The 55,104-nt window shown below is 57.4% G+C and carries 58 protein-coding genes and 5 pseudogenes (2 of these 63 only partly in view); 21 read left to right on the top strand and 42 right to left on the bottom strand.

Features of this window, described 5'->3' with window-relative positions:
- Nucleotides 1–702, top strand: partial view of an FAD:protein FMN transferase gene (locus AB4N42_RS22560; RefSeq protein ID WP_323154174.1) — the 3' portion only. The gene continues 291 nt to the left of window position 1, outside the view; only the last 702 of its 993 coding nucleotides appear in the window; the start codon falls outside the window, past its left edge; the stop codon is at nt 700–702.
- A 341-nt stretch (nt 703–1,043) separates the two neighbouring features.
- A complete protein-coding gene (sthA, locus tag AB4N42_RS22555) occupies nt 1,044–2,438 on the top strand; it encodes a Si-specific NAD(P)(+) transhydrogenase (RefSeq protein WP_003183399.1) in 1,395 nt (464 codons plus the stop codon).
- A 42-nt stretch (nt 2,439–2,480) separates the two neighbouring features.
- On the opposite strand, the gene AB4N42_RS22550 is transcribed toward sthA, so the two are convergent.
- Nucleotides 2,481–3,203 carry a glycerophosphodiester phosphodiesterase gene (locus tag AB4N42_RS22550; RefSeq protein WP_030139963.1) on the bottom strand — a complete coding sequence of 241 codons (723 nt, stop codon included), beginning with the start codon at nt 3,201–3,203 and terminating at the stop codon, nt 2,481–2,483.
- Nucleotides 3,200–3,796 (bottom strand): PilZ domain-containing protein, encoded by a 597-nt coding sequence (locus AB4N42_RS22545; protein WP_030139964.1) that lies wholly within the window; start codon nt 3,794–3,796, stop codon nt 3,200–3,202. The genes AB4N42_RS22550 and AB4N42_RS22545 overlap by 4 nt, the downstream gene beginning before the upstream one ends.
- 94 nt (nt 3,797–3,890) lie before the next feature.
- On the opposite strand from AB4N42_RS22545, the gene AB4N42_RS22540 reads away from it, so the two are divergent.
- From AB4N42_RS22540 to AB4N42_RS22530, 3 genes are all read left to right on the top strand, one after another.
- A complete protein-coding gene (locus AB4N42_RS22540) occupies nt 3,891–5,141 on the top strand; it encodes a lipoprotein-releasing ABC transporter permease subunit (protein WP_198797825.1) in 1,251 nt (416 codons plus the stop codon).
- The gene (lolD, locus tag AB4N42_RS22535) at nt 5,134–5,832 is read left to right on the top strand and encodes a lipoprotein-releasing ABC transporter ATP-binding protein LolD (protein WP_437127700.1); all 699 of its coding nucleotides are present in this window, start codon (nt 5,134–5,136) and stop codon (nt 5,830–5,832) included. Before AB4N42_RS22540 ends, lolD begins: the two co-directional genes overlap by 8 nt.
- Nucleotides 5,833–5,895: 63 nt before the next feature.
- Nucleotides 5,896–7,140, top strand: a complete 1,245-nt coding sequence (locus tag AB4N42_RS22530; RefSeq protein ID WP_030139967.1) for a lipoprotein-releasing ABC transporter permease subunit — start codon at nt 5,896–5,898, stop codon at nt 7,138–7,140.
- A 162-nt stretch (nt 7,141–7,302) separates the two neighbouring features.
- On the opposite strand, the gene AB4N42_RS22525 is transcribed toward AB4N42_RS22530, so the two are convergent.
- Together AB4N42_RS22525 and AB4N42_RS22520 are read right to left on the bottom strand one after the other, a co-directional pair.
- The gene (locus tag AB4N42_RS22525) at nt 7,303–8,652 is read right to left on the bottom strand and encodes a heavy metal sensor histidine kinase (RefSeq protein WP_198797822.1); all 1,350 of its coding nucleotides are present in this window, start codon (nt 8,650–8,652) and stop codon (nt 7,303–7,305) included.
- Nucleotides 8,649–9,329: a heavy metal response regulator transcription factor gene (locus tag AB4N42_RS22520; RefSeq protein ID WP_030139969.1), complete on the bottom strand. Its 681-nt coding sequence runs from the start codon at nt 9,327–9,329 to the stop codon at nt 8,649–8,651. Before AB4N42_RS22520 ends, AB4N42_RS22525 begins: the two co-directional genes overlap by 4 nt.
- Nucleotides 9,330–9,487: 158 nt before the next feature.
- Here AB4N42_RS22520 and copI point away from each other — a divergent pair, with 158 nt between their 5' ends.
- Together copI and queF are read left to right on the top strand one after the other, a co-directional pair.
- A complete protein-coding gene (gene copI / locus AB4N42_RS22515; RefSeq protein WP_030139970.1) occupies nt 9,488–10,012 on the top strand; it encodes a copper-resistant cuproprotein CopI in 525 nt (174 codons plus the stop codon).
- A 60-nt stretch (nt 10,013–10,072) separates the two neighbouring features.
- On the top strand, nt 10,073–10,903 hold the full coding sequence (gene queF, locus AB4N42_RS22510; RefSeq protein ID WP_030139971.1) for an NADPH-dependent 7-cyano-7-deazaguanine reductase QueF: 831 nt from the start codon (nt 10,073–10,075) through the stop codon (nt 10,901–10,903).
- Between the two features lie 172 nt (nt 10,904–11,075).
- On the opposite strand, the gene AB4N42_RS22505 is transcribed toward queF, so the two are convergent.
- Complete coding sequence (locus tag AB4N42_RS22505; protein WP_198797821.1) at nt 11,076–11,339, bottom strand: DUF4404 family protein; 264 nt, start codon at nt 11,337–11,339, stop codon at nt 11,076–11,078.
- Nucleotides 11,340–11,448: 109 nt separating this feature from the next.
- Nucleotides 11,449–12,069 (bottom strand): HAD family phosphatase, encoded by a 621-nt coding sequence (locus tag AB4N42_RS22500; protein WP_431145748.1) that lies wholly within the window; start codon nt 12,067–12,069, stop codon nt 11,449–11,451.
- Between the two features lie 200 nt (nt 12,070–12,269).
- Between AB4N42_RS22500 and AB4N42_RS22495 the strand changes: the two genes are divergently transcribed.
- The 3 genes from AB4N42_RS22495 (at nt 12,270) to rssC (ending at nt 14,967) form a co-directional block, all read left to right on the top strand.
- Entirely contained in the window at nt 12,270–12,959 is a 690-nt protein-coding gene (locus tag AB4N42_RS22495; protein WP_431145747.1) for an MlaA family lipoprotein, read from the top strand.
- A gap of 344 nt (nt 12,960–13,303) precedes the next feature.
- A complete protein-coding gene (rssB, locus tag AB4N42_RS22490; RefSeq protein WP_030139975.1) occupies nt 13,304–14,485 on the top strand; it encodes a two-component system response regulator RssB in 1,182 nt (393 codons plus the stop codon).
- The gene (gene rssC / locus AB4N42_RS22485; RefSeq protein ID WP_181286889.1) at nt 14,485–14,967 is read left to right on the top strand and encodes an anti-sigma factor antagonist RssC; all 483 of its coding nucleotides are present in this window, start codon (nt 14,485–14,487) and stop codon (nt 14,965–14,967) included. The genes rssB and rssC overlap by 1 nt, the downstream gene beginning before the upstream one ends.
- 219 nt (nt 14,968–15,186) lie before the next feature.
- Here the strand turns inward: rssC and tal are convergent, their stop codons facing one another.
- On the bottom strand, nt 15,187–16,113 hold the full coding sequence (tal, locus tag AB4N42_RS22480) for a transaldolase (RefSeq protein WP_198797819.1): 927 nt from the start codon (nt 16,111–16,113) through the stop codon (nt 15,187–15,189).
- A 178-nt stretch (nt 16,114–16,291) separates the two neighbouring features.
- Nucleotides 16,292–17,302, bottom strand: coding sequence for a tRNA dihydrouridine(20/20a) synthase DusA (gene dusA, locus AB4N42_RS22475; protein WP_460115402.1), 1,011 nt, complete (start codon nt 17,300–17,302; stop codon nt 16,292–16,294).
- A gap of 103 nt (nt 17,303–17,405) precedes the next feature.
- Here dusA and AB4N42_RS22470 point away from each other — a divergent pair, with 103 nt between their 5' ends.
- A complete protein-coding gene (locus AB4N42_RS22470; RefSeq protein ID WP_460115401.1) occupies nt 17,406–18,557 on the top strand; it encodes a tyrosine-type recombinase/integrase in 1,152 nt (383 codons plus the stop codon).
- Here AB4N42_RS22470 and AB4N42_RS22465 read toward each other — a convergent pair.
- From AB4N42_RS22465 to AB4N42_RS22445, 5 genes and pseudogenes are all read right to left on the bottom strand, one after another.
- Nucleotides 18,532–18,807, bottom strand: coding sequence for a pyocin activator PrtN family protein (locus AB4N42_RS22465; protein WP_460115400.1), 276 nt, complete (start codon nt 18,805–18,807; stop codon nt 18,532–18,534). The genes AB4N42_RS22470 and AB4N42_RS22465 overlap by 26 nt on opposite strands.
- A gap of 25 nt (nt 18,808–18,832) precedes the next feature.
- Nucleotides 18,833–21,553, bottom strand: a complete 2,721-nt coding sequence (locus AB4N42_RS22460; RefSeq protein ID WP_460115399.1) for a toprim domain-containing protein — start codon at nt 21,551–21,553, stop codon at nt 18,833–18,835.
- Nucleotides 21,554–21,621: 68 nt separating this feature from the next.
- Nucleotides 21,622–21,876 carry a hypothetical protein gene (locus AB4N42_RS22455; RefSeq protein ID WP_460115398.1) on the bottom strand — a complete coding sequence of 85 codons (255 nt, stop codon included), beginning with the start codon at nt 21,874–21,876 and terminating at the stop codon, nt 21,622–21,624.
- The gene (locus AB4N42_RS22450; RefSeq protein WP_460115397.1) at nt 21,873–22,163 is read right to left on the bottom strand and encodes an Ogr/Delta-like zinc finger protein; all 291 of its coding nucleotides are present in this window, start codon (nt 22,161–22,163) and stop codon (nt 21,873–21,875) included. The genes AB4N42_RS22455 and AB4N42_RS22450 overlap by 4 nt, the downstream gene beginning before the upstream one ends.
- 40 nt (nt 22,164–22,203) lie before the next feature.
- A pseudogene (locus tag AB4N42_RS22445) lies at nt 22,204–22,395 on the bottom strand (DNA-binding protein); the annotation flags it as partial.
- Nucleotides 22,396–22,497: 102 nt separating this feature from the next.
- On the opposite strand from AB4N42_RS22445, the gene AB4N42_RS22440 reads away from it, so the two are divergent.
- Nucleotides 22,498–22,845: a helix-turn-helix domain-containing protein gene (locus AB4N42_RS22440; protein ID WP_460115396.1), complete on the top strand. Its 348-nt coding sequence runs from the start codon at nt 22,498–22,500 to the stop codon at nt 22,843–22,845.
- A gap of 715 nt (nt 22,846–23,560) precedes the next feature.
- On the opposite strand, the gene AB4N42_RS22435 is transcribed toward AB4N42_RS22440, so the two are convergent.
- Nucleotides 23,561–24,154 (bottom strand): hypothetical protein, encoded by a 594-nt coding sequence (locus AB4N42_RS22435; RefSeq protein ID WP_460115395.1) that lies wholly within the window; start codon nt 24,152–24,154, stop codon nt 23,561–23,563.
- A gap of 631 nt (nt 24,155–24,785) precedes the next feature.
- Here AB4N42_RS22435 and AB4N42_RS22430 point away from each other — a divergent pair.
- Complete coding sequence (locus AB4N42_RS22430) at nt 24,786–25,430, top strand: hypothetical protein (RefSeq protein WP_460115394.1); 645 nt, start codon at nt 24,786–24,788, stop codon at nt 25,428–25,430.
- 32 nt (nt 25,431–25,462) lie between these two features.
- Here AB4N42_RS22430 and AB4N42_RS22425 read toward each other — a convergent pair whose 3' ends face one another.
- Entirely contained in the window at nt 25,463–26,122 is a 660-nt protein-coding gene (locus tag AB4N42_RS22425; protein WP_460115393.1) for an RES family NAD+ phosphorylase, read from the bottom strand.
- 354 nt (nt 26,123–26,476) lie between these two features.
- Nucleotides 26,477–27,178 carry an SOS response-associated peptidase family protein gene (locus AB4N42_RS22420; RefSeq protein ID WP_460115392.1) on the bottom strand — a complete coding sequence of 234 codons (702 nt, stop codon included), beginning with the start codon at nt 27,176–27,178 and terminating at the stop codon, nt 26,477–26,479.
- 97 nt (nt 27,179–27,275) lie between these two features.
- On the opposite strand from AB4N42_RS22420, the gene AB4N42_RS22415 reads away from it, so the two are divergent.
- From AB4N42_RS22415 to AB4N42_RS22395, 5 genes are all read left to right on the top strand, one after another.
- Nucleotides 27,276–27,707, top strand: coding sequence for a LexA family protein (locus AB4N42_RS22415; protein WP_460115391.1), 432 nt, complete (start codon nt 27,276–27,278; stop codon nt 27,705–27,707).
- Nucleotides 27,694–28,974: a Y-family DNA polymerase gene (locus tag AB4N42_RS22410; protein WP_460115390.1), complete on the top strand. Its 1,281-nt coding sequence runs from the start codon at nt 27,694–27,696 to the stop codon at nt 28,972–28,974. Before AB4N42_RS22415 ends, AB4N42_RS22410 begins: the two co-directional genes overlap by 14 nt.
- A 298-nt stretch (nt 28,975–29,272) precedes the next feature.
- The gene (locus AB4N42_RS22405) at nt 29,273–30,445 is read left to right on the top strand and encodes a hypothetical protein (RefSeq protein WP_460115389.1); all 1,173 of its coding nucleotides are present in this window, start codon (nt 29,273–29,275) and stop codon (nt 30,443–30,445) included.
- Entirely contained in the window at nt 30,409–30,513 is a 105-nt protein-coding gene (locus AB4N42_RS22400) for an SEC-C metal-binding domain-containing protein (protein ID WP_460116414.1), read from the top strand. Before AB4N42_RS22405 ends, AB4N42_RS22400 begins: the two co-directional genes overlap by 37 nt.
- A gap of 345 nt (nt 30,514–30,858) precedes the next feature.
- Nucleotides 30,859–31,974, top strand: coding sequence for a RelA/SpoT domain-containing protein (locus AB4N42_RS22395; RefSeq protein WP_460115388.1), 1,116 nt, complete (start codon nt 30,859–30,861; stop codon nt 31,972–31,974).
- Nucleotides 31,975–32,171: 197 nt separating this feature from the next.
- On the opposite strand, the gene AB4N42_RS22390 is transcribed toward AB4N42_RS22395, so the two are convergent.
- The 18 genes and pseudogenes from AB4N42_RS22390 to AB4N42_RS22305 all read right to left on the bottom strand — a co-directional run bounded on the left by AB4N42_RS22390 (nt 32,172) and on the right by AB4N42_RS22305 (nt 45,894).
- Complete coding sequence (locus AB4N42_RS22390; protein WP_460115387.1) at nt 32,172–33,029, bottom strand: DNA cytosine methyltransferase; 858 nt, start codon at nt 33,027–33,029, stop codon at nt 32,172–32,174.
- A 111-nt stretch (nt 33,030–33,140) separates the two neighbouring features.
- On the bottom strand, nt 33,141–33,428 hold the full coding sequence (locus AB4N42_RS22385) for a type II toxin-antitoxin system RelE family toxin (protein ID WP_460115386.1): 288 nt from the start codon (nt 33,426–33,428) through the stop codon (nt 33,141–33,143).
- 9 nt (nt 33,429–33,437) lie between these two features.
- Nucleotides 33,438–33,728, bottom strand: coding sequence for a type II toxin-antitoxin system Phd/YefM family antitoxin (locus AB4N42_RS22380; RefSeq protein ID WP_460115385.1), 291 nt, complete (start codon nt 33,726–33,728; stop codon nt 33,438–33,440).
- 112 nt (nt 33,729–33,840) lie between these two features.
- Complete coding sequence (locus tag AB4N42_RS22375) at nt 33,841–34,038, bottom strand: Com family DNA-binding transcriptional regulator (RefSeq protein WP_460116413.1); 198 nt, start codon at nt 34,036–34,038, stop codon at nt 33,841–33,843.
- A gap of 44 nt (nt 34,039–34,082) precedes the next feature.
- Nucleotides 34,083–35,353, bottom strand: a pseudogene (locus tag AB4N42_RS22370) (phage late control D family protein).
- The gene (locus AB4N42_RS22365) at nt 35,350–35,790 is read right to left on the bottom strand and encodes a phage tail protein (protein ID WP_460115384.1); all 441 of its coding nucleotides are present in this window, start codon (nt 35,788–35,790) and stop codon (nt 35,350–35,352) included. The pseudogene AB4N42_RS22370 and the gene AB4N42_RS22365 overlap by 4 nt, the downstream one beginning before the upstream one ends.
- Before the next feature lie 6 nt (nt 35,791–35,796).
- Nucleotides 35,797–37,685, bottom strand: a pseudogene (locus tag AB4N42_RS22360) (phage tail tape measure protein).
- Nucleotides 37,686–38,328: 643 nt separating this feature from the next.
- Nucleotides 38,329–38,448 (bottom strand): GpE family phage tail protein, encoded by a 120-nt coding sequence (locus AB4N42_RS22355; protein ID WP_460115383.1) that lies wholly within the window; start codon nt 38,446–38,448, stop codon nt 38,329–38,331.
- Between the two features lie 8 nt (nt 38,449–38,456).
- Nucleotides 38,457–38,786: a phage tail assembly protein gene (locus AB4N42_RS22350; protein WP_460115382.1), complete on the bottom strand. Its 330-nt coding sequence runs from the start codon at nt 38,784–38,786 to the stop codon at nt 38,457–38,459.
- 25 nt (nt 38,787–38,811) lie between these two features.
- Complete coding sequence (locus AB4N42_RS22345) at nt 38,812–39,327, bottom strand: phage major tail tube protein (protein WP_460115381.1); 516 nt, start codon at nt 39,325–39,327, stop codon at nt 38,812–38,814.
- Nucleotides 39,328–39,356: 29 nt separating this feature from the next.
- Nucleotides 39,357–40,526 (bottom strand): phage tail sheath protein, encoded by a 1,170-nt coding sequence (locus tag AB4N42_RS22340; protein WP_460115380.1) that lies wholly within the window; start codon nt 40,524–40,526, stop codon nt 39,357–39,359.
- Between the two features lie 129 nt (nt 40,527–40,655).
- A pseudogene (locus AB4N42_RS22335) lies at nt 40,656–41,017 on the bottom strand (DUF6124 family protein).
- 360 nt (nt 41,018–41,377) lie between these two features.
- Nucleotides 41,378–41,944 carry a tail fiber assembly protein gene (locus AB4N42_RS22330; protein WP_460115379.1) on the bottom strand — a complete coding sequence of 189 codons (567 nt, stop codon included), beginning with the start codon at nt 41,942–41,944 and terminating at the stop codon, nt 41,378–41,380.
- Between the two features lie 7 nt (nt 41,945–41,951).
- Entirely contained in the window at nt 41,952–43,457 is a 1,506-nt protein-coding gene (locus tag AB4N42_RS22325) for a phage tail protein (RefSeq protein ID WP_460115378.1), read from the bottom strand.
- The gene (locus tag AB4N42_RS22320; protein WP_460115377.1) at nt 43,447–44,073 is read right to left on the bottom strand and encodes a phage tail protein I; all 627 of its coding nucleotides are present in this window, start codon (nt 44,071–44,073) and stop codon (nt 43,447–43,449) included. The genes AB4N42_RS22325 and AB4N42_RS22320 overlap by 11 nt, the downstream gene beginning before the upstream one ends.
- Nucleotides 44,073–44,984 (bottom strand): baseplate J/gp47 family protein, encoded by a 912-nt coding sequence (locus tag AB4N42_RS22315; protein ID WP_460115376.1) that lies wholly within the window; start codon nt 44,982–44,984, stop codon nt 44,073–44,075. Before AB4N42_RS22315 ends, AB4N42_RS22320 begins: the two co-directional genes overlap by 1 nt.
- Complete coding sequence (locus tag AB4N42_RS22310; RefSeq protein WP_460115375.1) at nt 44,981–45,325, bottom strand: GPW/gp25 family protein; 345 nt, start codon at nt 45,323–45,325, stop codon at nt 44,981–44,983. The genes AB4N42_RS22315 and AB4N42_RS22310 overlap by 4 nt, the downstream gene beginning before the upstream one ends.
- Complete coding sequence (locus AB4N42_RS22305; protein WP_460115374.1) at nt 45,322–45,894, bottom strand: phage baseplate assembly protein V; 573 nt, start codon at nt 45,892–45,894, stop codon at nt 45,322–45,324. Before AB4N42_RS22305 ends, AB4N42_RS22310 begins: the two co-directional genes overlap by 4 nt.
- Nucleotides 45,895–46,071: 177 nt before the next feature.
- On the opposite strand from AB4N42_RS22305, the gene AB4N42_RS22300 reads away from it, so the two are divergent.
- Nucleotides 46,072–47,109 (top strand): DUF4062 domain-containing protein, encoded by a 1,038-nt coding sequence (locus AB4N42_RS22300; protein WP_460115373.1) that lies wholly within the window; start codon nt 46,072–46,074, stop codon nt 47,107–47,109.
- An 18-nt stretch (nt 47,110–47,127) separates the two neighbouring features.
- Here AB4N42_RS22300 and AB4N42_RS22295 read toward each other — a convergent pair whose 3' ends face one another.
- From AB4N42_RS22295 to AB4N42_RS22265, 7 genes and pseudogenes are all read right to left on the bottom strand, one after another.
- A complete protein-coding gene (locus tag AB4N42_RS22295; RefSeq protein ID WP_460115372.1) occupies nt 47,128–47,586 on the bottom strand; it encodes a phage virion morphogenesis protein in 459 nt (152 codons plus the stop codon).
- Nucleotides 47,583–48,059 (bottom strand): phage tail protein, encoded by a 477-nt coding sequence (locus AB4N42_RS22290; RefSeq protein WP_460115371.1) that lies wholly within the window; start codon nt 48,057–48,059, stop codon nt 47,583–47,585. Before AB4N42_RS22290 ends, AB4N42_RS22295 begins: the two co-directional genes overlap by 4 nt.
- 24 nt (nt 48,060–48,083) lie before the next feature.
- A complete protein-coding gene (locus AB4N42_RS22285) occupies nt 48,084–48,296 on the bottom strand; it encodes a tail protein X (protein ID WP_460115370.1) in 213 nt (70 codons plus the stop codon).
- Nucleotides 48,296–48,758, bottom strand: a pseudogene (locus AB4N42_RS22280) (head completion/stabilization protein). The gene AB4N42_RS22285 and the pseudogene AB4N42_RS22280 overlap by 1 nt, the downstream one beginning before the upstream one ends.
- A gap of 104 nt (nt 48,759–48,862) precedes the next feature.
- Nucleotides 48,863–49,561: a phage terminase small subunit gene (locus AB4N42_RS22275; protein ID WP_460115369.1), complete on the bottom strand. Its 699-nt coding sequence runs from the start codon at nt 49,559–49,561 to the stop codon at nt 48,863–48,865.
- A 10-nt stretch (nt 49,562–49,571) separates the two neighbouring features.
- Complete coding sequence (locus tag AB4N42_RS22270; protein WP_460115368.1) at nt 49,572–50,579, bottom strand: phage major capsid protein, P2 family; 1,008 nt, start codon at nt 50,577–50,579, stop codon at nt 49,572–49,574.
- 18 nt (nt 50,580–50,597) lie between these two features.
- Complete coding sequence (locus AB4N42_RS22265) at nt 50,598–51,428, bottom strand: GPO family capsid scaffolding protein (protein ID WP_460115367.1); 831 nt, start codon at nt 51,426–51,428, stop codon at nt 50,598–50,600.
- Nucleotides 51,429–51,566: 138 nt separating this feature from the next.
- Between AB4N42_RS22265 and AB4N42_RS22260 the strand changes: the two genes are divergently transcribed.
- Nucleotides 51,567–53,324, top strand: a complete 1,758-nt coding sequence (locus AB4N42_RS22260) for a terminase ATPase subunit family protein (RefSeq protein ID WP_460115366.1) — start codon at nt 51,567–51,569, stop codon at nt 53,322–53,324.
- Nucleotides 53,321–54,358, top strand: a complete 1,038-nt coding sequence (locus AB4N42_RS22255; protein WP_460115365.1) for a phage portal protein — start codon at nt 53,321–53,323, stop codon at nt 54,356–54,358. Before AB4N42_RS22260 ends, AB4N42_RS22255 begins: the two co-directional genes overlap by 4 nt.
- A 41-nt stretch (nt 54,359–54,399) precedes the next feature.
- On the opposite strand, the gene AB4N42_RS22250 is transcribed toward AB4N42_RS22255, so the two are convergent.
- Nucleotides 54,400–55,104, bottom strand: the 3' portion of a protein-coding gene (locus tag AB4N42_RS22250) for a hypothetical protein (RefSeq protein WP_460115364.1). 282 nt of this gene lie beyond the right edge of the window; only the last 705 of its 987 coding nucleotides appear in the window; its start codon lies beyond the right edge, outside the window — the gene reads right to left on this strand; its stop codon occupies nt 54,400–54,402.

The raw sequence follows: 55,104 nt of genomic DNA, 5'->3' as shown, positions 1-55,104 counted from the left end.
CAAAGCGACGGTGCCTTCGATTTGACGGTTGAGCCTTTATTGGACCTGTGGGGATTCGGTCCGCAATCCCGGGAAGAACAGGTGCCAAGCGCCGAGGCCCTGGCCCAGGCTCGTCAGCGCGTTGGTCATAAACATCTGCGCATTGAGGGCGACCGGCTGTGCAAGGACGCCGCCGTGGAAGTCGACTTCAACAGCATTGCGGCGGGGTATGCCGTCGACCGCATCGCCGCCAGGCTCCAGGCTTTGGGCATCGACAGCTATCTGGCCGAGGCCACTGGTGAACTCAAGGCCGTCGGGCACAAGCCGGATGGCTCGCCCTGGCGCATCGCCCTGGAAGAACCACGGGACGATCGGCAAGTGGCCGAGCGGGTCATCGAGGTCAACGGCTACGGGGTTTCGACGTCGGGCGATTACCGGAAATATTTCGAACAGGGCGGTAGGCGGTATTCCCACACTTTTGATGCGCGCACGGGGGCTCCGGTCCTACACAACCTGGCGTCAGTCACGGTAATTCATCCTTCAGCAATGATGGCCGATGGACTATCGACGCTGTTGCTGATTCTCGGTCCTGAACAGGCTTGGGACTATGCCCAGAAGCACGGCATCGGGGTATTTTTCGTATTGCGGGATGGGGAGCGTTTCGTCAGCCGCACCAACGACATCTTTGAACGGATGACCCGTGGAAAAACCAATGACCACTGAAGTGGGATTACCGTGGCGAGGGAGCTTGCTCCCGCTTGAGTGCGAAGCGCTCACAAAAGGGGGCCGCAGCCCAGCCCAGCGGGAGCAAGCTCCCTCGCCACGATGATCTGGGCAAATCTTAAGTGAACGCTGACAGCGTTTTGAAAGCCTACCTGTGGCGAAATAGCGCAGGCAAAACTAGCCTACGACGCGACCAAGGGGTAATGTGCGCGGCGTTGACGCTTCTATAGACTGTGGCCGGGCTCGTGAACCGGCCCCAAATTGTTCCTTCATGCCGCCGGCCGGCATGATTTAGCCGTCGGTGCCAAGCGTGGCATCGCGGCCTGTTCTGAGGAGTACGCATGGCTGTCTACAACTACGACGTGGTAGTACTGGGTTCCGGCCCTGCTGGGGAAGGCGCGGCAATGAACGCGGCCAAGGCAGGGCGCAAAGTGGCGATGGTCGACAGCCGTCGGCAGGTTGGCGGCAACTGCACCCACTTGGGTACCATCCCGTCCAAGGCCTTGCGTCACTCGGTCCGGCAGATCATGCAGTTCAACACCAACCCGATGTTCCGGGCCATCGGCGAGCCGCGCTGGTTCTCCTTCCCTGACGTGCTCAAGAGCGCCGAGAAGGTGATCTCCAAGCAAGTGGCCTCGCGTACCGGCTACTACGCCCGCAACCGCGTGGATGTGTTCTTCGGCACCGGCAGCTTCGCCGACGAGCAGACCGTCGAAGTGGTCTGCGGCAATGGCGTGGTCGAGAAGCTGGTGGCCAAGCACATCATCATCGCCACCGGTTCGCGCCCGTATCGCCCGGCCGATATCGATTTCAACCATGCGCGTATCTACGATAGCGACACCATCCTGAGCCTGGGTCACACCCCGCGTAAGCTCATCGTCTACGGTGCCGGCGTGATCGGTTGCGAATACGCCTCGATCTTCAGCGGCCTGGGCGTGCTGGTGGAACTGGTGGACAACCGCGGCCAGTTGCTGAGCTTCCTGGATTCGGAAATTTCCCAGGCCCTGAGCTATCACTTCAGCAACAACAACATCACCGTGCGCCACAACGAAGACTATGATCGCGTCGAAGGCGTCGACAACGGCGTGATCCTGCACCTCAAGTCCGGCAAGAAGATCAAGGCCGACGCCTTGCTCTGGTGCAACGGTCGTACCGGCAACACCGACACCCTGGGCCTGGAAAACATCGGCGTGAAGGTCAACAGCCGTGGCCAGATCGAAGTCGACGAGAACTACCGCACTTGCGTGCCGAACATCTACGGTGCCGGTGACGTGATCGGTTGGCCGAGCCTGGCCAGTGCCGCCCACGACCAGGGCCGTTCGGCCGCCGGCAGCATTGTCGACAACGGCAGCTGGCGCTTCGTCAACGACGTACCGACCGGCATCTACACCATTCCGGAAATCAGCTCGATCGGCAAGAACGAGCAGGAGCTGACCCAGGCCAAGGTGCCTTATGAAGTGGGCAAGGCCTTCTTCAAGAGCATGGCGCGGGCGCAGATCGCCGGTGAGCCGCAAGGCATGCTGAAGATCCTCTTCCATCGCGAGACGCTGGAAGTACTGGGCGTGCACTGCTTCGGCTACCAGGCTTCGGAGATCGTGCATATCGGCCAGGCGATCATGAACCAGCCGGGCGAACTGAACACGCTCAAATACTTCGTCAACACCACGTTCAACTACCCGACCATGGCCGAAGCCTATCGGGTCGCGGCGTACGACGGGCTCAACCGGCTTTTTTGAGCGGCTCCGGCCGGTGGCCTGAGCCGGCCGGGGAGACCGATTTCAGCAATTCTCGAGGGTGGCAGTGGCCAAACCGGGAAAGTCTGTAATCAGGCTGTCAGCGCCAAAATCGGCGAGCCTGCGCATGAGCGCGGGCTCGTTGACCGTCCACACCGATACATGCAGCCCCTGGCGCTGCGCCTTGATCAGGCGTTCCGGCGTGCACAGGGTCCAGTTCAACGCCAGAATCTCGCAGCCGTAGCTCTGGGCGACCTTCAACGGGTCGAGCCAGGCGTATTCGGCCACCAGTCCACGGGAAATGTCCGGGGTCAGGTCCAGGGCCGCCTTGAGCACTTCCCGGGAGCTGGAGGTGATGGTGATCCTGTCCAGCAGCCCGAAGCGTTGGGCCATTTCACGAATGCCCAGCACGGTCGCGGCGGCACGGGTGCGTGACGCGCTTTTCACCTCGAGCTGCCAGTGTTCGAAATCACATTTTTCGAACAGTTCTTCCAGTCGCGGAATCGGGCACGGCTTGATCCAGCCCGGGCCGCCCTTGCGCGCATCGTAGGTCACCAGTTCGGCGGCGGTGTGTTCGACCACCTTGCCCCGGCGATCCGTGGTGCGCTTGAGGGTCGGGTCGTGGATTACCATCAACTCGCCGTCCATGGACAAGTGCAAGTCCAGCTCGCAACGGCGCACGCCGTGCTTGAGGCATTCCTGGAAACCGGTGAGGGTGTTTTCCGGTGCTTCGCCCTTGGCGCCGCGGTGGCCATAGATGAGGGTCACGGTTCTTCCTTATTGATGCCAGATTCGTTCAGTTCCCGGGCCAGGCGCCGTTCTTGCGCCTGTTTTTGCAGGATGTAGCGGGCCAACAATTGACGCTGGGCGTCGGTCGGGTGTTCAAACTCGGTGCCGACGTCGTAGCCGCCACCCTTCGGATCGCAATGGGTGACCCGCGCCCGCAACAACAAGCCGAGGGCCTGGGGCATCAACACCAGCTTGACCGACAGGTGCGCCCCGACGGCGATGGGGGTGGGGTATTGGAAGTCGATACCGCCTTCGGAAATGATCACCGGCTGGGGTTCGCCGATTTCACCAAGCACGGTCACGGCGATGACCTGGCTGAGCAGGTCGATGCGTTTGTTCATCGCCTTGAGGTACGCCGCGATGCTGCGCTCGCGCTCGCTGATCTGGCGCAACAGGTGCTGTGACTCGAATTCGCTCAGGTGCAGTTCGCTGAGCAGATTGAACAATGGGGACTCATCCTGCAACACTTCCTGGCTGGCAGCTTCAGGAATGGACAGGGGCCGAATTTCCAGTGCGATCGTGTCCTCGATACGGTAGTATTCGCGGCGATCTTCTTCATCTAATGTCGACATGGCGAACCCATGGTAGCGGCGGTGGTCTGAGTGTAAAGCTGGTTTGTGACCCCCGCCACAAGGACGTTCCTTTTCCCTCCGAACAAGCCCCGACATGTTCAGACCTCTCTTCGTATTCATCGGCACGCGTTATACCCGTGCAAAGCGTCGCAATCATTTCGTATCGTTCATTTCCCTGACCTCTATCATCGGATTGGCCCTTGGCGTGGTCGTGATGATCGTCGTGCTGTCGGTGATGAATGGCTTCGACCATGAGATGCGCACCCGCGTGCTGGGCATGGTGCCCCACGCGACCCTCGAATCCGGCGAAGCCATCAGCGATTGGCCGAGCCTGGCTGCCAAGGTCAAGCAGAACCCGCAGGTGCTGGCCGTCGCGCCGTTCACCCAGATGCAAGGGCTGCTGACCAATGACGGCAAGGTCTCCAAGGTCTTGCTCAACGGCATCGACCCGGCGCTGGAACGGCAAGTGTCGATCATCGACAACTTCATGAAGCAGGGCAAACTCGACGACTTGGCGCCGGGCGATTTCGGCATCGTGATTGGCGACAAGGCCGCGGCCAAGCTCGGCGTGGCCATCGGCGACAAGCTGACCTTCGTCGCGCCGGAAGTCACCGTCACGCCGGGCGGCATGTTCCCCCGCATGAAGCGCTTTACCGTGGTCGGCATTTTCCACGTGGGTGCTGGTGAGCTGGACGGCTACCTCGGCGTGACCAATCTCCAGGATCTCGCCCGCCTGCACCGCTGGAAACCGGACCAGGTCCAAGGCCTGCGGTTGAAATTCGATGACCTGTTCCAGGCGCCGCGCGTTGCCTGGAACATCGCCCAGCAGCTTGGCGAAGACCGTTACTATGCCCGCGACTGGACGCGCACCCACGGCAACCTGTACCAGGCGATCCGCATGGAAAAAGCCATGATCGGCCTGCTGCTGTTGCTGATCGTCGCCGTGGCGGCGTTCAACATCATCTCCACGCTGGTGATGGTGGTGAACGACAAGAAGGGCGACATCGCGATCCTGCGCACCCTCGGCGCCACGCCGGGACAGATCATGCGCATCTTCATGGTCCAGGGCACCGTTATCGGTGTCATCGGTACGTTCGTCGGGGCCCTGGTCGGGATGTTCGCGGCGCTGAACGTCAGCGCCGCGATTGCCGGTCTCGAAACCCTGATCGGGCACAAGTTTCTCAACGCCGACGTGTACTTCATCGACTACCTGCCATCGCAGTTGCAGGCCGACGATGTGTTGATGGTCTGCGGCGCCGCGTTGGTCCTGAGTTTCCTCGCCACCCTGTATCCAGCCTGGCGTGCCGCACGCACCCAGCCTGCGGAGGCGTTACGTTATGAGTGAGTCGGGCATGAGTGAACAAGCAATCTTGAGCTGCCGCAACCTGGGCAAATCCTACGAGGAAGGGCCGGAGTCGGTGGTAGTGTTGTCGGGCCTGCAACTGGAGCTGCACCCGGGCGAGCGCGTGGCGATTGTCGGCACCTCCGGGTCGGGCAAAAGTACCTTGCTGAACCTGCTCGGTGGCCTGGATACGCCCACCGCCGGCAGTGTCTGGCTGGCCGGCGAAGAACTCTCGGCGTTGAACGAGAAGGCCCGCGGCCTGCTGCGTAACCGCTCCCTGGGTTTCGTCTACCAGTTCCACCATTTGCTGCCTGAATTCACCGCCCTGGAAAACGTCTGCATGCCGCTGCTGATTGGCCGCACGGCGATTCCCGAGGCGCGTCAGCGCGCCACGGCATTGCTGGAGCGGGTTGGGTTGGGGCATCGCCTGGAGCACAAGCCGGCCGAGCTGTCCGGTGGCGAGCGCCAGCGCGTGGCGATTGCCCGGGCGCTGGTCAACAAGCCCGGCCTGGTGATGCTCGACGAGCCAACCGGCAACCTCGATTCCCATACCGCCCAGGGTATCCAGGACTTGATGCTGGAGCTCAGCACCTCGATGCGCACAGCGTTCCTGGTGGTGACCCACGATATGAACCTGGCCCGCCAGATGGACCGCGTCCTGCATTTGCAGGAAGGTTGCCTGACGCCCATCTGACCGACCGAAACCCGGTGCCTGATGCAGGCGCCGGGTCTTTTATTTTCATACGGTGCCCAGCGAATGTTCAGACCGTTATCGATTTTCATCGGCACGCGCTATACCCGCGCCAAGCGCCGCAATCGCTTTGTTTCGTTTATTTCCATGACGTCGATGATCGGCCTCGCCCTTGGCGTATTGGCGATGATCGTGGTGTTGTCGGTGATGAACGGCTTCCAGCGTGAAATGAGTTCGCGGATCCTTGGCATGGTCCCCCACGCCACTATCGTCGGCGTGAACCCGATCGACGATTGGCAGCCGGTAGCTGCCGCCGCGCTGAAGAATCCCGAAGTCACCGCTGCCGTTCCGTTCACGGAAATGGAAGGCATGCTCAGCCATAAGGGGTCGATGCAGCCGATCCAGATCAGTGGTGTCGATCCGGCGCAGGAAGGCAAGGTGTCCATCGTCGCCCAGCATATCGTCCAGGGGCGCCTCGACGCCCTTAAGCCGGGTGAATATGGCGTGGTGATCGGCGAGATCACGGCCCGGCGTTTCCGCCTGAATGTCGGTGACAAGCTCACCTTGATCGTGCCGGAAGTCAGTACCGCACCGGGGGGCATCACGCCACGGATGCAGCGCCTGAACGTGGTCGGTGTGTTCAAGGTCGGCGCCGAGCTGGACGGCTCCATGGCGCTGATCCACCTGGCTGACGCCGCGCAGATGCAGCATTGGCAGCCGAACCAGGTGCAAAGCGTGCGGCTGGCGGTGAAAGATTTGTACGCGGCGCCGAAGGTCTCCGGCGACATCGCCACCGGTCTCGGCGCGAACTACAAGGCCGACGACTGGACCCACACCCAGGGCAGCCTGTTCAGCGCCATGAAAATGGAAAAGACCATGATCGGCTTGCTGCTGCTGATGATCGTCGCGGTGGCGGCGTTCAACATCATCGCCACGCTGATCATGGTGGTGAACGACAAGGGCGCGGACATCGCCATCCTGCGCACCATCGGCGCCACGCCGCGGCAGATCATGGCGATCTTCATGGTCCAGGGCACGGTGATCGGCATCGTCGGAACGTTGATCGGTGGCGTGCTGGGGGTGATTGCGGCGTTGAATGTCAGTGAGCTGGTGGGCTGGCTGGAACGGGTCAGTGGGCAGCACATCTTCAGTTCCGACGTGTATTTCGTCAGCAACCTGCCTTCGGAGTTGCAGCGTGGCGACGTAGTGCTGATCTGCTCTGCCGGGTTCATCCTCAGCTTCCTCGCCACCGTGTATCCGGCATGGCGCGCGGCGAAGATCGAACCGGCGCAGGCGTTGCGGTATTCCTGATAATCCAGGAACGACTGCGCGATCCTTGTGGCGAGGGGATTTATCCCCGCTGGGGTGCGAAGCGCCCCTAATCCTTCGGCCACCGCAGTGTGTCAGGCCTGATGAAGGGGGCCGCTTCGCAGCCCAACGGGGATAAATCCCCTCGCCACAGATTTGTTCGCCTCACTTGTTTTTGGGCAGTTCAATCACGAACCGCGTCCAGCCCTCGGCCGATTCGCATCTGATATCTCCTCCATGGGCGCGGATGATCGAGCGGGTGATGGCCAGCCCAAGTCCTGCATGTTCGCTGCTGCCTTCCTGGCGGGACGGGTCGGCGCGATAAAAACGGTCGAACAGGCGTGGTAGCAAATCCGCTGGAACGCCTTCGCCGTTGTTCTCCACGCACACGCTCACTCCTTGACCCACATCGACAATCCGCACGCGCACTTCGCCGCCACTGGGGGTGAAGCGCAGGGCATTGTCCAATAGGTTGGAAAGGGCCCTGCGCAGCATGTTGCGGTCACCCTCGATCAGGCTCTCACCGTCGCGACCCAGGCGTACATTGAAGTCCTCGGCCAGGGGCGCGAAGAAGTCCAGCAAGATGTCCACTTCCTCGGCCAATTGCAGCGGTTCGCGATGGAGCGCCAGCAGGCCATGATCAGCCTTGGCCAGGTACAGCATGTCGTTGACCAGTTGCGCCATCCACTGCAGTTCTTCGAGATTGCCGTGCAATGCCTCGCGATAGTCTTCCAGCGAACGCTCGCGGGTGAGGGTGACCTGGGTGTGGGTCAGCAGGTTGGACAGCGGCGTGCGCAGTTCATGGGCGATGTCGGCGGAGAACGCAGAGAGGCGTTGAAACGCATCGTCCAGGCGACCGAGCATGTCGTTGATGCTGCGGGCCAATTCCGCCAGTTCGACGGGCATATGCTCTTCCGGCAGCCGGGCATTGAGGGAGCGGGCCGAAACGCTGCTGGCGATCGCACCCATGCGTCGCAAGGGGCGCAGGCCACGCCGGGCCGCCCAGGCACCGAGCAGGGCGGTGGCCAGTGCCGAGAGGCCGACGGTTAGCCAGATCAGCCGCTGCATGCGTTGCAGGAAGTGTTGGTGATGGGTGATGTTCAGCAACAAGGTCAGTTGGGGTGAGTCGGTGCGATCGGGGTACAGCAGCGCGTTCAGCACCCGATAGTCATTGTCTGCATCGCGAAGCGTGGACAGGCCGGGGCGTTCCGGTAGTTCGGGCGGCGCCGGGATCGGGCTGCCATGCCACTGGGTGCCGTTGCTGTCCTTGATGCGCAAGGTCAGGTCCGCCTGGCGGCTCAACTCATCGTCCAGGCGCATCCGGGGATCATGTCCGTGGGTGTCTTGCACGGCGCGCCGTACGCCGATCAGTTGGGTTTCGAGCAGTTGTCGGTCCAGCTCCACGAAGTGCGCCTCGCTGCCGCGGCTGAACAACACGCCCGCGAATAGCGACACGACGGCGGTGCAGGCGGCGAAGAGCAGCGCTAGCCGATTGCTCAGTGACCACCGGCTCACAGGCTGCGCTCTTCAAGGACATAGCCCATGCCGCGCACGGTGTGGATCAGCTTGTTGGGAAACTCGTCGTCGACCTTGAGCCGCAAGCGGCGGATCGCCACCTCGATGACGTTGGTGTCACTGTCGAAATTCATGTCCCAGACTTGCGAGGCAATCAGCGACTTTGGCAATACTTCGCCCTGACGCCGCAGCAGCATCTCCAGCAAGGCGAACTCCTTTGCGGTCAAATCGATGCGCCGGCCGCTGCGCTCAACGCGACGCCGAATCAGGTCCAGGCGCAGGTCCGCCAGTTGCAGGCTGGTTTCCTGGGGCGTCGAGCTGCCACGGCGCAACAGGCTGCGCACCCGGGCCAGCAGTTCGGAAAAGGCAAAGGGCTTGACCAGGTAATCATCGGCGCCCAGTTCCAGGCCATGCACGCGATCCTGTACCGCATCGCGCGCGGTCAGGAACAGCACTGGCGTGTCCAGGCCGGCCCCGCGCACGGCTTGCAGGATCTGCCAGCCGTCGCGACCGGGCAGCATCACGTCGAGAATCAGCAGCGCGTATTCATCGCTCAGGGCCAATTGCTGGCCGGTGATACCGTCTGCCACCAGGTCGGCGTTGAAGCCGGCTTCGCTCAAGCCTTGGCGCAGGTATTGGCCGGTTTTCAGTTGGTCTTCGACAATCAGCAGTTTCATGGGCGGCTCGAGGCGGTGTTTGTACCAGGGCGTTATACCGTGGCGCATGGGCAGGCGGGCCAACCTGACAAACTTGTAATGCAAATGTCAGTCAACTGGCAGTCGCGCCTGCTTAGAGTCTTCGGCAAGTTGAACCCTTCTCTTGCTGGAGTATGAACATGTTGATGATAAATCGCCTGGTCCTGGCCGCCTCTGTGCTGGCGTTGAGTGTGTCGTCCTGGGCGTCGCCGGGCCACTTTGATTTTGGCCAACCCGCGCCGGCAGCCAAGGCCAGTCGCAGTATCGAAGTGGTGATGGGCGACATGTCATTCAATCCCAAGACGCTGGACATCAAGGCCGGCGAGACGGTGCGGTTTGTATTGGTCAACAAAGGGCAGTTGTTGCATGAGTTCAACCTGGGCGATGCGGCGATGCACGCGGAGCACCAGCAGGAGATGCTCAAGATGCAACAAGAGGGCATGTTGTCTCCCACTGGGATGCAATCGGGCATGGACCATGCCGCCATGAGCCACGGGGATAAAGGCGGGATGAACCACGACGACCCCAACAGCGTACTTGTGCAGCCAGGCAAGACCGGCGAATTGACCTGGACGTTCAGCAAGGCCACTCGCCTGGAGTTCGCCTGCAATGTGCCCGGCCATTATCAAGCCGGGATGAAAGGCGACCTGACAGTCAGTCAGTAAGCGCTCAAGGCGGTGGCAAAGGCTGGTAGAATCCGCTGATTCTTCAGTCAGGTTTCCGTCATGCATCCCGCAGCCGAACATTCGCCGCTGGGCAAATCCAGCGAATACATCGCTACGTACACGCCGTCCTTGTTGTTCCCCATCCCGCGTACCGCAAAGTGGGCGGAGTTGGGGCTGACGGCCGAGACCCTGCCGTACAAAGGCGTGGACTTCTGGAACTGCTTCGAATTGTCCTGGCTGTTGCCGTCCGGCAAGCCAGTGGTGGCCATCGGTGAGTTCGCGATCCCGGCGGATTCGCCGAACATCATCGAATCCAAGTCCTTCAAGCTGTACTTGAACTCGTTGAACCAGACGCCGTTCGCTGACACTGCGAGCCTGGAAGCGACCTTGCGCCAGGATCTATCGGCAGCGGCGGGCAAACCGGTGGCCGTGCGCATTCGCAGCCTCAAGGATGTAGAGAGCGAAGGCGTCGTGGCACTGCCTGGGGTTTGCATTGACGAACTGGACATCAGCGTCGACTCCTACGAGCATCCGCGTCCAGAGCTGCTGCGTTGTGATGACTCGCGCGTTGTGGAGGAAAGCCTGCACAGCCATCTGCTCAAGTCCAACTGCCCGGTGACCAGCCAGCCGGATTGGGGCAGCGTGGCGGTGGAGTACCGTGGCGCGGCACTGGATCATGCCAGCCTGCTGGCCTATATCGTCAGCTTCCGCCAGCATTCGGATTTCCATGAGCAGTGCGTCGAGCGGATCTTTCTCGACCTGCAGCGCTTGCTCAAGCCGGAGAAATTGACCGTGTACGCGCGGTATGTGCGGCGTGGTGGGTTGGATATCAATCCGTATCGCAGCACTGAAGAGGTGACGTTGCCGAACCATCGCCTGGTTCGCCAATGAGACTCTAAAATGTGGGAGCGAGCTTGCTCGCGATGAGGGTGGCACATTCAACATTGTCTTGGCTGACACACTGCTTTCGCGAGCAAGCCCGTTCCCATACGGAATTGCATTTGGATCGTGGACATTGAAAAGCCCCGCTATCGCTAGCGGGGCTTTTCAATATTTGAAGGGTTCAGATCCCCATGCTGCCCAAGGTATTGACGATATTGCGCAGTGTTCCAGCAATCGTTGGATGCTCCACCTCAAAGCGCTCTACGGCCAGGTTCACCCCGTCGACCAGATTGTTGTCCTGAACCTGGTTTTCCAGTTCGATCTGGGATTCGATCTGCGCCATCAACTCGTGCAGATGTTCGCGCTCTGGCTCAGACAGCGGCGGGTTCTGGTCCAATTGCTCGCGCAGTGTGTTGAGCTGTTCTTGCAAGTCGCGGGCAGGCATTGGCGTACTCCCTTTATTGATAGGCACTGCCATGGACCGCGACGCAGCGTCAAAAGTCCATGGCCTGCCTTAAGAGTAATCCACACTCACGCGCCCTGCATGATCCCGGTCAGGGCTTCTCGCCTTTTTGCCTGCGCAGGCTGATGTCGGCCAGGCAAGTGTCCAGTTCGCCCAGGTGATCAATCACCGAATGCACGCCTAGACTGAACAATTGCACGGTCGCCTTGGCGCGCTTGATCTCCCGGTCTTGTTGGCTCAGGTTTTGCCACTCGACCGGCGACAGGCCGCACAACGAGCCGCAGGAGGCCAATCCGATGGTCCATAATCCCGCGTTGAGCCCTGATTGCAGCAGCCTTGGCTCGCCGCTGACCAATACACAACCGTCCAGTTGCTGGACATCCAACGCCATCAGCGCTTGCCAACAGGCATGTGGCGCTGGCCAAGGATTATTTGTTGCAGGAAGTTGCGGCGCTTTGATCGACCCAGGCAACGTGGCGGCCAGCCGATGACTGACGGCAGGAGGCAGTTCGTCGAGCCAGGCACAGGGGATATTCAGGTGCTGCAAGCGTTGCAGGCTTTCCAGGGCACCGGGTGTCGGTTGGGCGTGATCCGTGGGCGTCGCCCCTGGCTGGCGAATGCGCGATCCGAAATCCACCAGGCATCCGCTCAGGCCGAACAGTACAGCGGTAAGACTGGGAGCGGGGAGGGGCAGGGCTTCGGCGCGCGGCATGGGAACGTCCTTGAAATAACTCGCAGCCTAACGGGTCGCGATGACAGTCCGGTGACAGGAAAATGAAGGCGGCGCGTTGTGGAATCTTCCTACGGGCGCTTCTTTTTCAATGCTGCCTATCCGCGCGTTCCGTCTTATACTAGCGGCCTCACCGCCTGGGCTCGGCGCCCTTGCCTGATCAATCCAAGGAGTTTTTCCCTATGCGCTGGAGCCATTGTCTAGCTCAGCTGTGTCTTTCCGCCAGCGTCCTGCTGGTGCCGTTCGCCAGTCAGGCCGCCACGGAAGAAGACCCTTGGGAAAGCATCAACCGTCCCATCTTCACGTTCAACGACACCATTGATACCTACGCGCTCAAGCCGCTGGCCCAGGGTTATCAATACGTGACGCCGCAATTCCTCGAGGACGGCATCCACAACATGTTCCGCAACATCGGCGATGTCGGCAACCTGGCCAACAACGTGCTGCAAGCCAAGCCGGCCGCCGCCGGGGTCGACACCGCCCGATTGATCTTCAACACCACTTTCGGCCTGCTGGGCTTCTTTGACGTAGGCACTCAAATGGGCCTGCAGCGCAGCGATGAGGATTTTGGCCAGACCCTGGGCTATTGGGGGCTGGGCAGCGGGCCGTACGTCATGCTGCCGTTGTTGGGGCCGAGCACCTTGCGTGATGCGCCGGCCAAGCTGGTGGACAGCTACACCACGCCTTATCCCTACATCGACAACGTTTCGGTGCGTAATTCGATCTGGGGCCTGAATATTGTTGATACCCGCGCCAGCCTGTTGTCCGCGGAAAAACTGGTGAGCGGCGACAAATACGTCTTCATTCGCAACGCGTTCCTGCAGAACCGCGAATTCAAGGTCAAGGATGGCCAGGTCGAAGACGATTTTTGATCTCGTCCCGTAGAGCGCGGAAGGCGGCCCGAAAGGCCGCCTTCTTTGCATCGACGTCACGTTTGAGCGGGTTTGGTCCTTCCATTGAGTTACGCTTCGCTCGGTTCTTATAACTCTCTGTACTTTGACAAATGATGACGGCAAGCGACCGTCTGCATGAGCTTGAAACGCCCCGCGGATGGGAGTACCGTCTGCGCCTTAGAAGGGCACCTCTGTGTAACAGTGTGTAGGGCAAAGGCCTGAAGCCGGTACGACAGAGAGGCTAGAAAGCGAATCCAGTAGTGCGTGCCAGGCCATGCCGCCCCGCCCGCTACGCCAACCTAATTCTGGCGCCGTTTGCCCACATGCCAAAAACCAGTGCCACGCTGCTGATAATCGATGATGACGAAGTGGTGCGAGCCAGTCTCGCCGCCTACTTGGAAGACAGTGGTTTCAGCGTCTTGCAGGCCAGTAACGGCCAACAGGGTCTTCAGGTATTCGAACAGGAGAAGCCCGACCTGGTCATCTGCGACCTGCGCATGCCGCAGATGGGCGGACTCGAACTCATTCGCCAGGTCACCGAGATCTCCTCGCAGACCCCAGTGATCGTGGTGTCGGGCGCGGGCGTCATGAACGATGCAGTCGAGGCCTTGCGCCTGGGCGCGGCGGATTACCTGATCAAGCCCCTTGAAGACCTCGCGGTGCTCGAGCACTCGGTGCGTCGGGCCTTGGATCGTTCGCGCCTGCTGGTGGAAAACCAACGCTACCGCGAAAAGCTGGAAACCGCCAACCGCGAGCTCGAAGCCAGCCTGAACCTGCTGCAGGAAGACCAGAACGCCGGGCGCCAGGTGCAGATGAACATGCTGCCGGTCAGCCCTTGGACCGTCGACGATTTTCGCTTTGCCCACCAGATCATCCCGTCGTTGTACCTGTCGGGCGACTTCGTGGACTATTTTCGCGTCGATGAGCGACGAGTGGCGTTCTACCTGGCGGATGTTTCCGGCCACGGCGCTTCGTCGGCATTCGTGACGGTACTGCTCAAATTCATGACCACGCGGCTGTTGTTCGAATCCAAGCGCAACGGTACGTTGCCGGAATTCAAGCCTTCGGAAGTCCTTGGGCATATCAACCGGGGCCTGATCAGCTGTAAGCTGGGCAAACACGTCACGATGGTCGGTGGAGTCATCGACGAGGAGACTGGTTTGTTGACGTATAGCATCGGCGGTCACCTGCCGTTGCCTGTGTTGTATACACCTGACAGTGTTCGTTACCTGGAAGGGCGTGGTTTGCCGGTAGGCCTGTTCAACGAGGCCACCTACGAAGACCACATTCTGGAGCTGCCACCGACGTTCAGCCTGACGCTGATGTCTGATGGCATTCTGGACCTTTTGTCAGAACCTACACTCAAAGAGAAAGAAGCGGCCTTGCCTGAGCGGGTGAGTGCGGCGGGCGGCAGCCTGGAAGGCCTGCGCCAAGTGTTTGGATTAGCCACGCTAGGGGAGATGCCGGATGATATCGCCCTGTTAGTGTTGAGCAGGAACCTTTGATGAGTACCGGTAGAATCCAGTTCGCCGAGCAGGACGGCACCTTTGTCCTGAAGTTTGTCGGTGAAGTGCGCCTGACCTTGTGTTCGGCGCTGGATGCGACAATCGAGAAGATCTTCACCGCGCTGAATTTCAACGCCATCGTGATCGATCTGACCGAAACCCGCAGCATCGACAGCACCACTTTGGGCCTGCTGGCCAAGCTGTCGATCCTGTCGCGGCAAAAGGTTGGCCTGTTGCCGACTGTCGTCACCACCCACAACGACATTACCCGTCTTCTCCAATCGATGGGCTTCGACCAGGTGTTCAACATCGTTGGCGATCCGGTTCCGTGTCCGGAATGCCTGGATGACCTGCCTGATCAGGACCAGTCCGAAGAGGAAGTGCGGATCAAGGTGCTTGAAGCCCACAAGATCCTCATGGGGCTGAACGATTCCAATCGTGAAGCGTTCCATGACCTGGTGAATGCGCTGGAGCGGCCTTGATTCTTGAGCGTGTGTAGACCGAATTGACGCTTTCGCGAGCAGGCTCGCTCCCACAGCGTCTTGCGTTGGGCCGCAGCCTTTGGAGCTGCCCCTAATTCTCCTGTGGGAGCGAGCTTGCTCGCGAATGGCCTGCACAGGCGCCAGATTTCTCAGGCTGAGCCGCATAAAAAAAGGGCGAACCCACCAAGGTTCGCCCTTTTTCATGCCTTGCGAGTCAGCTCAAAGCTTGGCTTGCAGCAACGCCTCCAACTTCTCTTGGTCCCGGGCGAACTGACGGATGCCTTCAGCCAGTTTCTCGGTCGCCATGGCGTCCTCGTTGGACAACCAGCGGAATTGCGCTTCGTTGAGGCTCAGGCGCGCTTCTCCAGCTTGCCCAGGCGCCAGTTTGCGTTCCAGCTTGCCTTCATCGGTGGCCAGTTTCTCCAGCAGTTCAGGGCTGACGGTCAAGCGGTCGCAACCGGCCAGTTGTTCGATCTGGTTGAGGTTGCGGAAGCTTGCGCCCATGACCACGGTCTTGTAGTCATTGGACTTGTAGTAGTTGTAGATGCGCGTCACCGACTGCACGCCCGGGTCGTCCGCGCCGGTGTAGTCGTTGCCGTTGGCTTTCTTGTACCAATCGTAGATACGGCCCACGAACGGCGAGATCAGGAATACCCCGGCATCGGCACAGGCGGCGGCCTGGGCGAAGGAGAACAGCAGCGTCAGGTTGCACTGGATGCCTTCGCGCTCGAGTTTCTCGGCGGCGCGGATGCCTTCCCAGGTCGAAGCGATCTTGATCAGGACGCGGTCCCGGCCAATGCCGGCTTTTTCGTACAGGTCTACCAGACGATGCGCTCGCTTGAGCATGGCTTCGGTGTCGAACGACAGGCGTGCATCCACTTCGGTGGAGATGCGCCCGGGAATCACTTTCAGAATCTCCTGGCCCACTGCGACGCCAAAGCGGTCGCTGGCCAGGCCTACGTCGCCCTTGCAGTCCGCCACGCAGGCGTTCAGCAGCTCGGCATAACCGTGCATTGCCGAGGCCTTGAGCAGCAGGGAAGGGTTGGTGGTGGCGTCGACGGGCTTGATGCGGGCGATGGCTTCGAAGTCGCCAGTATCGGCCACGACGGTAGTGAACTGCTTGAGTTGTTCCAGCTTGGAAGTCATGAGCGTGCTCTGTCCTATGGGTCCGTTGACATTACCCGAGGGCTGGCAGCCACTCAAGGGCGTGAAGAGGTATCGATGGCCCCAGCGGCAACAACCTGGAAACGGCTGTTTGAATGGCCGGGGCAACTGTCGGTAGATACGATGCCAAAACCGCGCGCAGGTTCAAAGCAAGTGACGGTTAACGCCCTTCCAGCAACTGCCCCGCCTGGTCCAGCAGCGCCAACGGATCCTTGGCCTTGTGGATATCTACCGACAACAACTGCCGGAACCGCCGCGCGCCCGGGAATCCCGTGCCCAGTCCCAGCACATGGCGGGTGATGTGGTGCATGGCACCGCCGTTCGCCAAGTGATCGGCAATATACGGCCGCAGCTTTGCCAAGGCCTCGGCCCGAGTGATGATGGGGGCAGTGCTGCCAAACAACTGCTGATCCACTTCGGCCAGCAGATACGGGTTGTGGTAGGCCTCGCGACCCAGCATCACACCGTCAAACGTCTGCAGATGCTCGTGGCAGGCCTCCAGCGTCTTGATCCCACCGTTGAGCACGATTTCCAGCTCAGGAAAATCCGCTTTCAACCGCGCTACCACGTCGTAACGCAGCGGCGGGATGTCGCGATTCTCCTTCGGCGACAACCCCTCCAAGATCGCAATCCGCGCGTGCACGGTAAAACTGGTGCAGCCGGCGTCACGCACCGTCCCGACGAACTCGCACAACTGCTCGTAGCTGTCGCGACCATTGATCCCGATCCGATGCTTGACCGTCACCGGGATCGACACCGCATCCCGCATCGCCTTCACGCAATCGGCCACCAATTCTGGATGCCCCATCAGGCACGCGCCGATCATGTTGTTCTGCACCCGATCGCTTGGGCAGCCGACGTTGAGATTGACCTCATCGTAACCGTGCTCCTGGGCCATTCGGGCGCAAGCGGCTAAATCGGCTGGGACGCTACCACCCAGTTGCAGGGCCAGCGGATGCTCGGTTTCGTGATGGCGCAGGAAGCGCTCGTGATCGCCATTGAGCAGGGCGCCGGTGGTGACCATTTCGGTGTAGAGCAGGGCGTGTTTGGAGAGGATGCGCAGGAAGTAGCGGCAGTGGGCGTCAGTCCAGTCCATCATGGGTGCAACACTAAAGCGCCGAGACAGCGTAGGCCTTGTATCTACTGGGCTAAAGCTCTGTTTATCTAACATTTTCTTCAACGTGTTCTGGACGTGATTTCGGGTGTTTTCAGGCGTTTTTGAGGGTTCGGTGGTACCATGTACCACTTCAAAACTGACGCGTACCACTTTTGACATGGCGACTATCAGGGCAAGAAAACTGGCGGATGGGTCTGTTAGCTACACGGCTCAGATCCGCATCAAGCGCGACGGAGTGCAAGTCTATCAAGAGAGCCAGACCTTCGCCCGGAAACAGGTGGCGCAGGCCTGGGCACGCAAGCGTGAATCCGAACTGGATGTACCTGGTGCGATTGAGCGAGCGAGCCGCAAAGGCGTCACGCTCAAAGACATGATCGATCAATACCTGATCGAGGTTGAGAAAGCCCGGCCGCTGGGCAAGACCAAACGCGCAACCCTTACGGCCATCGGCCAAACGTACATGGGCCAGTTGGCCGACACCGATATCAACACCCAATGCCTAGTCGATTACGCGCTGTGGCGGATGAGCCCCGAGGGGGGAGGCGTCCAGGCGCAGACGGCCGGCAACGACCTGGCGCACCTCGGCGCCGTGCTTTCCATCGGCAAGGACGCTTGGGGTTATCAGCTTGATCCTCTGGCGATGGGGGGCGCACGGCGCGTCCTGCGCAAACTCGGCTACAACTTGAAGAGCCGCGAGCGTGACCGGCGCCCCACGCTGGACGAGCTGGGTAAGCTCATGAAGCACTACCAGGATATGCAGCTGCGCCGTCGGAGCATCATCAACATGATGAAAGTGGTGGGCTTCGCCCTGTTCTCGACACGCCGACTCGACGAAATTACCCGGATTCGCTGGGACGACCTCGACGAGCCCGGCCAGCGGGTGTTGGTACGCGACATGAAGAACCCAGGCCAGAAGATTGGCAACGACGTCTGGTGCTACATCCCAGACGAGGCCTGGAACATTCTCCAGACCATGCCCCGTGCCGGCGAGGATATTTTCCCGTACAGCCCTGAATCAATTTCCACGTCCTGGGCGAAGGCCTGCAAATTCCTGGAGATCAAGGATCTGCACTTCCATGACCTTCGGCACGAAGGTGTAAGCCGTCTGTTTGAGATGGACTGGGATATCCCACGAGTGGCGAGCGTTTCGGGGCACCGTGACTGGAATTCGCTGAGGCGCTACACCCACCTACGCGGCAAGGGTGATCGCTATGTAAAGTGGGAATGGTACGAAGAAATACTGAGGGCGCCCGTTCAACTGGGCGCCGCATCAATGAAGTGGCTCAAAAGGCGTGTTTTGAGCCGTTAAGCTGATTGGTCTCCTTAACCGCGGTTGCGCGCTGTTGATCGACGTACGCGGCCAGGTCGGTGATATGGATTCCCTTGGCCGACTTCTGGCTGCGTTCCAGGCGGGTGATGGGGATCTTTATCTGCCCGCTCATCACCTTGCGTTGAAACATGTCGGGCGTCAGGTGCGTGAAGTAGTCCCGACAAACCTGCTCTAGCGAGATAATCACCTGGCCGTCGTATTGGGCCATGAGGACAAACAAGGTTTTCATTGTGCTAATCCTTTAACTGATTTTTTCATACGCTCTTGAATACCCAGCAGCGCACGATGGTGGGTTTTTTCATCGTTGAGTCATTGGCTGCCTGCTGTGCCCTCACAGCGCTATATGTCGCCTTGTTTACGTTCAATAGCTTGCGGCTAAGGCTGTTCATCAACAATGGCCGCAGGGTCTTCAGATCCGCGAGGTTCTGGCGATGCTCACTGGCTTTCTCCGCAAGCTCATTGAGGTTGATAGCGATGAGTTTCGGATCAACGCTGTGATTGACCTGGGGCCCTTCGCCGAGGCTTTCCAAGTAGTCGTACACATCCCAAAATTCAGCTACCAAAGGATGGTCAGCACTGATCGCCGCCTGACGTTCCAGCGCCATGCTCGTCAGGACCTGATGGGTCGCCACACGTTGGTTCTCATCCAGCGGACAGACCAAACCAAGGCAATCCACCAACGCCATGATCTGGCTGTGGTTCTTGATGATCCGCTCCACACGGATGTCCCTGAGCTGGCGCAGGCTCTGCTCATGAACCGCCACCCGCTCGGCAAACTTCGTCATAACCTGGCCTTCAGCTCGCACCGCCATCAGCAGAAAATGGCTGAGCTGTTCCACCGGTATCAGGTTCAGGTTATCCGCCGCGGCACGGCTCTCAGTGGTCACTTCAGGGCGAGCAAAGTGAGTTTTGATAATCCGGGTCAGGATCGCCTCCGACGCGCTAACGTCGGCGTTCTGGCTGATGGCAATGACACCCCGAAACGGTGGTTCGTAGGTTTCGTTACCACTGGTCTTCATCCCGCGGGTGCCGAGGGTGCCGCCGCCAAAGAAGTCCTTTAGCTCGTCCCAATCAAAGCCCTTGGCATGGGCTTTGTCCGGCTCGTTGCGGTCGCCCTCGATTAACACCACTGGCATGTTGGAAACTTGCCCCATCGCCCGCTGACGGCCGGCACGCGTTGATTTCGAAGGATCGAAACCTTCGTGCTCCCGACCCAGGAGCTTCCAGAGAAAAGTCAGCAGCGTGGTTTTGCCGGCACCGGCCTCGCCGGTGACCTCCAGAAAGGGAAATGACTTGTACTGTGCCCGAATCTGTTCGGCGAACAACGAGCCGAACCAGAACGCCAGCGCAACGATTCCCTTGGAGCCGAAACAGGTCCAAAGCATGGGCAGCCAATCGTTGCGGTATTGTTTGGCGTCACGCTGGATATGCATCGCAATTGACTTCTGCAGCGTCTTGAGACGCAGCTTGTCGAACTCGAAAAAGTCCTCTTTATTAACCCGGCTGACGATCCCATTGCGTACGGCAATATCACCGAAAACGTAAGCACCGTGTTCCTTGCTGTAGCCCACATAGTCGATGGTCGCTACCGTCTTGAGCCCATACAGCTGGTCCTTCATGATCTTATCGAGCTGCTGCCCGCTGCCGGTGAACACCGCGCCAGCAGCCATACTAAGCAAGCGCTTCTTGAACTCGCTGGCGGCAGCGACCTGGGCGCCGGTGAAGGTGTTCTTCACGCTGCCGCCGTCATGCGGGAAATCTACCCGGAAGTAATACCAGGCCTCATCAGTCACCTCGTTGCGCTGGAAGTACAACGCCTGCGGGTAGCAGTTGGCGATTTCTACGACGCTGCCACATTGGCGCAGTGCCTTATCGCGACGCTGTTCGTCGTTGAGCAACTGGTCTTCGTGGCGCTCAGACGCATCTAACGCCTGCATGGCCTTGTTGAACTTCTCTAGGTCCATCTTGAACCAGTACATCCGACTCTCGAATGCGAAGTGAAACTCATAGCGCTCGCGCCATTGGTACATCAGCACGCCTTTCTCAGTCGCACTTTCGGCAATCAAAAGCGAGCCGTGATAACGGGCGGCAGCCAAGTCTTTGCTGATCTGCTCGGTACGCTGGGCGTCGTCATCCATAAAGGCCCAACGCTGGTGCAGATCGTTCCAATCAACCTTGCGGCTGTCAGGCTGCGGGATCTGCGCGGCTTCGCACTCATAGCCCAAAGCGTGAGCCTGACGTACCCAACGCTTGGTGTATCTATGTGCGCCAGGCTCGTTGTCCAACGCCCAAACCAACTTGGGCAACTTACCGCCGCGCAGCCGTGACAGCTCCCTCAACGACTCTTCAGGGAATGCATTGGACGACATAGCCGATACCGCTGCAATGCCGTTATGCACCAGGGCGATGGCGTCAAAGATGCCCTCGACAATCCACAGCTCGGCTACGTCCAGCAATTCGACACAAGGCGGACACCACCAAACGCCGTGAGGACTGTCACCAGGCTTGAATCGGGCTTTCATCTTTCCGAAGCGGTGCGGGCGATCGATCAGCCGTTCCCAATATCCCCCTTTTTCTAAAGCGAAGCGGACCGTGGTGCTACCTTCGTTCAGATCTCGAGAAAAGAAAGATTCTTGGCTAAACCAGCCCTGAATCAGCTCATGCCGAAAACCACGAGCGAACTCCAGATAAGCACGAGCCGTGGCGGTTGGATATTGATCGCACGAGGGCGCTCGACGGCTCCAGTCATCAAACAGATCCTCATACAGCTCTTTGACGTGCCAACGCTTTGCGCATTTGCTCTCGCGACCGCAAATGATCAGCCACGGTTTTGAAACACGGGTGTAGAGCTCTTTTTTTCCACAGGCGGGGCACTTCCCGCCGCGCCAATAGATGTCGCTGTGCCGCGTCTTGAATCCGTAATCGCTCTTGAGCCGTTCAAGTACTACAGCCCGTAGCGTTTCTGACTGTTCCATGTCGCACCAACTGTGGGGCAAAACAAGCCCAGCCCTACGGTGGGGTAGGGTTGAGTCAATGGCTAGGGTTAACGCTCGGTGGGGTAGTTGGCGCTGGAGACGCTAGGACCAAATGCAGCGTATTGCTCTGTCCAAGCTAACTGCACAAGGTTCGTAGCGATGCCGGGTGGCACTTCAAGCGCGACGGTCAGGTGATGAACACAGTTCTTGAATAGTTGATCGCCGTCGACCAGATGTTCCGCTTGGTGCCGTGTCAGATAGGCGAGGGCGGCTTGCTGCATACTGCTGCGGTAATCATGCGAAATAGTGTGGGTATCGCTCATTCGTCCGCTCCATCCTTGAGTGAGGGTAATAAGTCGAGTTGGGCGGCATTGGACGTCATCGCCTCACGACGTAGCGCGACATCTGCCAAAGGCAACTTCACCGATGGGTTGGCCATCCCGCTCGGGCTCATCTCGTGGGTCATTTCAAACTCGGCGCGAACCGACCATCCGCAAGCCTCGTGAGTACATTGCAGATAAGCAATGCGAAGAAAAACGTGAGTGCCCTCACTGGTGCGTACGCGCATCTTTGACTGGCAATGGGGGCAGACCAATTTGTAAGTGCTCACGGCGGCGTCCTTGCGCTAGGGCTGATGAAATGTTTGCCGGCACAATGCCGACCTTGATTCCCAATAACACCGCAGCCCTATGAGCCTCGCCGCGGCGTCCTTTTTTACGCCCATTCAGCAGATCGCTAACCAAGTTGCTGTTCAGCGCGTTCTGGCGAGAAAACTCCGCGATACTGATACCTTTTCGATCAAGCACTGCTCGGGCTTGCTCGGGTGTGAGGGGGGCGGGCATAGTGTCCATTCGTGGGCATCCGTGTTGATTTGGCGCAATTATGCCCAATAATCTGTGCCTGTAAAGGGTGAAAGTTTGAAAAGTTGTGCATCTGAAAATGACATGGACGTCGGCGTGGGCGAACGCTTGCGCGAAGAAAGGACGCGGCTTGGGCTGAATCAGGAGGCTTTCGCGCAACTGGGCGGGGTCACCCGCAATACCCAGGGAAGTTATGAAAAAGGCGAGCGAAACCCTGATTCTGTCTACCTCACAGCGGTGCTCAAGGCCGGTGTCGATGTGCCGTATGTCTTGACTGGAAGGCGGACGCAACGTGCGCTTGAGGGCTTGAACGAGGCCGAAGAAGCGCTGCTACACCGGTTCAGAACGTTGTCCGATTATGACCAAAAAGCTGTGCATCGCATCATCAGCGCGATGGCTGGCGCCCCCGGTGCTCCGAGCGTCGAGAAATAACTAGTCGTATTTAAGCGATTCGTTACGATCATTTTCGATTTTGATTTCCCACACGCCTAAGTAACGTTGCGCACGCAATGCACTTAATGGAGTAGTTGGCATGTTGGATCAGGATGAGAAAAAGAACACTGGCGTCGAAAAAAGCGACCGCGAAAATTCTGAGCTGACACAAGATGAGTGGAATCTTCTTACATGGTACAGGGAGGTATCTGACACAGATCGGGGTTATATAAGGCATGTTGCGAGGACGCTTGCGTGCGCTCCATGATCATCAATGATCACAGGGCCTGAGAAAGAATTTTATCTATAAAACTGACGAGTTTGTTGTGGTTGAAGCTGGCAAGGTAGAGGATCTCAGCTAGACAGAGACTCTCTACCTGCGGCTATGCGGCATCCTGGTGCCTTTCAAAATCACCGTGCTTTTCCAAGACGGACATCGCTATAGAGGCCGTTTTGGTAGTCACACGAAAAAACCGCGCACCGCGCGGCTTTCAAGATGGCGGGCCCACACGGACTTGAACTGTGGACCAAAGGATTATGAGCCCGACCTCAAGCTCCCTGTCTACTGGATTAGCACAATAAAATAAGGGGCTGTGGCGTCCGTCTGTGTATATATGCAGACTAATAGCCTGCCTAAATTGGACGGAGTTTGGACGGAAAAAAGCGGGATGACCCATGCTGTCCAGGACAACTGTCTACCCTCGCTTCGCCGCACTTATTCCTGTGGCTCCCCCTTCCATGCGCGGTCAGTCCTTCCAAGCTCACGGAGGAATACCTGCTTGGGCTCGTAGTGTTCAGCACGTTCAGGGGGTGGGATGCGGTATCTTTTGCATAGCGACTCGATTAGCTCCAGTGCTTTCAGTGCAAGCTTGGATAATGACTCCTGACGGTACAGATAATATTCAAAATAATCGGGAGGCGACGCGAAGTTGCGCATGTCCGACAGGCCCCCCCGGACCGCGTCCATTCGACTCGGCATAGACATAACGTCATACATCAGCGTCGTCGGGAACGCTCGGTAGTCGCCATCCTGAGGCAGGGAAAAATCTGGATTTACTACTGCATCCTGGATCCGGCCGGTTTCGTCGGTATAAGTTTGGTCGTTAACAGCCGAATAGGCGTCGCCAACCAGCTTTTCAAGTGCTAACACGACCCGCATGCCCAAGTGTTGAGCTTCCAGTTCTCTTTTCCGCCGGGTCACCAGGTGCTCTTTCGCCCAGCCGAGCAAAAAAACCATGAGCTGTCCGCTGATCGCGATGGCACCGCCCAGCGCAACTTTGCTTATATCCGATGTCAAGAAGGCTTCCATGGCCCCTCCGGTTGATGAATTAAGCCGCCTTTCAGCGATTCAAGCGTTCAGCCTTTCGATTACGATAGCCGCAACTGGGTGGGCCGGTGATGATTTTGGAAACGGTACGAACCGGTTCGGCTCCATAACCCTAGGCTTTGGTCGGATTGGCTCTGAGCTTTTTCGGCAAGCCCCGCCGTGTTAGCCAGCGAAGAGCGACCCCAAAAAAAGCTCTGCGGTTGACCTTTTTATCTCCATGGGACGCTAAAAATGGCGGTTCTCGATGAGAGCCGTTCATATCAGTTGCTTCCCAGTCGCGAGAGTTGGGCTTCAGAACCTTTCATGTTATTGCACTGAATGAAACCTACCTCACCCAGACAAGGCACATGGTTGGCTTGGGCGATGTGCGGTTTACAAACAAATTTTCTTTGCATAAAAAATCGATGCATAGCCCGCTGGCGGGAGGGGGAAAAGTGCTTTCCTCGGGAGTTTTTCCTTGGGCGCCGAGTTTCGGCCGAGTAGGCGCGGTCAGCACAACGCAATGCGTCTGGCTTGGTTGACGAGTGGACAGGTTGGCAGGTTGACATTGTTGGCGGGAAGGGCGTAGCCTTTACGTATTGGCTCCCTATGAGCTACGCGAGGAGACCTTACGATGAACACAGCAACGGTTGAGAGAGCCAAAGGCAGGGTCGAGTCCTCTGACGAGGCTAGAGCTTTGCTTTTGGAGAAATTCATAGCTCGGATGGATAAAAAGTCCAAATCCGAGCTTATCCAAGCTGCGAGGCTTGAGGACGATGACAGAGCTTTGGCTCTGGTAATTGCGAAAACCAGCAAGGCTAAAGCGACGGACAAGGCGTTAAGCCTTAAAGCCCGTAACGAAATAGCAATCGCTCAGCTTAAAGCTAATGCGTTCGAAGCAGTTAAGTCGACGTATGATTTGCTTGATGCTGGCGACGTGTGCCAAATACTTGGAATTTCGAAACAGGCCCTTAGCAAGAAGGCTAAAGCAGGGCAGGTGATTGCTTATACCAACAACAGGCGGAAATACTTTCCTGACTTTCAGTTCGAGAATAACAAGGTGGGGGGGGGCACGGTCACCCTCATAAAAGAGCTAGCTATTGATCCGGCGGATGAAGCCAAGATAAATGTTTTGATTGGTTTTTTAGCTAAGTCGATGGATTTTTCGAACCCGGGCGAAAGTAAAAATGTCCAGCCACGTTATAAATTTTTAGATAATGAAGCAGCATTGAAAATCATCGTCCGGGACTTCAAAAATCGGTTGGAGATGGGGAAATAGAACTGGACTTCCTTGGGGGAAGTCCAGCCTTTTCACTCTACCGACACCTTGAGTTCCACAAGGAACTCAACTGCCGTTTTACCGCTATCAAGCTCGACCTCTAGCAGAGGTTTAGAGCTTTCAGCTATCAGTTGCGTTTCTCTCCCGCCGAAAAGGGCGAGATTGCATCCTTCCATCGAAGCAGCAGCCGGGAACACAGTTGAGATATAAAGGAGTCCGTCGAAGTTTCCTTTATCCCTCATAATCGCAGCGCTCAACGTTTGGGGTAACAGATACCCTTCACTACCTTGGCCTTTAGCCTCGACGAGATGTCTTAGCTTATGACCCCCAAAAGCCGCAGCACGTGCTACATCGATCACCCTCAGCGGTCGAGCCGCTTTGAGCTGATGTAACGATCTCTCCTGGATCTCTGTAAGCAAGACCGGAGAGTCTGGACCGTCGGCCCCGTGTTGAAACGTTTCGGCAATAGCAACCTCACTACTGCCCGCCACGTAACAAACCCCAATTTCTTTATGCAAATCCCCGAATCTACTAATCGAGTTTTCGTTGTAGTAAAGAGGGTTCTTATGCCGGGTAGGCTGAATGCGGCTAAGCTGTGTATCCGTTGCAATTTCTACAATTACTTCCGGATGCTCCGCAATTACAGACTGAATAGCTTCAACATCTGAGTTTTTGTTTTTTTCCCCGCTCACCGTATTTTACACTCCTATGAAAATTTAAGAACTTGCTCATGGTTTTCTTCCCATTTGCGATTCAATTGACCATCGTCAATGCGATGGCGCCATGTTGCAGGCACAATGCCTGCATATTTATTACAACTGACTTCTGGGCAAAAAACCACTTCTTTTTACAATTTTTTCTTATCGTGGAATAAGGATTCAGATGGGGGGACGGTTGAGTAGTTGTATCAAAAGGAAAATAGCGGTTGGCTGCTATTTATAAGCATTTGTTTATGAAAAGCCAGTTGAGTGGCCTTTAGCGGCAGACTTAAGGGCGCGTTTACTTAAAGGTCTTGTTGTCTGCGAACTGGTTCTTCCGCGCATTGGTCACGTGAGCTCGTCAAGCGGAAGGATAAGTAGCGGCCCCTGATTTCTAACATTCCCTACATCCCTACCAACCCGAAACCACTCAAAGTCCTCAGTCGGTCGACACGCGGTCTTCGCGATCTCTTCAGCCCTGGCCGCGTCCAGCTCCGGATCGAGCCATTCCCGCGCCATTGAAGGCGCAAGTACCAGCGGACGCCGATCATGGATATCAACCATCCCCTGATCGCTGGCTGCCGTGACGATGACGTACCCGTCCTGGTCGTTCGGCTCCAGTCCGGGCGTCACCTGGGCCAGCGCGCCGAAGAACATAGGAGCCTGGCTTTTCAGACGGATGAAGTAGGGCTGCTTCTTCTTCTTCGGATCGGCCGGATCCTTGACCCATTCAAACCAACCATTGGCTGGCGCGATAGCTCGCCCATTCGGCCAAAGCTGCTTGAAGAACTTCCCGGTGGTGACCGTCTCCACCCGGGCGTTGATCGGGTCGGGCCTTTTGCCCTTCGCCCAGAACGGCGACCATCCCCATCGCACCTTATCAACGCTCAATCCGCCTTCCGCTGGCCGGATGACCTCGACGCGAGTCGTAGGCGCTACGTTGTACCGATCGATAGCCCAAAGGTCGTACCCGTTAATGACCAGTTGCTGCGGGGCCAGCTCCCGCAGGTAGTGGTCCATCGGCTCGTAAATCGAATAGCGTCCGCACATGCTGTCACCCGTCGAAATTTCCTACACAGCAATTGACCATTTGTACAACGCTGAGTTTACTGTATGCACATACAGTAACTTACGTTGAGTTTGCGTCATGAGTGTCACGATCCTTGGCCCGCTGTTGGAAGGGGGCGAAAAGCTCCCGCTGTATTCGTTCCAGATTCCTGCAGGTTTTCCTTCGCCGACAGCCGACCACATCGAAAAACACATCTCCCTGGATGAGCTGTTCGAGATCCGTGCCCCGCACGTCTACTTAGCCAAGATCGAGGGCGAGAGCATGCAAGGCGCCGGGATATTTTGCGGCGACCTGGTCGTCGTCAATCGGAGCCTGACTGCTGAGCACGGCGACATCGTTATCGCTGGGCTCAACTCCGAACCCATCTGCAAGCGCCTGCACATGCGTGACAACACAATCATCCTGCTTTCGGCAAACAGCAAGTACCCGCCGCGCTACGTGATGGAGGGCGACGAGCTGATTATCTGGGGTGTGGTGACCTATAGCGTGCGCGACCATGGCAAACCGTGAACAAGTCTTTGCGCTGATCGACTGCAACAGCTTCTACGCCAGTTGTGAGCGCGTCTTCCGGCCGGACCTGGCGAAGACTCCCATCGTCGTGTTGAGCAACAACGATGGCTGCGTCATTGCGCGCAGCTACGACGCCAAGCCTTTCGTGAAAATGGGTGCGCCGTACTTCCAGATAAAGGATGTACTGCGTCGCAACGGCGTCCAGGTCTTCAGCAGCAATTACGCGCTTTACGGCGACATGAGCGAACGCGTGATGACGATCATTGAATCCATGGTGCCCGCCGTTGAGGTGTACAGCATCGACGAGGCCTTTGCCGACCTCACGGGTATTCGCGGGGACCTGACCGCGTTTGGCCGCACCATCCGCGCAGCGGTCCACAAGTGCACCGGCATTCCGGTGGGCGTCGGCATCGCTCCCACAAAGACCCTGGCCAAGCTCGCCAACCACACCGCCAAACGCCTTCAGGCCCACACCGGTGGCGTCGTGGATATCTGCGATCAGGTCAAGCGTGACTGGGTGCTGCGTAATACTGACGTGAGCGAAGTGTGGGGCGTAGGCCGTCGGATGAAGGTCCACCTTGGAGGCCTGGGCATCAAGACGGCGATGGACCTGGCGAAAGCCGATCCATGGATGCTCCGGCAGAAATTTAGCGTGGTGATCGAGAAGACCGCCCGCGAGCTGGCCGGCACTTCGTGCCTGGAGCTTTCCGAGGCCGATCCGCCGAAGCAGGAGATCTGCAGTAGCCGCATGTTCGGCAAGCGCCTGACGACTATAGAGCCGATCAAGGAGGCGGTGGCTACCTACGTCCACCGGGCGGCGGAAAAGCTGCGAGCGCAGAACTCGTTGTGCAAAAAGATCCGCGTCAGCATACGCACCGGTATGTTCAACCCAGAAGAGGCGAAATACGCGAACGGGGCTCTGGTTGAGCTGCCTTACCCCACCAACGATGTGCGGTTGTTGACGAAGGCGGCGATCGAGGCGGTGGATCGTCTGTTCAGGCCGGGTTTCAAATACAGCAAAGCTGAGATCCTGCTGATGGATCTGCGCCAGCCTGGTGAATTTACGGACGACTTGTTCGGCCAGTCCCAACCGTTGACAGCTGAAAGAGTGATGGGGGTTTTGGATGAGATCAATCAGCGCTGGGGGCGTGGGACGTTGCGGACTGGTAGCGTGCCGTCCAGTCCAGATTGGGGAATGAGACGGGAAATGATGAGTCAGAGTTTTACCACTAGGCTCGACCAGCTCTGGACCGTCAAATCTAACTAGAAAACGCCCTTGAAATATATAGTGAAACTGAATGAGTTCTGATCCATTCTAGGCTCGACGGTTCACATAAGGGAATGAAAATGAGCAAGTTGCCAAAGGGCGGTGTAACTGAGTCTGAACGCGTACTTACGCAATTTTGTCAGAAGTCATTTTTGAAACTGTGGACGTACACAAATCCTTATAAAGATGATGGGAAAGAGTTCTGCGATTCAATAGCGGTGTTTGGAGATCATGTTTTTATTTTTTTTGATAGGCGTAGCGAGCTACCCGTCGCGAACGATAAAGATCCGCTTGTACTATGGAGACGGTGGAAAAAAATGTCATTGATAAACAGATTGCAACCGCGCACGGCGCTGAACGCTATTTGAAATCCGGAAGAATGCTATATCTGGATGGAAAAAAGACCTTGCCGTTTCCGCTGCCGATAAATGTTAAAACGGCTATTTTCCATAAAATTATCGTGGCTCACGGTGCAAAAGAAGCTTGCCTCGATGCCTCTCCCAATAATATATATGGCAGTCTTGCAGTGGCTTATACGAACCTAGACAATGCTGCTGTTCAAGAAGCTGAGCATCCATTTTTTTTAGTGCTGGACAGAAGTGATCCTGTACATGTCTTGGATAGTCATAACTTATCTATAGTTTTAGGTGAGCTAGACACCGTTACTGACCTAGGCAACTACTTAGTTAAGAAGCTGGACGCAATATCACGCTTCCAGCTACTAAGCTATTGCGGCGAAGAAGACCTGCTTGCGAACTATTATCAAAACATCGACGTGACAACTAACGAGCACTTCATTGGAACTTTAGATGGCAAAATAAATGCGGTAATGATTGATCAGGGCGATTGGAAAAATTTTGTAGGATCTCAAACGTACCGGAATACAAAGCAGGCTAATCAAGTTTCTTATGTTTGGGATGAATTGATACAAAGGACCTGTCAGCACTCTCTCGACGGCACAGGTGGCGGCAATGCTGATTTGTTTCGCGGGCCGAGCGCGATTTTTGAAATGGTGAAAGAACCAAGATTCATGCGTAGAGTGATAGCAGAGAAAATCTTTAAGGCTATCGACGAATTTCCTTGCACTGATAAGGCAACCCGCAAAGTCAATCTGCTTCCCTCCTATACAACTACTACAGCTTTTTTGTTTTTACAGTTGCAACTTACAAAGCAAATGGAGCTAAATTCCGACGTGCGAGAGATACGGCGGACGGTTTTGGAAATTGCCTGTGGTTCAGCAAAAAATAAATTTCCCAACTACACAAAAATTGTTGGTATCGGTATGGAGCCCCCAAAGCACTCTAGAACGGTAGCGGAGGACTTCATCTTGATGCCTTGCGAAACGTGGACTTCGGCGATGCGCGAACATTATGAGGACTTAAATAAAGGATTAAATTTTTTGGCTCCCCCGCACTTACCAAAACCGAGTTTACTATCAATGAGTTTGTACCTGTTTCGAGCGCCGCTGTAGAAAAAAATGGAAGAAATGCCCCCTGTCCCTGTGGGTCCCAGAAAAAGTACAAGAAATGCTGCGGTTGATAGGAGTCGCAACCAATTCTCGCGTACGGCGATGCGCTGCTGCATGGCCGTGCTTTGCCGAGAGCCCATCAGCCGTAGAGCTGGACCGTGAAGAACCGTAAGATTAAAGCGATAGCTGCCATGCAACAGTTGAATGATGCCGTTGTAGCTACGCAGCGGACCAGGCAACGCGGAACGAAGTATTCCGGGCGGCAATATCACAAAATACCGGAAGCGAAGCGGATCGAGCCTAGCGTGATTGCAAAGTGATGCTAGTCTCTGCTCCAGGGCTTGAATTTCCAGGTGAAAATAGCCAGGGAGCGGGCTGACAGATCAATACAACATAACAAAATTAAGGTTGCATTCATGGAATTTGACATGGAGCTAACAGATTTTCTGAGGGAATCAGATATAAGCACCGATGAATGGCAGAGGTCAGGAGCAGATTGGGTACAATTGAAATCGATCGCAAGTGATTTCATTAACCAGCGACCTGCTCTAACTAGCGCGGCTGAGCAAATTTCATCTAGAGTCCGAACATTTAAAGGTGTGCATTCTGTCCGCTGGCGGATTAAGGATGTGAATCATCTACTAAAGAAAATTGTTAGAAAAAAACTGGATGTTCCAGTCAAGGATAAGTGGGCAACGATAAGTGTTGATAACTATCTTGATGTCATAACAGATCTTATTGGGGTTCGAGCGCTTCATCTGTTTAAAGATGAATGTGTAGGGATTGATGCCTCGATACGCGAGATCTGGGAGTTGTGTGAGGGTGTTGTAATATATGTTAGGAAGGGAGATGATCCCAATAGCATTATCGTGCAGCAGGGTGGTGAGTCAAAAGTTCATGAGGCCGGCTATAGATCAATTCATTATATTGTTGAAAGCAAACCTGAGAGGAAGCTTTTAAAAGCTGAGATACAGGTGCGGACAATCTTTCAGGAGGGCTGGAGCGAAATAGACCATAGGGTGAAATATCCTGATCATTCGAAGAATGAGCAAATAAAGGTCTTTCTGGATCTGTTCAACGTGCTTGCGGGTAGTGCTGATGATATGGGCTCGTTTGTGAAGAGCCTAACTCACTTCCTGAAGAAAACTGAGGACGAGAAAAACACAGCGATCTTGGAACGCGAGAAAGCGATAAGTGAGCGAGATGTGCTGATGGGTGACATAGCTGATCGCTTGGATGAGCTAGATGCCCTTAAAAAACAAGATGATAAAACTCAAGCTATAATGAAGGAGTTGAAGAAGGACTTGAACAGACTAAAGGCAAGCCAGTATTTGTTGAGTGGTATAGACGCGTTAAGTATATTTAACCCGACTTTGGCAATGAGTGCGCGCGACGTTCAGGCGGCGCAGCAAGCGATGGAAGCATTTAACGCGGTTGGTTCTTTGGCTGAAAATGAAAAGCTAAAAGAAATGCTTGAGATGAAGGCGGATTTTGTAATTCCATCACTAAACCCCCCAAAGCCTAAAAAATAAAAGTTACTTGTGAACTCATCTGGCCGATAGTAGTAGGTGGTGTGGTAATAATGCCTGGATACGGTCGCGTTGAGATTAGGCTCGAGTGGCGGACTTGATTTGGAAGGGCTGAAGCTAAAGCCCTCAGGGGCGACCCAGAGTTCGCCTGCTTTAGCAGGCGCAGTGGCATTAGCCATCATGATGGGCTTTCGATTTAGTTAACGTCTTTCTCTTCTGTTTAACCCCCGCCCAACCCACTCCGCGACCTGCGTAACAACGGCGTTTCCGGCACTGAAAGCCTCCGCAAGGTTGGCCGCATCCAGTCCGAGGCAAAACCCATCATCTTCAGCCGCTCGCTGCCGCTCAGCCATCTGATCCCATCCGTTCGGGTGAGCGACGAAAGTGGTACAGCCCATAGCGATCTGGGAACCGGCTTTGTTTGCCAATAGAGTATTGGCAGCCCAGGCATCCGCGGGCCGAGGCCACTGGATCGAGCGAGACGCTGGAGGTATTGCGTCCACTGACGCGGCGTCAGCCAGGAACTCGAAGGGGGGCATTCGTCGATAACCGGCGACCAGGAATATTCGACGACGTTGCTGGGGGACTCCGAAATATTGAGCATTAAGCACTCGCCAAAATCCCACATACCCGCACTCCGCAAGGGCCCGGACGACTGTCTCAAAGTCTTGGCTATCGTTGACAGCGAGCAGGTTAACGACGTTCTCAAGGACCACCCAGCCAGGTTGTATTTCTTTGAGGATACGTATGACTTCCCAGAACAGACCGCTGCGCTCGCCCCGTAATCCTCGGGAGGCGTGGTTGCCTTCTCGGTTTCCTGCAAGGCTGATGTCCTGGCAGGGGAAACCGGCGGTGAGCACGTCGACGGGGGATAGGTTGTGGGCGCCGCACTGGCGCACGTCTTCAAATTGCTGTGCATGGGGAAATCGGTCGGCAAGCACAGCCCGGTTGATGGGGTTGAGTTCAACTTGCCAGGCGCTGCGGTAGCCCGCGTTTTCAAATCCGACATCAAAGCCTCCTATGCCTGCGAACAGGCTTCCAATAGTGGGTCGCTGCATTCATGAACTCGGTGTTCTGGATGCTCGCGGCACGCTGGGGGAGGCTCTGGGCCTTCGAAGAGACGTTGCCCTCTGGGACAACGGTTCGATAAAAAATGCTGGCTTACGGATTCAGATGCGCTTTTTGGCCGCGTCGTATACTTCGCTGTCACGCCGAGCGCCGACAGCAACGATTAAGACCACAACGGCTTTCCCATCAACACGATAGACAATACGGGTATCGCCAGTACGAATTCGGCGGCAGCCTGCCAGGCTGCCGCTTAAGGGCTTGCCACTTTTGTCTGGTTCACCGTTCGCGATCCGCTGTTCGATGACATCAAGAATCCTGTTTGCCGCTGCGGATCCTAGCTGATCGAAATCGCCTTCGGTATCCGGGTGATAAGTGACTCCCCAAACCATCGAAAATCCTTAGTCTTTCTTGGCGTATCTGGCACGCATATCCGCGTGAGAAATGGCCGTCTGTGGATCGAAATTAGCCAGTCGGTCACGCGCATTCGCCTCAATCCGCAGGTCTTCTAGCTCATCAAGCATTTCTTGATAGGCCTCTACGTTGAGGATGACAGCCGCCGGTTCATTGTCTTTGAACACAACCAAGCGGTCAGTAGCCCGGCTCGATACTTCTTTGAGCTTCGCGCTAAAGCCCCTGACCATCGCGGTAACCGATACGGCTTGTTCAGCTCGTTCAAGCAACGCTGCCATGATTTTTCTCCGAACAAAATATCACAATAAAATGGATCACGTACTAGGATGTGTTTAATAGTGTGTGTTACGTACGTACTTACGTATGCAAAGTATTGCGCAATACGCAGCGCTATACAACCGCCGGTTGTTGCAATTCTGTACCGCTGGTACATATTTTCGGTTCTGTTTTCCCCTCGCATCTGGGACGAGGGGGCGAGCCGATGATGTGGTTAAGCGTCCGGCAACGCGGACATTTGATTTGTAGTTCCTGGAAGCCGCTGGCGGAGGCCAGCTTGCGGCAGCAAAGGCCGCAACGTATGTCCTGCATGTCATCGTCCTTGAGATGTTCGTAATCGTTTTTCCGTGTCCGGGTCATGGCGTCTCTGTTTGCATTCGTCGCCACTCCCTGTCAATCGCTCGCTTGGCCGATTTCTCCGTGGCGTACAACCACCGCAGTCGCTTAGACCTGCTCTGATCTCCGGCCGACACTGTCTTTTCCTTCCCGGACCTCCTGTCGCGGTAGTGAGCAATCACTCCGGTAAAGTCGCCTTTATTCTCTTCAGCCAGATCCTCAACCCTGTCCTCGGGCAGCTTGCTTTCCAGCACCAGGTCGACCGTGTAACCGTTGTCTGCATTGAGGCTGTGCAGCACGTTGCCGCCGTACCAGATGATCGCGTCGATCTCTGGCTTCACACCCTGCAACGTGTAGGTCAATTCGGGAATCAGGTCTGGACGCCCCCGGGCGAGGGTGTAGCTGAGCGTCGCGCTACCACGCTGTAACCGATTGAATTCAGCACGAGCGGCGCGCAGGCCTGAGTGGCGGTCGCTGTAGGTGTGGCGCAGGTCTTTGAGATAGTCGCCACCGCCAGCAATGGCCTCTTGTTTCTTCGCGCTGTTCACGTCGTAGAAATATGCTCGCACCCCGTCATAGCTGTCGCGATCGGCTTCCAGGTAGCGATGTTGGTCGCCGTCGGCGCGGGTGAGGGTGATGTGCGGCAGGGCGGCGCCGCTGGCGGTCTTGCCGCCGCCAGCCGGTAGGCACAGTAAGCAACCGGCCTTGACGGTGACCACTGCGTCGAATTCTTCCCCGATACGACTGATCAGGTTGGCGTCAGATTCGTTGGCCTGGTCCAACTGCAGGATGGGCAACCCGGCCAAGGTGTCGGCAATGGTAGCGGTCAGGCCGTTGCCCAATGCGATATCTCCGAGCACGGCGCCGAGCGTGGTGTTGCTCCAACTGCGCTCGCGCTTGGTTTTGAAACCCTTGCGCAAGTCTGCGGAGCGAGCGCGAATGCTCAGTATGTCCGGCGCGCCGCTGTGTTCGATTTCGTCGACCGTGTAGCTGCCCTTGTCTGCCAGGCCGGTATCACTCCAGCCCAGCCACAGGCGGATGACCGCGCCCTTCGGTGGAATAGTCAGCTGCCCATCATGGTCGCTCAGTGTGATGCTGAGTTGATCGGCCTCGATGCCGCGATTGTCGGTCAGGTCCAGGTTCATCAGGCGCGGGCTGATCAACTGGGCGATGTCCTTGCCATCAACAGTGATGCGATATGCTCGGCGACAGCGTAAGCGGCATCGCGGCGATAGCCTTCGACCAAGCCTTCGAGGTAGCCGGTGACCTTGGACAGCGCCGCGTCGATCACAGCAGCGCCCTCATGATGCTGACGCCCACGCGGGTGGCTGCGCCGAGCAGGTCGATGCGGTCGTCATCGATGCGCTTGAGGCTGAGCGTGAATTCGATGCGTCGTGGCGTGCCGTCCCGGAAGAACAGGGTTTGGGTTTCGTTCAGGCTCTCGATTATCCACAGGCCATAGATCCGACCACTGCCTTCAACCATCGGCCAGGCCTTGCCGGTGTTTGCCATCAAGCGCAGGGCGTCGAGGCTCAGGGTGCTGCCGGCCAACTCCGGCAGGATGATGCCGGGTAGGGTGATGGTGTCGTCGCCGCGCCCGACAAACTGCCGGGCCGGCGCCGCGCCGACGCGAGAATTGCTGGCGTGGCGCCATTCGGTTTGACGTTGCAGCGCCTGATAGGCCGCGGTGGAAAGGCTGAAGACGAACATGCCTAAGGCAAGCATCATGGTCGGTTACTCCAAGTCCGCAAGGCGGCTGCGACGTCGAGCGGCTTGCTCGTGTTGATGCCGTGTCAGCTCGGCACGCACAGTGCGGGCGACCGCATTGGCGTCCATGCCGGGCGTTGTGTGAATGTGAATGGCGTAGGTGTCGTGGCTGTCGATGTGCTGGGCGGGCCGAGGGCTGATCGGTGCGCGATGATCAATCGTCATGGCGTCAACGGACCCCAAGCGTCCGCCGGCCTCGATGAGCCGTTGGCTTAAAACCGTCATGGCACGCACGGGATCGTCGGTGCGCCGTGTTAGGCCCTGGACGAGACCGTCCATGGTGAAGCCGCCCAGCTCGGCAAACACCCGCGAGGGGCTGTGGATGCCAAGGGTCTCCTTGAAGGCATCAATCGTGCGTGTGCCAAGCCGATCGACCACTTCCTTGAGCTTGCCCAAACCGGCGGTCAACCCGTTAACCAGGCCATCAATCATCAGCCCGCCAAAAGCGGTAAAGCGATTGGGTAGATCAACGCCCAGATACCTCAGCACTGCGGCGAAAGCTTGGTAGATCAGCCCAACCGGACTGAAGTCTGCGAGCACTCTCAAAATGCCGCCCAGCCCGCCATCAAAACCGCTTCGGATCTCGTCCCAAGCGCCAAGCAAGTAGGCCGTCACCGCGTCCCAGTGCTGATACAGCATGTAAGCCGCGCCGGCGATGGCAGTAATGGTCAAGCCAATGGGGTTGAGCATCAGAGCCCGTCCGACCACCCACAATCCTTTGGCAAGAAAGGGCAGCACGGTACGGCCCAGGGTTGTCAGCAGGCCAATCAACCCAGGCAAGCGAAAGCCCAGCAGAACCAAGAAATAACGTAGCGCAGCGAAAGGCAGCAGCACGCTTGCCAGGGCCAACATCAAACCACCCGCCGCGACAGCCAGCGCCGCCATGATAGCGACGGCTTTCACCAGCCCGGCCGCGAGCTTTGGATTCTCCTGGGTCCAGCTTTTAATGCTTCGAACAAGCGTCGTCACGGACTGCACCAATTCCCTCAATGGGCCGTTCTGCTGGTCTTGCAGTTCGATGCCCAGGTCTTGCCAGGCACTGCTGAGGGTAACTAGGTCACCCTTGAGATTGTCCGCCATGACCTTGGCCGTACGAGCGGCTTCGCCTCGGCTTTGGCGCAGGCTGGCGATGAGTGTTTGCAGTTGCCCGGTGCCGGCTTGTTCGACCAGTTGGGCCATACCCTTTACCGCCTCTTCGCCCGCGATGGCTTTGAACAGGCCACCTTTTTCGGCAGTGCCCAGGGCGCGGGTTTTGTCGTGGATCTCCTTCAGCAAGTCGGGCAGCGGGCGCAGATTTCCAGCGGTGTCGGCTGTGGTGATGTTCAGCTGGTTCAAAGCCTTCTCTGCACCTTGGGCGGCGCGGCCAAGCGGTTCATGATCGAGCTGAGCGCCGTGCCGCCCATGCTGCCTTGCAAACCCGCATCGCCGAGTTTGCCGGCCATCGCCGCTGCCACTTCCAGTTCCACGCCGTAGGTCTTCGCCATGGGCGCGGCGTATTTCATGGTGTCACCCAGCATCTGCAAAGTGGTATTGGAGCGGGTGAACGTGCCCACCAATACGTCGCCCAAACGATCCATTTCATCGGCGGTTAGCCCCAGCCCGGAAAGGATGTTTGAAGCGATGTCGGCGGTTTGGGCCAGTTCAGTGCCACCGGCTGCCGCGAGATTAAGCATGCCCGGCATCGCGGTCTGGATGGCGTGGGGCTCAAAACCTGCCATGCCAAGGTAGCCCTGTGCATTAGCGGCCTGGCCCGCTGTGAATTGGGTGGCGCCGCCCAGCTGACGCGCCTGGGCGCGCAAGGCTTTGAGTGCGTCGGCCTGCTCGTCGAGTCGAGTGATGGCCTGCACCTGGCTCATGCTGGCGTCGAAGTCGATGCCCGGCGACAGCAACCGTGCCCCTGCATACAAAACCGAACCACCGCCCGCCGTCGCGACAGCCCCCTTGGCGGCCAGCTCGCCAGCGGTGCGTCGAGAGCTGTCCATCGAGCTCTGCGCAGCGTTGAAGCGTCGGCGTTGTTCCGTCAACGCGGCGAGTTGTTTTTGTTGGGCGCTGAGGCTGGCGGTAGTGCTGCCGATCTGGCGCCGTAAATGACGTTCATCGCGGGCCAGGTGTTGGGTGCTGATGCCGGCGGCGGACATTCGGCTTCGCAGTGTCTGGAGCTGTTCGTTTTGTTTTTGATGCTGTTGCTTGAGCGCCTGAGCGGCCCGGACAGCCTTCTGAAAATGCTGGGTCATGGCACGGGTCGGCGCCCCGGTGGCCGCGAACTGCTGGCTAAGTGTTTTGACCTTATCCCGCGCTGCATTGAGCGCCCGTTCGGTGCGCAATGCGGCTTCGCGTTGAGCACGCCAGGCACTGACATCGTGCTGCTGCGCGTTGAACGCCTTAAGTCGGTCGCGGGTTTCTTTCAAGGCGCGAGCGGTGGCGGTGCTGCTTTTGTCGATGGCCTTCAGCGGGCCGCTGGCTTTGTCGATGGCATCGAGCAGCACACGCAGTTTCAAGTCATTCGCCATCGGTGTTACTCCGCACACGGGCGCGCTCGCGCCATTCCATCAGCTCTTGCAGATCCAGCGTGTCCATGTCAGCCGGCGCCCAGTGAAAAACTACAGCCAGGTCGGCCATGGCGTCTTCTACGCAACGAGGCAGGCATCGGGTTTCGCCGCTTTCTGCAATAAAAAACCGGCGATCTTGGCGCCGCAGGTGAACAAGTCGGCCGGGTCCAGGTTGGCGGCTTCCGGGGCGGTGATACTGGGCTGGCTGATGCGCGGCAGGATCTTGAACAGGGTGGCGACGTCCATATTCAACAGGTCCACCAGTTGCACACCGCGCAGTTCACCGGACTGTGGTTTTCGTAAAGTGATGCTCTCAATTATGGTTTTGCCGCGGATGATTGGGGTATCCAGGTGCACGGTGTTGTCGTCCTGGGGCGCCAGGGTTTCGAGGTTGTCGTGTGTGTTCATTACGGGCTCCAGATAGCGGGATAGGTCAGATGCCGATGGCTTTGCGCTGCTTGTCCAGCAGGTCCACGCCACCGACGATTTCGATGAAATTGAGCAGGTCGATTTCGATGATGTCTTCGTTGTCGACAATCAATCGGTAGTAGGTGCAGGTGGTGGTGATGCTGTGTTCGGTGTCTTCACCGGGCTGGGCTTCGCCCATCTCGATGGTCTCGTGACGTCCGCGCATCACCACCTCGACCGCGCTGATGACTTCGGTGTCGTCCTGCTGAAAGGCGCCGGAAAAACGCAACGCGATGCCCGAGGCGTTGACTGCGCCGAACTGCCTGAGAACGATCAGGTCCAGCCCACCGGTTTTCCAAACCAACTGGATACCGTCGTCGGAGAAACCGAGGTCGGCCTTGACCGGGCCGTTCATGCCGCCGCCGCGATAGCCTTCCATCTTGCGGCCGAGCGGCGGCAGGGTGACGGACTTGACCACGCCCAGGTAGCTGTTGGCGTCGTTGAACAGGTTGAGATTTTTGAGTTTGCGAGGCATGGCCATGTCGGGTTCTCCGGTGCGCAGGGGCGGGGTCAGCTATTGATCTTGCTGGCGAAGTCGATCAGGTAGCGGTCGGTGATGCGCTGCCGCAATGTGAGGTCTTCCAGCGGTGGCACGGGCGTGTAGTCGTAGTCCAGGAACAGCTTGCCGGCCTTGAGGGTGTCCTTATCGTTGGCATCGTCCGGATACCAGCATTTGCCGCCGATCAAATAGCCCGCGCCGATCATCTCGCGGAACTTGGCGTTGATCCCTTCGATGAGGTCGCGCACCAGGGATGCATGCAGCGGTTTGTCCACCGCCCACATATGCGCTTCGGCCATCGTGTCGGCGAGGATCTGCGCGGTACGGGTGTAATTCTCAAAAGCGAATAGGGGGTCCGAGCTGGTGGTGCGACTGCCCCAGAAGCGAAAGCCACCCTCGTTGATGAGCGTGGTGACCTCGTGGCTGTTTAGGTAGTTGGCGTCGGTGGCCGGGTTCTGCAGGTCCCAGAACACGTCGGCGCTGATGCCGGTGACGCCATTGACCGGAACGTTGGACAGGGTTTTGTGCCAGCCCACTTCCTGATCGATCTTGGCGCGCAGACCCAAGGCGCGGGCCACCGCCGAGGCGGTCACGGTGGCGTTGGTGAGGGTGTTCCAATTCTGGAATTCGGGCCAGATGACGATCATTTCACGGGTACCGAAATTGGCCCGGTAAGCGACCACGTCTTCCTTGGTTTTGCAGCCCCAAGCGCTGACGTAGGCGAAGCCGCGCAACTGCTGAGCGATGGATACCAGGGCGGTGGCCACCGGCAAGCTGTCGAGGCCTGGCACACCCAGGATGCGCGGCACCATGCCGACGCGGGCTTTGGCGGCGAGCAGGGCTTTCATGCCGGTGTATTTACCTTCGGCGGTGGTGGTACCGATCAGGGCGCTGATGGTCTCTTCTTCGGTGGCGCCTTCCTTCACGCGCACGACAATGGTGTAGGGCCGGGTCTGGTCGGCGATGGCCTGTAGGCTGGACGACAGGGTGCCCGTGGCACCGGCTTTGCCGATGGCGGTTTGAACGTTGGTGAGCAGGACCGGGGTGTCGAAGGGGAAAGCGGCCGCATCGGCGTCGTCGGCCGTGCAGACCATGCCTATGACAGCGGTAGGAATGGAGCGAATGGGGCGGGTGCCGTCGTTGAGTTCGATGACCCGCACGCCATGCAGATAGTCGGTCATGGGGTGCCTGTGCAGTGTTTGAAATGACACTGCACAGGCTGCCGCGCTTGTACCGATCGGGCGAGCCGACGGCCTTGTAGGTAGGGGGGCTACAAGCGTCGGTTAGCCCGTTCGGTCACGGCCCCGTTGCTAACGCGGGTCGGCGATATCCTGCGCCCGATTCGCCAGCAGTTCGCTGACCTCAATCACCTGCTGAATCCCCAGAGCAATATGCTTAGGCGAGAACCCTCAAGATCGAAGGCCAGGTCGCTGATCATGGCGTTGGCAGAGGCTAGGTTTTCGCTGAGGTTGGCGAGCAGGCTTTCGGTGTCGACGCTCTCTACGACTGTAAAGAGCTGACCCGGGGACGGCTTTTTCTTAGGTTTGGCCCGTTTCGGCTTCAAATAATAATTGAGCGCCCGCTCATCGGCTTCGTGGTGTTGTTCTGGATCGAGGCTTGAGCCCGAAGAGGTAGGGTCCGAGTCCGGGGGATTGGGAGTGACCTTGAACATAATTAATACTCTAAGAGGTAGTGGAGCCGCCTTGTTTCGCTGCTAAACGAAAAAGGGTGGCGGCTGTACGCGGGTTAGCAGACCGGACCTCTTAAACCGGCAGACCCGAAGGTCTCCCACGCACAACCGCCATTACATAACGAGCAGGCACGAAAGCCTGCTGGCAAATGTGCAGCATTGTGCGTCAAAAGGTTTTGGGCTGCTAAACCCGATCACTGCTAAGCAGTGACAAGAACTAAGCTACCGCCGCGTACCCTGGCGCACAAGCGGGCGGATTCTGGCTTAGTTGTAGGCAAAGGCGCAAGGCGATGTAGCCTGAGGGCAAGCGTTCGGTGTTACTGGGTATTTGTCTGTAGGCTTTCAGCGTCGGTTTACCAACTGTGGCATTTGGGGCCAGTCAATTGAGTCAGGAAAGCTCGCCTGTGATTCGAGGCGGTTGAGTTCAACGCAGTAGCGCATCCATTCCTCCAGCGAGGCTCTCTCTGCGTCAGTTGCGCTGCCCAATTTCTCGGCATATTCCAGGGGTGCGATACGCAATTGAGCGTCTTGTAACAAACCGTCTCGGCGGATCAGTGCCTGTTCGCTTTTGACGGCCGATTGGGCGGCCTCGTCCAATACCCAAGTGCCGTTTAGCCAGAGATGATGTGCACCTGGCCAAGGCTGGGTCGTTAAGTCTTCAGGTAATTCACCCGGTTCATCCCATTGCATCGATTCGCCGGTATCGATGCGGTAAACGGTGCCGCGCTTATCGACCACTTGCAGAGGAGAACCTTTAGTTAAAACCCAACAATAACCCGCCTGCGCGGCAGGCAACTCTTCAGGCAGGAGAACGGTATCCCCCGGCACGTGTGGGCCGAATCCCGGAATAGACAGGAATGTCATGGGGCCGGATAAGGCCCCGGTCTTATCAAATTTGTATATGAACATAGGGACCTTAAATTACTTTCAAACGGCCGGGGTAGGCGATGTTTCGAGGACGTGTTTCTGCGTCACCTGAATAGTCTATGAAAGGTGGCGAACTCTCTTTTGAAGGAGTGGTATAGAGACTTGCGCTCCCAGCATTAAAATGCTCGGGAATCAACGGAAGTAAAGATCCAGTGCCCCTTCCAAATGAGACGGGATGGGTGTGTTTTCCGAATTCGTCTGATTCCCAAGAGCCCGCCATGCGTCCTGCGACCTTCAAGGGGTACATTCCGGTCTGTTCTGCCGGAGTATCAACCGTGACGATGTCTCCTTTTACTGAAAGGATCGTGGTTCCAAAAAACCAGTCTTCTCCGGTGATTCGCATACCTACAGCCAACAGATGCGAGCGTCGATAAATATTGATGACAGTGCTACCAGCGGTCGTTTCTCCCCGAAACATCGTTTGGTCAACCAAGCGCGACTCATCGAGTATCCTCAGAAACTCCCCCCGTACATCCGGCACTCGGAACGTCGAGACCTTATCGCCGGAAGTCCAACAACCTTCGAAATGAGTTCGGGGGTAGTCATCACGAAGCATGCCGGATTGCCGGGCGTGATCCCACAGCCAGGGCCATTCGCCCCGTTTGAGTAACTGGCCGCTCAACGGCCCATAACCACCGGGGTTGAATAGCGTTGTGGTCTCGAACATGGGGCGTCCCAAAGGTGTGCTGTCGAAACGACCGATCGGCCACCAGCCACCAGCTCCATCACTGCGCAAGTGCCACCAATCACCAGCCCCCATCAATACCAAAAAGGGGTAACCACTAGGATTAAGGTGAGTGTGAAAGTTCAAGCGGTCCTGCCCGGACGCGCTTACCACCAATCGATGAACGCTGTTATCCGTACGCCTCACGATGACGTCACGGGTTCCCAATGCTGGATCAGCGCGAGGAAGATGGACCGTAACAGGCATTGCCTGCGCATCTACCAGCACCACACCCAACTCAGAACTCTTAAGTGCTCTTGAAACTCTCAGATGTGTAAACACATTGATGTTGCGAAGTGACTGGTCTACGTATTGGCGGGTAGCCAGGACCACCGAAGGATCGATCTTGAGCTGAATATTGGTTGTACCGTGGGTGATGATGTGCATCCGCACCACTTGGTTACGGCCTGTGCCCTGTGTCAACAAGGGCTTATAGCTGGGGGGCGCATTTCCAACGGCGCAAAACACACCGTCTTTGTCTTCTAGCGCCAGTTCACGCACCCACCAACCGCCCACGTCAGGGGGCAACACTAATTCAGCGATGAGAACGTTTGGGTCAGTCGGTGAGACACGCAACTGATTAAGCTGGGCGCGATACACCTGATTGATTAACTTCGTTTGTGTGGGGCTCGGTACCGGGTCGGTGCCGTTGGCGTCACCGATCAGCATGTACTTGGGTTCCCAAGGTATGCCGAGGGCATCGCAGTTGGTTTTCTTGGCGGCGCCAAGCGCGGTCAACATGCCGCCGAAGATTGTTTTTTCATCCACCATGGGGAAACACATCCAGTTCGTCGAGGGTGTAGAGGCTCATGCCGGTATATCCATTGATGCTCACGTTGATGTCGGGGTTGCTCCAGGGGTACACGTCGATTTCATCGCCGTCGTAAATCGCTAATCCGGCGAAGGCGTCGAGTGCGGTCTCCAGAATAATGTCGAGCCCGATCAGGTGTCGGGTCAGCGGTTTTGCGTCGTCGATGAGCCACACAAGCTCTCGGTACATCGCTTCGGTGATTCCGGTATCCAGGACACCGACCTTCAGAGCGAAGGTGGCCCGAGGGCCTTCAGGTTCGGTCTGCCACCACTCCACGACGTCCACCAGATACCCCAGCGGTTCTACAACGCGGCGCAGTGACCCGAGGGTGCCCTTGCGCGAGTGGATGTAGTACGCGCTGCGGATGGCAGCGCGCTTGGCGGCTTCGGTCCATTGGCTGTCCCAACGGTCCACGGAAAAAGCCCAGGCCAGATAGGGCAGCACGGGCAGGGGGCATAGGTCGGGGTTGTACAAGGTGCGCAGCGGGATCGGCACACGCTGGATCTGTGCAAGGGCTTGCGCCGCTTGGCGTTCCAGCGGTGTCGAGTTGCTCGGAAGTAGTGGAGTGTCGGCCATCATTCAATGGCCATCGCCAGTTCGACGCCTGTGCAATACGGGGCCTGGTATTTCGTCGCGACAATATCAACCCAATCTTCCAGTACGACCTTGCGAATGCCCTCGACATGCAGTGAGGCGTGAATGATCGACTCCGAGACTTCCAGCCCCAGTCGGCGGCGCTGATGCACGAACCGCAGTAGCCGGGCGTTGGCCGCCGCCAGGCTCAGTTCGCTTTCAGGGCCGGAGGTCGAAGAGAACAGCTTGGCCTTGACCTGATAGTTGATGATCTGGGCGCTTTGCACCGTCAGCCGATCCCCGACAGGGCGGCGGTCGTCGTCGCTCAGGTAGGCCTTGACGGTTGCAAGGAGCGCGGGTGAAGCGGTGCCGTCGCCCTGGTTAGATTGCACTGTGATGACCGCTTCGGCTGGCAACGGACTCTCGGCAGTGGCGTCGGCCACCTGGCCGTCGGCAGAGCGGGCATGAAAGATGTAGCTGTTACGCGGGCCGGCAGTGCTGAGGCCTTCCCAGGCCATTTGAGCCCGCTCCCGCAGGCTGTCGTCGCTTTCCATCAGCAACGGGACCGGCGGCATGGCCGAGGGCTTGGCGGGCTTGATGACCAGGCGCTTGACGTTGAAGTTGCCGGCCAGGTTCTCCAGGTCGCTGCCCTTGGCGAGGGCAAGCATGTTGGCGACGGAAGCCTCATTGACGCGCTGGCGCCACACCACCTCTCGGTAGGCGTTCTCCTGGAGTAGCTTGGTCAGGGGCTCAGACTCCAGCTCAAGCCGTGCAGCGATCTCGGTTTGTTCCTCGACCGGCCAGAGGCTAATGGCGTAGGCCTTGCGCTCGGCGAGGATCTGCTCGTAATCGACCTGCTCCACGACCTCGGGCGCGGGAAGTTGCCCCAGATCAATCGCGACGAATGAGTTCATGCGCTACCCCCCAAGTGAAGAGACACGCTCAGGCTCAGCGGCTCGTTGCTATCGACGATGCTGCCCTCGATGTCCAACGAGGATTGGCCTTGCAGCGTGGCGCCCTGGAACTGCACACGGCTCAGGCTGATACGCGGCTCCCAGCGCATCAGCGCCATGACGGTGGCCGCGTACACCTGCAAGCGGGTGATGTCGTTGAATGGGTGGTCAACCAGCTCGGGCAATAGGCTGCCGTATTCGCGCCGCATGACTCGGGTGCCAATGCGCGTGCTGAGGATGTCGCTCATGGATTGGGCGATGCTTTCGACGGTGGTGAGGGAGGCGCCGGTGTGTCGATTCATTCCGGTTTCCCTGTCTTGCCGCTGCCCGGCATGACGCCGCCGTGCGGGTGGTTCACCAGGCTGATGCCGGCCGCCACTACATCTACCGAGACGGTGACCGTACCGGTGACGTTCTGGTTGCCGGTTTGGGTGTAGTTGCCCTTGTGGGTGATGTTGCCGACGAGGTTGATGCCGCCTGGGCTGATCAGGGTTGTGGTGCCGCCATCGGTGAGGGTGGCGTTGAGGTGGTGGGTGATGCAGTCGTACTCAATCACCGTGCCGTCGCGGTAGTTGATGCGGTGCAGGCCTTCACGGTCGCCGTTGGCGGGGATGTGGTCGCTGAACAGGCCGGTCAGGACGACGCCGTTGGCGAGTTGGCCGGAGGGGCTGAAGAGTAGGACCTGTTCGTTGACGGTCGGAGGGTTCCACTCCCGGTCGGCGCCGGCTCGTAGGGCGATCCAGGGTAGCCAGGCGGTGGTGAGGGTTCCGGTTTTTACTCGTACGCGTGGGGGCTTCATCTGGACGGCGGCGATGGTGCCGTAGCGGATGAGGTTTTCGATTAGGCGGGTGAGGGTGGCTAAGTCGTTCATGGCAATATTTTGATGGCTACCCGCGTACGACGCCTTTAGTAAGGCTTGTACGGATGCGACCTACAAAGGTCTCTGTAATAGGTCGCTCTTAGAACATACAAGCAGATAGACTATGATCACCGGACTGTAGCTGGAGGGGGCGGTTCGGACTCTTAGGGGTGCACAGGGAGAAAAGAAATGGATAAGAGATACCAAGTTTTTGTTAGTTCAACTTATACTGATTTAAAGGAAGAGCGACAAAGTGTTACTCAGACTTTAATGGAAATGGATTGTATTCCCGCTGGTATGGAGTTGTTTCCCGCCACGGATGAAGAACAGTGGGAATTCATTAAGAGAGTAATAGATGATTGTGATTATTATTTATTAATTATTGGTGGGCGTTACGGGAGTATCAGTTCTGAAGGTATAAGTTACACTGAAAAAGAATATGACTATGCAGTAGAGAAAGGGCTCAAAGTAGTGGCTTTGATTCACGGGAGTCCTGGTCAGTTGTCCATGGAGAAATCAGAGCTTTCAATAGAGGCACGTGAAAAGCTGGAGGACTTTCGGAATAAGGCATCCACAGGTAGGCTGGTAAAATTTTGGCAAAGCGGTAGTGAGCTCCCAGGTTTGGTTGCTTTGAGCCTTACCAAAACTATCAGGCTTTTTCCCGCTATAGGTTGGGTTCGAGCAAGCGAAGGATCAAGCGAGGAACTTCTTAAAGAAATAAACCAACTGAGAAAAGAAAATAACAACCTGCTAGACCAGCTATCAAAAGTTAAGGTTGTAAAGGAGGTTGCTTACAATATTTCAAACCTAGCTGGTCTCGAAGATGTTTTCCAGTTGTCTGGGACATGGTTTAGTGGGTCTAGATACGTTAAGTGGGAGGTAAGCCTCACGTGGCGAGAAATTTTCTACTTTATATCCCCTTATCTGGTTAGGTATTATGAGCACAGCGCGGTAAAAGAAATGCTTCGTGATGCTGTGATAAACAAGTATGGCATAAGCTCGCGAATGAATAAGCTGGATGATCAGGTTTTTCAGACTGTGACAATTCAGCTTAAGGCTTTGGGTTTGGTGCAGATTGATAGTCTAGAGTCCACGGACGGAAGGAGCTATCAATATTGGAAACTCACTGCGGAGGGGGAGAAAATAATGGTTGAATTAAGAGCTGTGAGAAAAGATGCATCCGCGCCTCAGGATAATGTCGAGGCTCCGGTTGCTAATTTGAGCTGATTTTGTAGATGTGAATTGCTATTGCGTGAAGTGTGATAGCAATTTATCTCGAATTAAATCTACATCCTTATCGGAAAATCCTAATGCTTCTCTTTGGTAATACGTCACACCAGGTGCCCCACTCTCGGCTCTATCCTTAAGACCGAACTGGTGCACCCTAGCAATTCTTGCAACCCGTCCTGTAAACCCAACGTTGATTGAATTTCCGTCGCCGTTGACCTTCAAAAAGCTCGCCGTGCGCAGTTTCTGAAACATCTGCACCTTTCGCTTCACCCGTCCGTGCTTACCCCGCAGATTACGCTGCTTTCGCGGAACATACTTGCTCCCGTCCGGGTTGCGCTGGGTGATGATTCGCTGTTGCTGGCTGCGCCGCAGGGCCTGGCCGATGCTGCGGGCGAGTTTGTTGCGTGATGCCGGTTCGAGTTGCCCCAGAAGACCGGCCGCCCAATCCTCCAGCATTTCCAATTGGTTGGTCACTTCGGCACGACCCTTTCACTGCCGGTGCGTCGGGCGCCAGGTATCCACGCCGGGTCAAGGAATGCGGCCACCTGCTTAGGTTCGCCAGGATGGTGAATGGTGGTATTTCCGTCTGCGTCCGTCCCCACGACCACACGCTCCGTCAGCGGCAGTGTCAGGCTTAGGTCCACCTTGCTGTTGTCTAGGATGTCGGCCTCGAACTGGATGCCTTGGGTGGACTTGTTCAAGTTTTCGAGCAGATCGGCCTGATTCACTTTTAACCACCCCAGCACCGGCAACATAACGCTGTCGGGATGGCCGGCGAAATCGGTGAGGATCACCTGCAGATCAAAGCTGTACTCGAAGGACAGGCTGGCTGCGGCGGTGCAGCGGATTTTGCCGTTGTCGATGAAGATCAGCAGTCGGTCGGGGTTGTGCTTGAGTTCGCTAATGGTGGCGAGCAGGTGAGCGCGAAGGCTTTTAGGTTTGTTCATCGGATCCAGGCCATGTAAGGGGCTTCAGTCCCATAGGTTCACCATCTGCCGCTGTGGTGCGGCCGTCTGGGCTTCGGGCATTCGCACGGCCAGGCCTTGGGGCAGGATCGGCCCGTAGTCGGCCAGGCCGGGGTTGGCTTCGAGTACCGCCTCGGTCACGCCTGCTGTGCGACCATAGTGATGCCAGCAAAGGGCATCGACGGTATCGTTTTGGTGGGCGCGGACGGTGGCGCTCATCAGATCAGCTCTACGGTGGTGCGGTTGATGCCCAGAAAGTCACGCACCGCCCAACGCAGGTCGCGCCGGTAGTCGTCGATGTTTGGGGTGAGGTCCTCTGCGTTCTGGTTGCCGCTGTTGGTGCTGTCGTAGGAGCGGTAACGCTCACACACCTCGGCGCCGGTCGCGGCTTCGATGGCGCGGCGGTAGAGGTGCACCAGGACAGACACGTCGTTGATCTTTTCGCCGGGAACGTCCGCCAGTTCGGCATGACCAGCGGCCTGCTGGATGGCGCGCCATTCGCTTAGCTCGCGGTTGACGCTGATGGCGGCGGCAACGGCGGCGGTTTCCAAACGTGGCGTGGTGACGCTGGCATCGATTCGCAATTTGGCCCGCAGATCGTTGAGATCAATCGAAGGCCAGAAGGCATCGGTATTGATAAGGCCGCCGCATGACGGTGCCGCCGGCTATAAATCCGCTCATGGAACAGCACTCAAAAATAGGTCGCCGGTGGTCGGGGCTTCACGTTCAGGGGGAGCGGCCTGGCCGATCCGCCCCGAGCCGGCGGGGTGCGTGGGGACGCTCGGTCAGCCGGCAGGGTCGGCGCGTTTGTTAAGCAGGCGTTCGGCCCGCTCCAGATCTTTCTTGCCGCCGCAGGAGTCGTGCAGGGCGATGGCTTTTTTCAGCAGATCCACACCGGCTTGAAGCTGGCCGGGTTGACCTGGGGCCTCTTCGGTGATGCCTTCCAGCGTGGCCCGACCCATGGCGAGAAACAGCTTGGCGCGAGCCTGGTCGGGCATGTCTTCGGCATCGGTGAGTTCGGCGGTGCGATGCAGGGTTGCCAGGTCGAACGGTTCGCCGATCTTCTGGGCCTTGAAGGCTGCCGTGGCAACTTCCTCGGCGACCAGGCAACCCAAGGTGCGGGCGAAGCGATCGGGCATGACCATCCTGTACTTCAGCACGTAGGTCGCGATGTCGAGTCCACCAGTGAAGTCACCGGCATCGAAACGCCAGACCATGACCGTGGTCATCACTTCGTCCTGAGCGCCTTTGCCGCCCTCCAGCACGCCTTGCACGTAGGATTCGTAGCTTGGCAGTAGCAGGCGTTTGAGTTCTGCCTTGCCCTGGTTGGACTGGACCTGTTTCAGGCGCAAGCGGTCCTGCAAGAGCTGATTTAACTGGTGCTCGTAGGCCGTGGCGCCGGCCATGGTTTGGGTGGGGTCTGTGGCTGCCGCTTCGACAGCGGCGGTGACGCGTTCAAAGTGACGGCGGCAGGGGTTGGTCATGTTCGCCGCCTCAGTTCAGGGTGATGTTTTCGGCCAGGGCGGCGCAGCCCAGGTCTTCGATGACATAGCTTTCATTGACCGACTCGAAGTTTTCGATGCGGTCGCGCTTGGCGTTGTCGATGACGGTGCGGCGGCGGGTGCCTTCCTGCCAGTACAGCGACAGGTTGTCGAGGCGGGTGACCATCAGGCCGCTGGCCGGGAAGTGCGGCACACGCACGGCCGGCAGGTTGCCGAGGCGCTTTTGACTGGTGACGATGTCGGCGGCCAACATTTCAGATGGCGCTTGCACTTGGTTGATGATCGGGAAGTATTTGTCGGCCAGCAGTTGGCGACCACAAATCACCACGAGCTCGGTGTCTTCCTGGTACCAGGGTTCGATGAACTCGTTGACCATGCTGACGACCAGGGCGTCGATGTTTGCGAAGTCTTTGTTGGCGCCGATTTCGATTTTACCGCTGCCGTCTTTCACTTCGGTCATGACCCGGGCGGGGTTTTCCTCGCGCATCTTTTGCAGCCAGCCGATGTTCACGTCCTGCAGGAGTTTGTTGATGGTTGGATTGGATGTCGCGGCGCGGCTGATGCCGTTCCAACCGATCATGATGCGGTTGAGGGCCTGGGCCTTGATGATGGCGTCACGAATGCGCGCTTGGAAGTCTTTGAACTTGGCCCACTGGTCCAGCTTCTGGTAGCGAATGCCGGTGTCGAAGTTGGTTTGGGTGCATGTGTACCCTCGATCATCCAGGCCGCTTGGGTCGCGTGCTTCACGGTCTTTGACGGTGGTGTCGGTGGTGCTGGCAATGGTGCCGTCGATGCTAATCCCGATCTTCTCCGCCGACTGTTCCGATACGCCGTAAATATTGATGGCGCTGAGAAAGGCACTGGACTCCTGGATGCGGGTTTCCAGCGTCTGGGCAACGCTCGGGTCTGCGGTGAATTTGGTGGTGACGTCAGCCACGCCATGCAGTTGCGCAAGTTGTTGCAGGTAGGCGTTGAACAGTACTCGGGTGTCGTTACGCATGTTGATCGTCCTTGAAGGTCAGCAGTCGGTCATGACTTGGTTACCGCCGCCGGAGACCTGCGGGCGCGTTTTCTGGTTGGGATCCTGGGTGGTGGACAGCTGGGTTTTCAGCTCGGTCAGTTCGGTGCTGACTTGATCGAGTCGGGTCTTTAGCCCAGCCGAAAATTTCTTTTCAGCGGCGAGTTGGTCGGGAAGATCCTTGACGTGTTCGGCGATGGCTTCGACCGCTTCACCGATCTGGGTGAACTCGTTGTCATCCTTAGTCTGTTTGCCGGTCAGAAGGGTTTGTACCTTGTTGAATAGCTGGGCGCCGATACTCGGCTTCTCTTCGAATTCTTCAAATTTCAGCTCGGTCTCCACCGCCTCGGTGAACATGGAGGTTTGCGAATAGTGACGATCCTGGAATGGGCTGGATTCGGGCTTCTGCGCTGAGAACGCCAGGACATCGGTGCCTAGGCTGGCGGGTGAGTCGGTCACGGCGAGGCCGACGATGTAGGCCTCGCCCGTGTCGGCAAAACTCTCGTCGATTTCGATGGAGGTATAGATTTTCTGCTTGGCCTTGTTCATGGCGATCAAGTCGTTGGTAGGCTCGACCTTCGCGAACAGCGCCAGTTTCTTTTGGCCGTTGACGTCCACCTCTTCGGCTTTCACCGCCAGTACGTCGCCGTAGGCCTTGAAAGGGCTGTCGGGCAGCAGGCTGCGGAAATGCTCCAGCCAGATACGGGCGCCGTAGGTGGACGGGTTGAAGTTCTTGGCGGCCTGTTCCAGCCAACTGCGTTTGATGGTGCGCTTGTCCGAGGTTGCGCCTTCGATGGCGACGCGGAACCAGTTGCTGCGGTACTTCTTCATGCCGGGGATTCTCAGTGCGTTGCAATGAGGGGCATGGTCGGTATGGGCGCGAGCGGCGGCAACGGGGCGGGACTGTAGGCGGGGAGGGTACAAGGGGCGGCGCTATTGAGTCGCCGCGGTGGGCGGCAGCATCTCGGCATGACGACCGCCTTGCTGCCCATCGACCCCCGACGCCAATCCAAGTTTCTGTACTGGATGGGTTGGCGCGTCTGCGAGATTGCCGAGGCGACGGGCGAGAAGGAGAAAACGCTACACAGCTGGAAGGCCCGCGACAAGTGGGACCGGGCTGACAACGTCGAGCGCATCGGCGGGGCCCTGGAAGCGCGCCTGTTGCAGTTGATCCTCAAGGACAACAAGACCGGCGGCGATTTCAAGGAGATCGATCTGCTGCATCGGCAGCTTGAGCGCCAGGCCCGCATTCAGCGTTTCCAGGGTGGTGGTACCGAAACCGACCTCAACCCGAACCTCGCCAAGCGCAACGAAAGCCCGAAGAAAAAATCACCGAAGAACGACATCAGCGAAGACCAGATCGAGCTGCTGCGCGAGGCGTTCATCGACGGTTGCTTCGACTACCAAAAAGACTGGTACCGGGCGGGCAACCAGCGCACCCGCGTCATCCTCAAGAGCCGGCAGATCGGCGCCACGTACTACTTCGCCCGTGAGGCGTTTATCGACGCCCTGGACACCGGTCGCAACCAGATTTTCCTGTCAGCTTCGAAGAACCAGGCCTACCTGTTCCGTGGCTACATCCAGGCCTTCGCCCGGGAAGTCATCGGCGTTGAGCTGACCGGTGACCCGATTGTACTGCCCAACGGCGCCGAGCTGTTTTTCCTCGGGACCAACGCCCGCACCGCCCAGGGCTATCACGGCAACTTCTACTTCGACGAGTTCTTCTGGACGTTCAAGTTCGAGGAATTGAACAAGGTCGCCTCGGGCATGGCGATGCACAAGAAGTGGCGCAAAACCTACTTCTCCACGCCGTCGAGCATGGCGCACGAGGCCTATACCTTCTGGACCGGTGAGCGTTTCAACAAGGGCAAACCTGCCGCGCAGCACACCAAAGTAGATGTGTCCCACGGCGCGCTCCAGCAGGGCCGGTTCTGCGAGGATCGGTTGTGGCGCCAGATCGTCACCATCCTCGACGCCGAGCGCGGCGGGTGTGATCTGTTTGACATCGAAGAGCTGCGCCGGGAGTACAGCCCCGAGGCCTTCGCCAACCTTCTGATGTGCGAGTTCGTTGATGACGGCGCGAGCATCTTCCCGCTGTCGGTGTTGCAGTCCTGCATGGTCGATAGCTGGGTGGAGTGGGCCGAGGACTACAAACCTTTCGCCATGCGCCCGTTCGGCGACCGTCAGGTGTGGGTCGGCTATGACCCGGCCGAGACGGGCGATTGTTCCGGCCTGGTGGTGGTCGCGCCGCCCCTGGTGCCGGGCGGCAAGTTCCGCGTGCTCGAGCGCCACCAATTTCGGGGCATGGACTTCGCCGCCCAGGCCGCCGCCATCAAGGGCGTGTGCGACCGCTACTGGGTGACCTACATCGGTATTGACGTCACTGGCCTGGGCAGCGGCGTGGCCCAGCTGGTGCGCCAGTTCTTCCCAGCTGTGACTACCTTCAGCTACTCGCCCGAGGTGAAAACCCGCCTGGTGCTGAAGGCCTACGACGTGATCCACAAGGGCCGGCTGGAGTTCGACGCCGGCTGGACCGACATGGCCCAGTCGCTCATGGCGATTCGCAAAACCATCACCGCAGGTGGCCGGCAGTTCACCTATACCGCAGGGCGCAACGACAACACCGGCCATGCCGACCTGGCTTGGGCGCTCTTTCATGCATTGCAGAACGAACCGCTCGAAGGGCAGACCGCTGCGAATACCGGGCGAATGGAGATTTTCACATGACTGAACAACTTGCCAGCCAGGTACATTTGCCGGCCTCCATTGGCGCCGCCAGTGCGGGGACCCAGGTGTTCAGCTTTGGGGAGCCGACGCCGGTGCTGGGTGGTCGGGAGGTGTTCGATTATTTGGAATGCTGGTTCAACGGGCGCTGGTATGAGCCGCCGTTGTCGCTTAACGGTCTGGCTCGGTCTGTGGGAGCGAGCGTGCATTTGCATTCGGGATTGATGTTCAAGCGCAACCTGTTGAGCAAGACGTTTATCCCGCATCCGATGCTGTCGCGGGCGGCTTTTGAACAGTTCGCCCTGGACTTCCTGTGCCTGGGCAATGGCTATCTGGAAAAGCGCCGTTCGGTGCTGGGCAGCACCAGGCAATTGGTGCCGTCGTTGGCGAAGTACATGCGGGTAGGGCCGGAGGGGAAGTTCTACCAGGTGCAAGGGTGGAAGAACGAGCACGCCTTTGAGCCGGGGAGCATTTTTCATCTGCGTGAGGCAGATTTGCACCAGGAGATTTATGGGCTGCCGGAGTGGATCAGTGCGTTGCAGTCGGCGCTGTTGAATGAATCGGCGACGTTGTTTCGGCGCAAATATTACGAGAATGGGAGTCATGCGGGATTCATCTTGTACATGACGGATGCGGCGCAGACTGAGGCGGATATTGATGCTTTGCGGAAAGCGTTGAAGGAGTCGAAGGGGCCGGGGAATTTTCGGAATTTGTTTGTGTATTCGCCGACGGGCAAAAAGGATGGGATTCAGCTCATCCCTGTCAGCGAGGTAGCGGCCAAAGATGAGTTCAACTCGATCAAGAATCAGACTCGTGATGACGTGCTGGCGAGCCTGCGGATTCCGCCACAGTTGATGGGTATTGTGCCGCAGAACGCGGGTGGGTTCGGGTCTATCAGGGAGGCGGCGCAGATTTATGCGGCCAATGAGCTGGAGCCCATTCAGACGCGGATGGCGCAACTGAATCACTGGCTAGGGGAGGAGGTCTTGCGTTTTAAGTCCTATGAAACCGGCGGAGGCTTAACCTCCGCAGAATAAGTGAGGTGACAGGGAAAATGCGAAAACAAAACTAGATGTAGCTAGTAACTGATGGGGTTATCTAGGGAGTAAATGATATTGTGGTGGACGTCGTTTATTAAATTTGTATTATCTTCAAATATCGGAACCGCGTATTCTTTAAAATCAGAAAGAGTGCCTATGTTGTTAAGCAGTCCTTGCATTACCCCATTCTGACATCTGCTTACAGCATAGTTCATCACTGAGCTAAATAGTTCAAGCTTTTCTTTGGTGAAATCTACGCTCCGAAAACCTGAGTGTACCGAGTTATTTCTAAAGTCACGGATGTCTTTGACCGTTTCTATAAGTTCCTTTTGCCAGTATTTATACCTGGCGTGATTTTCTAGAGCGTTTCTTACAGAGGAGGAAAGAACCCCTAGCTGCTGACCATTCGGGAAGCCGAGGAATAAGCGAATATAACTCTCGACGCAATTGTCATTTTCGTCTGCTTTTAATAAAGCCTCCAGCGAAAACCATAAAAATATAATTTTCAGCTGCGGATTGGCCTCGTGCTTGCTGTTCCTCGCCCAGTGTAAAGAACGCATGTAGCGATCGCCTAGCTCATTCTCAAGCGAAAGTAAATAATTAGTTATGTCAAACCGTTGTGTATCACCTTGCCCTACTAAAAAAGTAATGGAATGCTGGAATCCAGATTTTTTTATTGGAACAATTTCGCCGGAAGACAAAATCTTTATTAAGCCGATTTTCGATGTCTTTATTGCGGAAAC

This window comes from Pseudomonas sp. H2_D02, from assembly GCF_054677635.1.
The sequence above is the reverse complement of the archived record's forward strand: the minus strand, read 5'-3'. Positions and strand labels throughout refer to the sequence as shown.

Coding starts and splice junctions, on each gene's coding strand:
- rssC (WP_181286889.1), top strand. CDS start 14,485: ATGAGTACCGGTAGAATCCAGTTCGCCGAGCAGGACGGCACCTTTGTC.
- AB4N42_RS22355 (WP_460115383.1), bottom strand. CDS start 38,448: ATGGCCGACCTGGCTGTAGTTTTTCACTGGGCGCCGGCTGACATGGAC.
- AB4N42_RS22260 (WP_460115366.1), top strand. CDS start 51,567: ATGACGACCGCCTTGCTGCCCATCGACCCCCGACGCCAATCCAAGTTT.
- AB4N42_RS22265 (WP_460115367.1), bottom strand. CDS start 51,428: ATGAAGAAGTACCGCAGCAACTGGTTCCGCGTCGCCATCGAAGGCGCA.
- AB4N42_RS22495 (WP_431145747.1), top strand. CDS start 12,270: ATGCGCTGGAGCCATTGTCTAGCTCAGCTGTGTCTTTCCGCCAGCGTC.
- AB4N42_RS22405 (WP_460115389.1), top strand. CDS start 29,273: ATGGAGACGGTGGAAAAAAATGTCATTGATAAACAGATTGCAACCGCG.
- AB4N42_RS22530 (WP_030139967.1), top strand. CDS start 5,896: ATGTTCAGACCGTTATCGATTTTCATCGGCACGCGCTATACCCGCGCC.
- AB4N42_RS22365 (WP_460115384.1), bottom strand. CDS start 35,790: ATGATGCTTGCCTTAGGCATGTTCGTCTTCAGCCTTTCCACCGCGGCC.
- AB4N42_RS22375 (WP_460116413.1), bottom strand. CDS start 34,038: ATGCAGGACATACGTTGCGGCCTTTGCTGCCGCAAGCTGGCCTCCGCC.
- AB4N42_RS22435 (WP_460115395.1), bottom strand. CDS start 24,154: ATGGAAGCCTTCTTGACATCGGATATAAGCAAAGTTGCGCTGGGCGGT.
- AB4N42_RS22455 (WP_460115398.1), bottom strand. CDS start 21,876: ATGAGCGATACCCACACTATTTCGCATGATTACCGCAGCAGTATGCAG.
- AB4N42_RS22395 (WP_460115388.1), top strand. CDS start 30,859: ATGGAATTTGACATGGAGCTAACAGATTTTCTGAGGGAATCAGATATA.
- lolD (WP_437127700.1), top strand. CDS start 5,134: ATGAGTGAGTCGGGCATGAGTGAACAAGCAATCTTGAGCTGCCGCAAC.
- AB4N42_RS22305 (WP_460115374.1), bottom strand. CDS start 45,894: ATGAACGACTTAGCCACCCTCACCCGCCTAATCGAAAACCTCATCCGC.
- AB4N42_RS22315 (WP_460115376.1), bottom strand. CDS start 44,984: ATGAACTCATTCGTCGCGATTGATCTGGGGCAACTTCCCGCGCCCGAG.
- copI (WP_030139970.1), top strand. CDS start 9,488: ATGTTGATGATAAATCGCCTGGTCCTGGCCGCCTCTGTGCTGGCGTTG.
- AB4N42_RS22440 (WP_460115396.1), top strand. CDS start 22,498: ATGGACGTCGGCGTGGGCGAACGCTTGCGCGAAGAAAGGACGCGGCTT.
- AB4N42_RS22505 (WP_198797821.1), bottom strand. CDS start 11,339: ATGCCTGCCCGCGACTTGCAAGAACAGCTCAACACACTGCGCGAGCAA.
- AB4N42_RS22430 (WP_460115394.1), top strand. CDS start 24,786: ATGAACACAGCAACGGTTGAGAGAGCCAAAGGCAGGGTCGAGTCCTCT.
- AB4N42_RS22410 (WP_460115390.1), top strand. CDS start 27,694: ATGGCAAACCGTGAACAAGTCTTTGCGCTGATCGACTGCAACAGCTTC.
- AB4N42_RS22320 (WP_460115377.1), bottom strand. CDS start 44,073: ATGGCCGACACTCCACTACTTCCGAGCAACTCGACACCGCTGGAACGC.
- AB4N42_RS22325 (WP_460115378.1), bottom strand. CDS start 43,457: ATGGTGGATGAAAAAACAATCTTCGGCGGCATGTTGACCGCGCTTGGC.
- dusA (WP_460115402.1), bottom strand. CDS start 17,302: ATGTTAGATAAACAGAGCTTTAGCCCAGTAGATACAAGGCCTACGCTG.
- AB4N42_RS22415 (WP_460115391.1), top strand. CDS start 27,276: ATGAGTGTCACGATCCTTGGCCCGCTGTTGGAAGGGGGCGAAAAGCTC.
- AB4N42_RS22330 (WP_460115379.1), bottom strand. CDS start 41,944: ATGTTCATATACAAATTTGATAAGACCGGGGCCTTATCCGGCCCCATG.
- AB4N42_RS22285 (WP_460115370.1), bottom strand. CDS start 48,296: ATGAGCGCCACCGTCCGCGCCCACCAAAACGATACCGTCGATGCCCTT.
- AB4N42_RS22255 (WP_460115365.1), top strand. CDS start 53,321: ATGACTGAACAACTTGCCAGCCAGGTACATTTGCCGGCCTCCATTGGC.
- AB4N42_RS22345 (WP_460115381.1), bottom strand. CDS start 39,327: ATGGCCATGCCTCGCAAACTCAAAAATCTCAACCTGTTCAACGACGCC.
- AB4N42_RS22270 (WP_460115368.1), bottom strand. CDS start 50,579: ATGCGTAACGACACCCGAGTACTGTTCAACGCCTACCTGCAACAACTT.
- AB4N42_RS22540 (WP_198797825.1), top strand. CDS start 3,891: ATGTTCAGACCTCTCTTCGTATTCATCGGCACGCGTTATACCCGTGCA.
- AB4N42_RS22470 (WP_460115401.1), top strand. CDS start 17,406: ATGGCGACTATCAGGGCAAGAAAACTGGCGGATGGGTCTGTTAGCTAC.
- AB4N42_RS22300 (WP_460115373.1), top strand. CDS start 46,072: ATGGATAAGAGATACCAAGTTTTTGTTAGTTCAACTTATACTGATTTA.
- AB4N42_RS22380 (WP_460115385.1), bottom strand. CDS start 33,728: ATGGCAGCGTTGCTTGAACGAGCTGAACAAGCCGTATCGGTTACCGCG.
- tal (WP_198797819.1), bottom strand. CDS start 16,113: ATGACTTCCAAGCTGGAACAACTCAAGCAGTTCACTACCGTCGTGGCC.
- AB4N42_RS22545 (WP_030139964.1), bottom strand. CDS start 3,796: ATGTCGACATTAGATGAAGAAGATCGCCGCGAATACTACCGTATCGAG.
- queF (WP_030139971.1), top strand. CDS start 10,073: ATGCATCCCGCAGCCGAACATTCGCCGCTGGGCAAATCCAGCGAATAC.
- AB4N42_RS22310 (WP_460115375.1), bottom strand. CDS start 45,325: ATGAATCGACACACCGGCGCCTCCCTCACCACCGTCGAAAGCATCGCC.
- sthA (WP_003183399.1), top strand. CDS start 1,044: ATGGCTGTCTACAACTACGACGTGGTAGTACTGGGTTCCGGCCCTGCT.
- AB4N42_RS22290 (WP_460115371.1), bottom strand. CDS start 48,059: ATGAACAAACCTAAAAGCCTTCGCGCTCACCTGCTCGCCACCATTAGC.
- AB4N42_RS22350 (WP_460115382.1), bottom strand. CDS start 38,786: ATGAACACACACGACAACCTCGAAACCCTGGCGCCCCAGGACGACAAC.
- AB4N42_RS22340 (WP_460115380.1), bottom strand. CDS start 40,526: ATGACCGACTATCTGCATGGCGTGCGGGTCATCGAACTCAACGACGGC.
- AB4N42_RS22500 (WP_431145748.1), bottom strand. CDS start 12,069: ATGCCGCGCGCCGAAGCCCTGCCCCTCCCCGCTCCCAGTCTTACCGCT.
- AB4N42_RS22460 (WP_460115399.1), bottom strand. CDS start 21,553: ATGGAACAGTCAGAAACGCTACGGGCTGTAGTACTTGAACGGCTCAAG.
- AB4N42_RS22465 (WP_460115400.1), bottom strand. CDS start 18,807: ATGAAAACCTTGTTTGTCCTCATGGCCCAATACGACGGCCAGGTGATT.
- AB4N42_RS22390 (WP_460115387.1), bottom strand. CDS start 33,029: ATGCAGCGACCCACTATTGGAAGCCTGTTCGCAGGCATAGGAGGCTTT.
- AB4N42_RS22385 (WP_460115386.1), bottom strand. CDS start 33,428: ATGGTTTGGGGAGTCACTTATCACCCGGATACCGAAGGCGATTTCGAT.
- AB4N42_RS22520 (WP_030139969.1), bottom strand. CDS start 9,329: ATGAAACTGCTGATTGTCGAAGACCAACTGAAAACCGGCCAATACCTG.
- AB4N42_RS22420 (WP_460115392.1), bottom strand. CDS start 27,178: ATGTGCGGACGCTATTCGATTTACGAGCCGATGGACCACTACCTGCGG.
- rssB (WP_030139975.1), top strand. CDS start 13,304: ATGCCAAAAACCAGTGCCACGCTGCTGATAATCGATGATGACGAAGTG.
- AB4N42_RS22275 (WP_460115369.1), bottom strand. CDS start 49,561: ATGACCAACCCCTGCCGCCGTCACTTTGAACGCGTCACCGCCGCTGTC.